Raw genomic sequence first — 57,671 nt, 5'->3', positions numbered from 1 at the left:
GCGGAAGCCGAGCCGGACGTAGCCTTCCAGGCCCATGCCACCGAATTCGCCGGTTGGCCATGCCGCCGTGAAGAACGAGGCGTGAAAACCGCCACCGATCATCGACTGCGCGCCGAGCCCATAGCCCTTGCGCAGTACGATGCCGAATAGCGGCACCGTGATGCTGGCACCGGTTACGAACATGCGTGCGACATGGCGCACGATCGCGGTCTTCTCGGCTTCCGGCCCGACCATAAAGCCCGGCGTGTCGCACAGCGATACGATCGGAATGTCGAATGCATCGCAGAGCTGCAGGAAGCGCGCGGCCTTGTCGCCGGCTGCAGCATCGATGGCGCCGCCGAGATGTTTCGGGTTGTTGGCGATGAGGCCAAACGGCTTACCCTCTATGCGGATGAAGGCCGTGATCATGCCGACACCGAAGTCACGGCGGATTTCCAATACAGAGTCCTCGTCAGCAATCAGATCGATCACAGCACGAATGTCATAGACGCGTAGCCGGTTCTCCGGAATTGCGCGACGCAGCAGCCGTTGATCGGGCGCGCGCCAGTCGGTGACGGCGCCCTGGAAATAGGACAGGTATTTTTGCGCAGCCGTCGTTGCTTCCTCTTCGTCCTCGACGAGGATATCGACGACGCCATTCGGCGACTGAAACGACACCGGACCGACTTCAGCGGGATGATAGACGCCGAGACCGCCGCCTTCGATCATCGCAGGACCGCCCATGCCGATCGAGGCGTTCTTCGTGGCGATGATAACGTCACAACAACCGAGCATCGCGGCGTTGCCCGCAAAGCAATAGCCGGACACAACACCGATGACGGGGACCAGCCCGGACAGCTTGGCGAATTGTACGAAGGACGGACCGTCCAATCCGGTCATGCCGAGCCGGTCGGTATCGCCAGGACGGCCGCCGCCGCCTTCGGCATAAAACACCAGCGGCATTTTCCACTGCTCGACCAGCGACAGCATGCGGTCGATCTTCTTGTGGTTCATATGGCCCTGGGTGCCCGCCAGCACGGTGTAATCATAGGAAATCACCATGCAGCGCGCTTCGTGATCGTCGAATTTCGCAGCATTGACCGTGGCTGTGCCGGCGACGAGGCCATCGGCCGGCGTGTTCTTGATGAGATCGTCGAGCGCGCGGCGCCGGCGCTGACCGGCAATGGCGAGGCTGCCATATTCCATGAAGGAGCCGTCATCGACGAGCTGCGCGATGTTCTCACGCGCAGTGCGCTGATTGGTCTTGCGGCGGCGCTCGACCGAGGATGGCCGGTTTTCATCCAGGGTGTTGCCTTGGCGAGCGATCAGTTCGGCAAGGTCGGGACGAATGTGATCGAGATCGACATCCGCTTCTTCCGCCGCTGCGTCGCCAGCGACGTCTTGCGGCTCGATATAAAGAATGGGCTCGCCCTGCATCAGCGTGACGCCGTCAGCCGCCGCGATACGAGTGACGCGGCCGCCCTGCTCCGCTGTGACCAGATGCTCCATCTTCATCGATTCGATGATGGCGAGCTGCTGGCCGGGACGCACAATGTCGCCTTCGGCCACCGGGATCGCCACAACGGTACCCTGCAGCGGCGCCGCGACCGGTACCGATCCTTCCGGCACTGGTGTCGCCATGCCGGCGGATGTGGCCGACTGCGCAGACTGACCGAGCGCGTCGAACAGCGGCTTTCCGGGGTTCTGCGCAGCGCCGACCAGCTCGGCAACATTGCGATCAATGAAACTGGTGCTGATGCGATTGGCCTGGAAATCGGCATTGGCGAGGATCGCCTGCATGAACGGAATATTGGTGGCGACACCTTCGATGCGGAATTCGCGCAGCGCCCGCGTGCCCTTTGCGATGACGTCCGGCCATTTCATCGGTGTGTGGACGATGACTTTGGCCAGTAGCGAGTCAAAAGCCGCGCTGGTCCTGTAACCGGCATAACCGAACGTATCGACACGCACACCCGGCCCCGATGGCGGCTCGAAAACCGCCAGCGTACCGCCAGTCGGCTTGGTCGCACCGGTGGCATCCATGGTTTCCATATTAATGCGGAGCTGCATGGCGAAGCCGCGCGGCTTCGGCACCGAGGCCTGATCGAGGCCGAGCGAGGCCAGCGTGGCACCGCCGGCGACCGCGAGTTGCGACTGCACCAGATCGACCGAGAGCACTTCCTCGGTCACGGTATGCTCGACCTGCAACCGCGGATTGGCTTCGATGAAGGCAAACGCGCCCTCGCCCTCGCCGGCCTCGCCATCGACCAGAAACTCGAACGTGCCGAGGCTGTCATACTTCGCCTCTACCGCGAGATACTTGGCGGCTTCAACGATGCGGTTGCGCAATTTGTCTGACAGCGAAGGACTCGGCGCGACCTCCACCAGCTTCTGATTACGGCGCTGGATGGTGCATTCACGCTCCCACAGCTGGCTGATATCCCCATGGCGATCGCCGATGATCTGCACTTCGATATGACGGGCATTGCGGATGAGGCGCTCGACATAGACGCCGTCGCTGCCGAAGGCCGCCTTGGCTTCTGACTGGCAGCGCGCATAGGCGTCGTCGAGATCCTCCGCGCGCTCGACCACGCGCATGCCGCGGCCGCCGCCGCCAGCCATGGCCTTGATCATCACGGCGGCATTGCTACCCAGCGATGTGAAAAACGCTTTCACCTCATCAAGCGTCGAGGGGCCCGTGGTGCCTGCGATGATCGGCACACCACAGCGCTTGGCGAGTTGCTTGGCAGCGACCTTGTCGCCGAACAGCTGCAGTGCCGCGGGTGACGGGCCGACAAAGGTGATGCCCTCTTCGGCGCAGCGGCGGGCCAGATCGGCGTTCTCGCTGAGAAAGCCGTAGCCCGGATGCAGCGCATCGCAGCCGGCGGCTTTCGCGGCACCAACCACGCCTTCGATGTCGAGATAAGCACGCGCACCACGGCCGGGGATTTCCGTGGACTCGTCGGCGATCCGTACATGCAGCGACAGCGCGTCATCGGCCGGATACATGGCGACGGTGGCAAGGCCGGCGTCCGCCGCGGCGCGCGCGATACGAATGGCGATCTCGCCGCGATTGGCGATCAGCAACTTGCGAAAGGGCATCAAATTCTCCGTGAACAACAGACGCGATCCGGGGCGGCATCATCCACACCGGGGGCCATGTAACGTTTCGATTTACTGCGGCGCGTTGGCGTCGAGTTCCTGCTTCTTCACCTTGCCGGTGGCAGTCATCGGCAACGCGTCGATGATGCGAACCTCCGGTACCTTGTAGACGGCCATCCGTTCGGCACACCACGCCTGCAGCTCGGCAGGCGTAATAGTACCGATCTCTTCCGGCTTGAGCTGGATGAAGGCAACGGGCACTTGCCCCTTGTTGGCATCGTCGCGGCCGACGACACCCGAGCCGAGCACCTTCGGATGTTGTCCGAGCAGCGCCTCAATCTCCGGCGGGAATACGCTCATGCCCTTGACCTTGAGCATCTCCTTGCGGCGGCCGAGGAAGTGCAGGAATCCCTGCGGATCGATGGTGCCGATGTCGCCGGTGCGCAGCCAGCCATCGACCAGTGACTCTTCCGTCGCCTGCGGCTTGTTCCAGTAACTCTTCAGCAACGATGGCGTGCGGACACGTATCTCGCCCTCTCCCCCGAGCGGCACCAGTTCACCGGTTTCGAAATCTGTGATTTTGAACTCGGCTCCGGGCACCGGAAGGCCAACAAAGATCGGCTGCGATAGCAGATCGAAATCATCATCCTGGAAACCGGCCGTCAGGGTGTTGGATGTATGGGTTTCGGTCATTCCCCACGACGCTTCGGTCAGGATCGTGCCGGTGAGATCCTTCCAGCGCTTGCGATAGGCCGGATTGAGCTTCTTCACAAAGGATACGACGCGCACCTGGCTGAGCGACGAGAGGTCGAATTCCTTGAAGCGCGGGTGATCCATCAGCTCGACGGCGCCATCAACCGGCATTGCAGTGACATTGACCTTATAGTGATCGATCGCCGACAGTGCCCCGATCGCATCCCAGCGGGCCAGCAGGACAAGCGTTGCGCCCGTAAACATCGGAAAGATCAGGCCGAAATTCTCGCCGGCAATCCAGAACTCCGGGAAGAACGACAGAAAGACGCTGTCTTCATTGGCGACGACGGAGATGCCGTGATTGGCGGCGGCCGTATAGACCATATCGCGCTGGGTGTGCACGCAGCCTTTGGGCATGCCGGTGGTGCCACCGGTGTAATTCAGCGCAGCAATATCATCGAGCCCGGCGGGCGGCAGCGGCTTTGGCGCGGGCAGCGCAGCCAGCGCCGGTAACAGATCGGTCGCACCGGGGATAGCAATGCGCGGAGCGCTGATCGATTCTGGAACCGGAATGGTCGGCTTTGCCGGAAGCACATCCGCAAAACTGGTGACGATCACCTCCCGCAGCTTTGATTCGCCCCGCACCTGATCGACCACCGGCGCCAGCTGATCCAGCGCTACGATGACCTCGGTGTCGGTGTCGTTCAGCTCGTAGGACAATTCGAACGCGCGCGACAGCGGGCTGACGGGGACGTGAATCGCGCCAAGCTTGAGGATGCCGAAGAATACGATATGGAATTGCGGGCAGTTCGGCAGGAACACCGCGACACGGTCACCCTTGCGGACGCCCTTCTCCATCAGCAGCGCCGCGAAGCGATCACTCTGCGCGTCGAGTTCGGCATAGGTGGTGATATGACCATAGAAGATCACCGCAGGCTTCTCTGGATTACGCTTCGCCCAGACACGCAAATATTCGGTCAGCGCCACCTCGCCATGCAGATATTGCGGCTTGTTCGGCGTGCCCTTCGGCCAGGCCTTAGCCCACAGCTCGTGCAGCTTGGCGAGATATTCGGTTTCGGCCTTAATTTCCTGGGCGTTTGCGGTCATTACCGTCTTCCTTGTTCTTATTTCTTGGTCAGTTGCGTTTCATGGTCGGATCGAGCGCGACGCGCAGCGATTCACCCAGCGTGTTGAAAGCCAGTGCGGTGAACAGGATCGCGAGGCCGGGCGGATACATCTGCTCCGGCGCGATCTCCATATTCTGATAGGCCCGCGCCAGCATCCCGCCCCAGCTTGGATCCGGCGGCTGGATACCCAGGCCGAGGAAGCTAAGGCTCGCTTCGGCGAGCAACGCTGCCGCGAGCAGCAGCGTCACCTGCACGATCACAGGCTGAATCGCATTCGGCAGCACATGGCGCCATAGAATGCGTTTGGTGGAACCGCCAAAGCAGCGGGCAGCATCGACATAGAGTTCGTTGCGCACCACGAGCGTGCGGGCGCGCACCAATCGTGCCAGCTGCGGCGCGAACACGATGCCGACCGAGATCATGCCATTGGTCAAACCGATGCCGAGCGCGCCGGTGACAGCGATCGCCAGCACGATGGCCGGAAATGACAGGAAGCTGTCAATGATGCGGCTGATCACGGCATCGACCCAGCCGCCGAGATAGCCGGCGAGGATGCCGACCGGCACGCCAATCAGAACGGCGATCGTGACCGCGAGGAAACTCGCATAGAGCGACGCCATGCCCCCATAGATCAGGCGGCTGAGCGTATCGCGACCGAGATCGTCAGCACCAAGCCAATGTTGAGTCGACATGGTCGCCAGCGCCGCGTCGAGATCCTGTGCTGCCGGCGCATATGGCGAGATCCACGGGCCGAGGACCGAGATCACGAACAACGCGACGAGGAAAGTCAGGCTGAACGCGCCGCGTAGATCACTGACGAACCAGCGTACAAAACCCGAGAAACGTCCCGGCCGACGTTCGGGCGCCATCACAGCATCGGTCATGACGAGATCCTCGGATCGAGGACGCTATAGAGAATGTCCGTGAGCAGATTGAGCGTGACCACGATCAGGACCATGGTGAACACCACGCCCTGCACCACCGGGAAATCGCGGTTCATCGCGCCGTTGACGATCAGGCCGCCCATGCCGGGGATCGCGAATACCGCCTCGACCACCACAGTCGCCGCCAACATGCGGTTCGCCAGCAGGCTGACCACGGTGAGCAGATTGACGCTGACATTCTTCAAACCGTGCCGCCACAGGATCGATGACGGCGGCAAGCCCTTGGCATGCAATGTGCGGACCTGCTGCGACGACAGGATCTCGACCAGCGAGGACCGCAATTGCCGCGCGACCTCGGCAATACCGCCCGATGCAAGTGCCACGGCTGGCAGAATGGCATGGCTGAGCGAGGCCCAAGGGTCTTTCATCAGCGACACCGCGCCGGTGGCCGGCAACCAATTCAGCTGCAGCGAGAAGAACGCCACCAGCAGCATTCCCAGCCAGAAGTTCGGCACGGCGACACCAAGTGAGGCGATAGCCATGACGAAACCGTCGATCCACGAGCCGGGCTTGGTTGCGGCAGCAATGCCCAGGGGAATGCCGACAAGCATGGCCGTTAACAAAGCGAGCACAACGATCAGCAGCGTATGCGGCAAGCAGCGCTGGATCGAGGTCAACACCGCTTCATTGGAAATCAGCGAGTTGGAGAGATCGCCATGCGCCGCTTTCCAGAGCCACGAGCCGTATTGCAGGAAGAACGGCTGGTTCAGGCCGTAAAGCTCGCGGATTTCGGCGATCCGCTGATCAGACGCATTGTCGCCGGCAAGCGTCACCGCCACATCGCCCGGTACCAGCTTGAGCAGGCCGAACACGATGAAGGTCGACAGCACCACCACCGGAATCGACTGCAGCAGGCGACGACCGATGATGCGGAGACGTCCAGAATTAGACATGCGTTCATCACACCAGTTGAGCGCGCCGCGATGATCGCGGCGCCAGTTGTTGTGTCGGAGACTTAACCGAGCGATATGTTTCCGAATTTCGGCTTGCCGAGCAGATTGGGCTTGAAGCCCTTCACCTTGGCAGACAGCGCATCGAGTTCGAACTGGAACGCGAGCGGTGCCGACAGGGCATTCTCCACCGTGAACTTCTGGATCTTGGCGAACACTTCGGCGCGCTTCGTGAGATCCTCGCTGACGCGGCTCTCCTGGATCAGCTTGGAGAGCTCGGGATCCGCGGTACGGCCGGCATTGTAGTAAGCGCCTTTGTCGAAGCCGAGCGCATAGGTCATGCTCGGATCCGGACGACCGGTCCAGGCCGACACCAGCAGATCGAACTTCTTCTCGGTGGCGAAGAATTGCGCGCTGATTTCAGCGATGGTGCCGCGGGTGAATTTGAGGCGGATGCCAGCCTTGCCAAGCTGATCCTGAATCACCTCGCCACGCCGCACCGAATCCTGGTCCGTGTAACCGCCGATGGTCAATTCGAGGCCATCCTTGTAGCCGGCTTCGGCGAGCAACTGCTTCGCCTTTTCCGGATTGTTCGGATACATCCCGGCGACGTCCTTGTTGAACGCCCAGTGCGAACTCGGCAGCGTCATACGCGCCGGCTCGCCCAGCCCATTCAGCGCCGCCTTGACGAAGGCATCGCGGTCGAGCGCGAAATTGATCGCCTGACGAACCTTGATGTTATCGAGCGGCGAACGCGCATAGTTCAAATAGAGCTGGATGCAGTACAACGTCGGTGACGTCACCGTCTCCAGATTCTTGGCGCGCTCGATCACCGGCTTCAGACGCGCGGGCAACTGGAAAGCCATGTCGTTCTGGCCGGCGACCACCGAGCGCAGGGCCGTGGCGTTTTCCGGGATGATGTTGAACTCGATGCCATCGAGATAAGGCCGACCCTGGCGCCAGTACTGGTCATGACGCGCTACGACGATGATCTCGTTGTCGTTCCAGCGCACGAACTTCCATGGTCCCGCGCCCACTGGCTTGCGATCGGTCTCGTTGCCGAGCGCCTTGATGTTCGTCGGAGACACCATCATTCCTGCACGGTCCGACAGGATCGCCGGCAGCGCCGTGTCGGGATTCTTCAGCTTCAGCGTGACCTGGAGCGGACCGGTCACCTCAACCGCTTCGACGCTGGAGAGATCAGGCTTCACATTGGAGCGCTGGTCGGTGCGATTGCGTTCGAGATTGAACTTGACGGCCTCAGCATCCATCGGTGTGCCGTCGTGGAATTTGATGCCGGTGGCGATATCGAGCACCATGGTCTTCGCATCCGGGAACGCCCATTTCGCCATGCCCGGCTTCGGCTTCAGCGTCTCATAGTCCCACTCCACCAGCGTGTCATACATGGTCCACAGAATGCTGTGGTCGGAGCCGGCGCCGCCGGTGGCCGGATCGAGCGACGATGGATTGGCGGGCGCGGCGACTTTCAGCACGCCACCCTTCTTGGCATCCTGCGCCCAGGCCGGCAGGCCCAGCGCGCCGGTCACGGCGGCGCCGCCCATCAAAGCCAGAATGTCACGACGACGCAGCACGCGCTTGCCCAAATCGATTGTGGTCATTTGAAATTCCTCCCGATGATTATGATGCGCGTTGCGCTTTTTGATTGTCTGGTGGTGGTCCATTCGCCGTCGCGAAATGGCAGGCGACACGGTGGCCCGGCTTGACGTCACGCCAGGCCGGCACTTCTTTGGCGCAACGCGGCTGCACCGACGGGCAGCGCGTGCGGAATCGGCAGCCTGACGGCGGCTCCACCGGGCTCGGGATCTCGCCTTCGAGAATGATGCGGCGATCGACACGCAGATGTGATGGCAGCGGCACCGGCTCGGCCGACAGCAGCGCGCGCGTATAAGGATGCAGCGGGTGCTCGACCACGTCCTCGGCCGGACCAAGCTCCATCAGCTTGCCGAGATAGGTGACGGCGATGCGGTCGGAGATGTGCGAGACCACCGAGATATCGTGGGTGATGAACACATAGGTCAGGCCGAATTCGCGCTGCAAATCCGCAAAGAGATTGAGCACGTCGCCGCGAATGGAGACGTCGAGTGCCGCAACCACTTCATCGCAGACAATAACTTTTGGCCGTAGCGTCAGCACGCGCGCGATATTGACGCGCTGCTTCTGGCCACCCGATAGTTGGTGCGGATAGCGGTCGGCGGCTTCCGCAGCGAGCCCGACGCGTTCCAGCACCTCGATGCCGCGGCGGCGGCGCGACGCGTGATCACCCTGGCCCATAATCTCCAGCGGCTCGACCACGCTATCGATGATGGTCATGCGGGGATTGAGCGCGGCATTCGGATCCTGGAAGATGATCTGATAGTCGCGGCGATGCTTGCGGAACGCGCCGGTCCCAAGCGTCACAGGATCGGTGCCGTCATGCAGGATCTGGCCATGAGTTGGCGGCAGTAGCGACACCAGCGCGCGGCCGAGCGTGGTCTTGCCGGAACCCGATTCGCCGATGATGCCGAAGGTCTCGCCAGAGCGAACCTCGAAGTCCATGCCGTCGATGGCCTTCACCGTGTCGCGGCCATCGCGGGTCGGAAACAGAATGCGCAAGTTACGCACCGCGAGAATGCCGCGATCGCTGTTATGGTTCTGCGCGGAAGACATCAATTCACCGCTCCCGGCAGCACGAGCTCGGGGGCACGCCAGCAGCGCGCAGTACGTCCGCTTTCGATCTCGATCATCGGCTGGCTCTGCTCGCAGCCCGCCACGGCATGCGTGCAACGTGATCGGAAACAGCAGCCGGCCGGCATCGCACTCGGCGACGGCACACGACCGGGGATCGAGGCCAACACGCCGCGGCGCCTGCTGAGGCCAGGCAGCGAGCGCAGCAGCCCTGACGTGTAAGGATGCCGTGGCCGCGTCAGCACATCATCCACCGGCGCGTCCTCGACGACTTCACCGGCATACATCGTGATCATGCGGGTGCAGGTTTCGGCGACGACGCCGAGATCATGGGTGATGAAAATCAGCGCTGTCCCGGTGCGCTCGCTCAACGAACGCAAGAGGTCTGTGATCTGCGCCTGCACCGTGACATCGAGCGCGGTGGTCGGCTCGTCGGCGACCAGCAGCTTCGGCTTGCAGATCAACGCCATCGCGATCATCACGCGCTGGCGCATGCCACCGGACAGCTGATGCGGATATTCGTCGCAGCGGCGTTCCGGCGCGGGGATGCCAACCTCACGCAGCGCCGCGATGGCGCGTTCGCGCCCTTCCAGACGGCTGACCGGAAAATGGATGCGATAGGCTTCGCTGATCTGATCACCGACGGTGAAGACCGGATCGAGCGCGCTCATCGGCTCCTGAAAAATCATTGCGATCTCACGGCCGCGCACGGCGCGCATTCGCCGCGGCGACAGCGTGGCCAGATTGGTCCCATTGAACAGGATATCGCCCTGAATGCGCGCTGACTGCGGCGGCAACAGCCGCAGCAGCGACAGACCAGTGACGGTCTTGCCGCATCCGCTTTCGCCGACCAGACCGACGCGCTCGCCCGGCGCGATGGTGAAATTTACATTCCGGGTGATCGGCAATGCGCCGCGCGCCGTCGTGAATGACAGCGAGAGATCGCGCACTTCGAGCAAAGGCGGCTGCGGCGAAACGCCCGCGTCGGGCATTCCAGCAACGCGCGTTGCCGTGGGAGCGGAGATGTCGATCGCACCTGTCATCGCGCTTCGCCAGCCAGAACACGACCAATGACGCCGCGCATCATCCACTGCTGCAGCGGTTGCCGGTGCTTCACTTGCACATACGGATGAAAGCCGCAGACCCGTGTCTGTTGGGGTGTTCTCAGTCGGACATGCGCCGACGCGAACAGAGCCGCCATGTTCACCTCCCTTGCCATCCCTGTTCTGCAGATCTTGCATCGGGACGTTCCATCGCGGTCCGGCTTGTGCCGGTATGTATTGAAGCGACAGTAACCCAATGAAGGAGCATCAACTGTCAATTGTCAACAATTGACTTCTGCGGTAGACAGGATCGTATGACGCTGCAAGCGTGCATCGACAGGAGGCGGCCATGGCAGCGGCACTTCGCAAGCCGTTCAATGATAACGAGCACGACGTCGAACGGAGATTTGCGCCGCGCACGATCCCCGACCAGGTTGCGGAGGAACTCGGTGCCGAAATCGTCTCCGGCCGTCGCAAAGCGGGCGAGCGTCTTGTTGAACTCGACCTGGCGCGCGATTTCGGCGTCAGCCGTGGACCAATCCGTGAAGCGATCCGCATTCTCGAGCGCCGGCGCCTGGTCGACATCTTTCCGCGGCGCGGCGCCTATATCAGGCCGCTGTCACTCAAGTCGGTAGCCGACCTATTTAATGTCCGTACTGCACTGTCGATGCTGGCAGTGCGCACCATGGCGGCCACGCCGGTCGAAAGCTTCATCGACACATTGGCGCGCCGCTGCGACGAGTTGAGAGCCGGAGTCGAGATCGATGATCCGATGGCTTTCGCACGCACCACGACGCGGGCAGTCAAGACCATTGCACGCGGCTCGGGCAACGAACTGCTCGTCGAATTGCTCACCGACCTTGCCAACCAAACCGTATGGGAAACCATATGGAAGACACCGCTGGACTATCAGACCCGCGACATTCGCGGGCTCAGCGCCGACCTGATGGCGTCGACATTGAAGGCGATCCGGCAGCGCAAGCCGAATGCCGCTGTCACACATCTCGGTCAGCTTCTGGAAAGTGATCGCGACCGCGCCTTGTCCACCCTATCGCGCATTCGCGGAGAGACATTCGACCTGAGTGCGCTAACACATAGCGATGGGCACAATATTATGCCGGCGGACATTGCGCCCGCCCCGCGCGAGTGAAATGCGGACGGACGGCAGGCTCAGACGGTAGCGCCTCGCAATTCATCAACGCAAAACGTAACAGGCAATCGGAGAAGGGCTGGTGCTCGCCGTCAAGCCGAAGGCGCCGCTTTCGCCGGAGATCGTCGCCGCGGCCAGGTATTTGCGATATCACGAGAGACCGAAGCCGACGCAGATCGAAGAGCTGCGCAGGGAGCTCCGTACTGTCGTCGAGGTGTTCGGCAAGATGCATTCCACCCTGCGTCGCAGGCAACCGGGTGACGATCAGATCGCTGCCGACTGCACAACTGGAAACGATAAGCCGACAATGATGAAGGCCGCCTGACAGCCCAATCCACTGCTCTTGCTGCTCCACTGAACCCGAGCCGCGCTATCTGCGACTAATCAGTATGCCACATGCCCTGACACGCGCCTGGACGAGATTGATGGACTGGATCGAGAATGCCGTCCACTTCGCGGACTGGCTGACGGACGACCCATCCCCGACCAACAAATTTCTGGAAGAGCCACCAATTAAGGAACGAGCCACACCGGACAAACGCTCGACACGCTAGCGCGCGACGTCACACGGATTTCAGTTGACCGAGACCGATCGCCGGCCGCGGGAGCCGCGCCAGCTTGCTGGCGCATAGGGCAGCGCCGTGTATGCCGATGAGCGCCTCACCGGTGCGGCGCCACGCGACACGCGGTTCTTCGGCGCAAACATCCATCCGATCAGGCCAAGCGTCGTTTTGCACGCCGTCGCGGGCGTCGACGCTGCAATCGATGTCGCCTTCAATCCAAATTGTCTGGGCATTCAAACCTCCATCCCGGAATTCCGATTACGCCAAAAGGGCGTTCCGAATCCCAGCCGAGATTGAATTTATACACCGCGAATCTTGTGGCGCACTTGCGCTGCATCAAGTCACCAATCAGTGCAGAACGGCGTGCACCATCTGCTCATCAAACGGCCGTGCGGCCATCTGCGCACGCAGCTCGGCCAGTTCGGTCTCGAGCTGCTGGTTGACGAGAATGAGCGCAGCAACGGTGCCGCGGGTGTCGCCGTGGCAGGCGGCGATGAGATCGTCGACTTCTGCGTCCAGCTTGGTCATTGAAAAAATCTCCTGCCGCGCTTTCGGTTGCCTTCAATAATCGGCTAAGCGTTGCGTCAATATTAAACGATACCGGAGTCCTCGGCGTCGTCGCCAACGTGCATGAGTACCGGTTAAGAGCGCCTTTCCGGGCTCAAAGAATCCACAAGCGACTTTCTGCAATCGGTTTAAGCGACCCGTTTCAATCACCGCGCTGCAACCGCGCGTTGATCGCAAAATCACCTGTTTCTGATTAGTCATAGCCCGCCGAACCGGCTACCGCCGTCAGGCCGATCACGATGAAAATTCAAGGACATGCCAATGATGAACGATGGTCGCCCGTTCGGGCTTTATATCAATGGCCGGTTTCAGCCAGCCTCGACCGGCCGCACCATCAAGATCGAGAACCCGAAGGACTGCAGCCATCTGGCCGATGTCGCCGAGGGGGACGAAAAGGATATCGATCTGGCCATCGACGCCGCCGAACGCGCCGGCAAAATCTGGGCGGCGACACCGGGCGCGGTCCGCGGCGACATCATGCACCGGGCTGGCGAACTTCTGGCCAAAAAGCTCCCCGAACTGGTGACCATCGAGGTCGACCAGATCGGCCGCGCCCGCCGCGAAATGACCGCCCAGCTAGGCCGGCTGCCGGAATGGTTTCGCTATTTCGGCGCTCTGGCGCGCACTCATGAGGACACCGTGCCGCCGTTCGGCGGCAACTTCCTGAATTATACCCGCCGGGTCCCGCTCGGCGTCGTCGGCCATGTGACGCCATGGAATCATCCGCTCCTGATCCTCACCAAGAAGATCGCGCCGTCGATGGCGGCCGGCAATACGATGGTGGTGAAGCCCAGCGAACTGGCGCCGATTACACCGCTGCTGCTCGGCGACATCTTCAAGGAAGCCGGCGTGCCCGACGGCGTCTATAATGTCGTGCCCGGCTATGGTGCGACCGCCGGCAAGGCGCTGACCACCAGCAAGCGCATCAAGAAGATCGACCTCACCGGCGGCACCGAGACCGGCAAGATGGTGGCATCACTGGCGGGCGCGAACCTCACCAAGGTCGCGGCCGAACTTGGCGGCAAGGCAGCGGTCATCCTGTTCGACGATACGCCGATCGAGCGCGGCGTCGCAGCCGCGCTGTTCGCGTCCTTCATCGCAACCGGCCAGACCTGTGTGCAGGGTGCTCGGCTACTGGTGCAGCGTTCGGTGCATGACGCCGTCGTCGCAGAGCTGGTGCGCCGAACCAATATGATCCGCATCGGCGATCCGCAGGACATGGCGACGCAGATGGGCCCGCTGGTCTCGGCGAAGCAGCGCGAGCTGACCGAACGCTACGTCAAGATCGGACTCGAGGAAGGCGCGACGCTTGCCGCCGGCGGCAAACGTCCGGACGGCAAGGCCTTCGAAAGCGGCTATTATCATCAACCGACCATCTTCACCGGCGTGACCGGCAATATGCGAATCGCGCAGGAAGAGATCTTCGGGCCGGTGGTCGTCGTCATTCCGTTCGATACCGAAGAGGAAGCGATCGCGCTGTCCAACGGCACCGAATTTGGTTTGGCCACCTCGATCTGGACTCGTGACGTCACCCGCGCCCACCGTGTGGCGCATCGGCTGGAGAGTGGCATCGTCTGGATCAACGACCACCACCGCATCGATCCCTGCTCGCCCTGGGGCGGCTTCAAGATGAGCGGCATCGGCCGCGAGAACGGCATTGTCGCCTATGAGGAATATACCCAGATCCAGAACGTGATCGTCAATCTCTCGGACGAGCCGTTCGACTGGTATGCCGATGATGGGCACGAGAAGCGGTATAGCTGAGACGAACGTCGTTTCATTAGACAGGCAAGGCGCCCCTCCACTCGGTCGTCATACGCGGGCTTGACCCGCATATCCATCCTCGCCCAACGCTCGAACATGCGGCCTGAAGTTGGATTGCCGGGTCAAGCCCGGCAATGACGTGAGGAGGGGTGCGAGCGCATCACCATCGATTCTAGCTTTCTAAAGCCAACGCTAACCGAACCCCGCCACCGCATGCGGCACATAGGGCGCTTCGAGCGAGGCGATCTCCTCACTCGTCAGCTTCAACGACAGCGCCGCCACAGCATCCGTCAGATGCGCCGGCTTCGATGCACCGATGATCGGTGACGTGATGCCTTTTTTCTGCAGCAGCCAGGCCATCGCGACCTGCGCCTGCGGAACGCCGCGCGCCTTGGCGACGGCAGCAACCTGCTCGACGATCTTGCGATCGGACTCCTCGGACTGCACATAGAGCGTTTTGCCGAATTCATCGGTATTTTGACGCTCGCTGGTCTCGTCCCAGGCCCGCGTCAGGCGCCCGCGCGCCAGCGGGCTCCACGGCATGACCGCGATCTTCTGGTCGGCGCAGAGCGGCAGCATCTCGCGCTCTTCCTCGCGGTTCAGCAGATTGACATGGTTCTGCATGCTGACAAATTCAGTCCAGCCGTTCAGCCGCGACGTATACAGCGCCTTGGAGAATTGCCACGCATACATGCTGGACGCACCGATATAGCGAACCTTGCCGGCTTTCACGAGGTCGTGCAGCGCCTCCAGCGTCTCCTCGATGGGCGTGTTCTTGTCGAGACGATGGATCTGATAGAGATCGATATAATCGGTGCCGAGCCGGCGCAGGCTGTGATCGACCTCGGTCATGATCGCCTTGCGCGACAGGCCTGCCCCGTTCGGTCCCGGCCGCATCCGGTTGAAGACCTTGGTCGCCAGCACCACATCGTCACGGCGCGTGAAGTCCTTCAGCGCGCGACCGACGATCTCTTCCGAGGTGCCATCCGAATAGACATTCGCCGTGTCGAAGAAATTGATGCCGAGCTCAATCGCCTGCTTGATCAGCGGCCGGCTCTTGTCCTCGTCCAGCGTCCATGCATGCGCGCCGCGATCGGAGACGCCATAGGTCATGCAGCCCAGACACAGACGCGAGACGTCCAGGCCGGTGTTTCCAAATTTCACGTAATCCACTGCGTTTCTCCCTTGTTGTTCTATTTGCGTTTCACGAATTCGGCGAAGGCATCGGCATAATCGGGATGCCAGCGCGACAGCGCCGGTCGATTTTCCACGACGTCGCCGATGGCCCACAACATGCGGCGTTCGTCGAGTGCGCGCGGCACGTCGTTGTCCGGGCACAGGATATAGAAGTCGCCGGCGTCGAGCCGTTGCATCATGAAGTCCACGGTCTGCTCGGCTGTCCACGCTGCATCCGGCTTCTCGCTGCGCCCGCCAGCCGCGAGCGGCGTGAAGACAAAGCCGGGGATCAGCAGATGTGCGGAGACCTGACATCCCTCGGTGTTGCGCAGCTCGTGCGCCAGCGCTTCGGTATAGGCTTTCACACCGGCCTTGGAGACATTGTAGGCGGGATTGCCGGGCGGCGTTGTGATGCCCTGCTTGGAGCCCGTATTGATGATCAGGCCCGGCCGCTTGCGCGCGACCATGTCCACAGCGAAGGCCTGACAACCATTGACGATGCCCCACAGATTGACGCCGAGCAGCCGCTCCCAATTCTCGCGCGGACCGAGCGCCGAGGTCGGCACCTGAATGCCGGCATTGTTCATCAGCACATCGCAGCCGCCGAAACGGGCCTGCACATCGACCGCGAGTCTGGTCATCACGCCGACGTCACTGACATCGACCGCGGCGGTCATGACATCGTCACGCTCACCGCGCGCCGCACCGGCGATCTTGCCAGCCGCCTCAGCCAAACGATCCTCGCCAAGATCCACGATGCAGATGCGCATTCCCAGTCGCGCAAACGCCGTCGCTGCGGCCAAGCCGATGCCAGACGCACCTCCAGTAACGACGGCAACAGAACCTGCGGACAGAGCGGGATGGGACATGATGTTCTCCAGAACTGGGAGGTTTGCGCAAATGCGTATAGCATCAACGCGCGTCTTGGCATCTCACAACAGCGCTAACGCATGGACAGGCGTCCGTTCGCGCATGGCTACGACTTCTTCCCGTGAAACACCTCGTTCACGGTCTTGATCGCGCCGGTGTCCGACGCGGCATAGCCAGGCAGCTTGACCAGCACGTCATGAAACTCTGCGCTGCGCAGCAATGCGAGGATATGCTTCATCGGCTCCTGGTCGAGCAGCGTCTCGCGGCAAACGAAATAATAATCCTCGGTCAGCAACCGCACGAAATCCAGCCCGAATTGCCGCGCCGCAGCCTCGACGCCGAAGGCGACGTCGGCCATGTCGCTAGCGACATAAGCGGCGACGGCCGCATGGGTGAACTCCACCTGCTGATAACCGTTGATCTGCTCGGGATCGATCTTGTGTTGACGAAGCAGCTGATCGAACAGCAATCCCGTGCCGGAATCCTGATCGCGGTTGACGAAGCGGATCGCGGGATTGATTAGCGCTTCCATGGAGGTGATGCGCAGCGGATTACCCGGCTTCACCATCAGCCCCATTTCGCGGGTCGCGAAACCGACAACGCGATGGACGCGGTTGTCGACCCACTCCTTGCAGGCATTGACGCTGCGCTTGCGCAATTCGCCGCGCGGCAGATGCACGCCGGCGAGATCGCAGGTGTTATGCGCCAGCGACACCAGCGAGGTCTGGTTGCTGACATAGCGCAGATCGATGCCCGTGCCCGCCGTGGTGTTCAGCATCTCGCGCAATTTCGACACGGCAAAACCGTGACTGGCATGAACGCGGATGACCGCAGGATGGTTGGGCAGCAGCTCCTTGAGTTCGGTCGCCAGTTCCTGCGCCAGATTGTCGAGCTGCGGTCCGAGCCGCGCTTCCAGCCGTTCGCCGGCCCAGACCAGTTTCTCGCCAAATGCCGTCAGCTTGGTGCCCTTGCCCTTGCTCCGCTCGACCACCGGCACGCCGAAGAAGGCCGACCAGTCATTCACCAGGCTCCACGCATGGCGGTAGGACAGCTGGTTGCGGCTGGCCGCGAGCGTCAGCTTGCCGGTTTCGTTGATGTCCTTGAGAAAGCCGAGCATCACCGATGTCGGCTGGCGCGAACCCGGCTTGCGGAATCGCCAGATGGTTTCGATATCGATGCGCATCGTGCTTCCTATCGCCCTGCCACCTATGTTCGCGATTGCATATGTGCCGCCGCGCCGTGACTCACGTTCTCATATTTACTGTCGATGCCCCTCCTGATCCGATCGTCGAAACATCGGGAGGTATACACTATGCCAGAGATCTCACATGCCGATCTTGCCATTTCTGCATCGTCGAAACTGACGCGCAAACGTCTCCTCATCGACGGCCAGCAGGTCGAGCCGTTGTCCGGCCGATATTTCGATGTCCTCAATCCCGCGACGGGCGAGATCATCGCCGTTGTCGCCCAAGCCGACAGCGGCGATATCGACCGTGCGGTCCGCGCGGCGCGCAAGGCGCTTGAGGGTCCGTGGGGCCGCATGCGCGCGGCCGATCGCGGTCTCGTGCTGCAGCGTTTCGCACAACTGCTGGAAGATCACGCGCAGGAACTGATCGCGCTGGAAAGTCTCGATACCGGCAAGCCGCTCGCCGCCGTGCAGCGCCAGGACCTGCCTGCCGCCATCGACACGCTGCGCTACTATGCGGGCTGGGCCGACAAGATCAACGGACAGGTGATCCCGGCGCGCCATGACGCACTGACCTATACGGTGCGTGAGCCGATCGGCGTCGTCGGCGCCATCGTGCCATGGAATTTCCCGCTGATGATCGGGATGTGGAAGATCGCACCGGCGCTGGCCTGTGGCTGCACCGTCGTGCTGAAGCCGGCCGAGATCACGCCGCTTTCGGCACTGCGGATTGGCGAACTGGCACTGGACGCCGGCCTGCCGTCGGGCACGCTGAATATCGTGCCGGGATTTGGCAAGACCGCCGGCCGTGCCATGGTCGATCACCCCGACATTGACAAGATCACCTTCACGGGATCGCCGACCGTCGGCCGCGAAATCCTCGCTGGCGCCGCCGGCAATCTGAAACGCGTCACGCTCGAACTCGGGGGCAAATCGGCCAATGTGATCTTCGACGACGCGGACCTGGATTCCGCTACCAAGGCGGCCGCTTCCGGCATCTTCTTCAATTCCGGCCAGGTCTGCTCGGCCGGTTCGCGCATTCTCGCGCATGCGTCGGTCTATGACGAGGTCGTGGAGCGCATGACGACCCGCGCCAAGGCCATCCGCGTCGGCGATCCCGCGCTGTCCGGTACGACAATGGGACCTATCGTCTCCGAACTGCAGATGAAGCGGGTGCTGGAATATGTCGATATCGGCACCAAGGAAGGCGCGACTGTGACGACCGGCGGCACCCGGATCGGCGACCGCGGCTATTTCGTCGCGCCTACGGTATTCGCCAACGTCGACCACGAAATGCGCGTCTCGCAGGAGGAGATCTTCGGCCCGGTCGTCAGCATTATCAGGTTCTTCGACGAGGCCGATGCCATCAGCAAGGCCAATGGCACCAAATACAGCCTTGCCGCCGGAGTCTGGAGCTCGGATATTGGCCGTGTGCAGCGCTTCGCCAAACAGGTGAAGGCCGGCACGGTCTGGATCAACACCTATGGCTATACGGATGTCCGGCTCCCCTGGGGCGGCTCGCGCGATTCCGGCTTTGGCCGCGAGCATGGCGATGCCGCGCTGGAGAACTTTACCGAGCCCAAGGCCGTCTGGATGAATCTCAACGTCTGAGGGGCGTAGTGCGTCGCGCAATTGGTTGTTGATCGTTATATTCTTATGGATATAACGATTGCCGGTCAATTGCGTGTGAGTCCTTCTTCATGAACCGTCACCGGCGTTCTGCCGTCGCCCTGCGTCATGTCGCTTTCGAGGACCTGGGCCTGCTGTCGTCGGTACTGGATCGTGAGGGATGGGACGTCTCGTTCTGCGATGCCGCCATCGACGATGTGTCGCACCGCTCCATCGTGGATGCCGATCTGCTCGTCGTCCTCGGCGGACCCATCGGGGTTTATGAGGCCGACGCCTATCCGTTCCTGACGCGCGAGATCGCCCTGCTGGAACGGCGTCTCGCGCAGGAGCGCCCGACGCTCGGCATCTGCCTTGGCGCACAATTGATGGCCCGCGCACTCGGCGCCCACGTCTATGCCGGCGACATCAAGGAGATCGGCTGGGGCCAGGTATCCCCGACCAAGCAGGGCGCAGCCTCATGCCTTGCACCACTGGCGGAGGATGGCGCCAGCGTTCTGCATTGGCATGGCGACACATTCGATCTGCCGGAGGGTGCCATCCGTCTGGCCTCGAACGATGCCTATGACAATCAGGCCTTTGCCTATGGTCGCCATGCACTGGCGCTGCAGTTCCATCTCGAAGCCGATCCACGGCAGCTCGAGGAATGGTATGTCGGTCACGCGGTCGAACTGGCCGCCGCCGGCATTCCCATCGCGCAACTGCGTTCAAGCACCGCTGCCGTCGCCAACCGACTGCCAGCCCAGGCCGATCGCATTTTCACGCGCTGGATCCACGAGATCAGTTGAACGATTCCAAGCATCAATTCACGATCATGAATTGGTCGCGAAGACCTCCCATGCAAGTCGTTTCGGGTTCCCCGCCTTTACCCGTTTCGTGAAAACGATATATTCCGCGCGCTACAACGACACTTCAATCAAACGTCCGGGAGGATCACATTATGGGCTTGATGCAGCCAATCTCTGCCACCGCGCACCCCTACGCGAACGGCTCCTACAAGCAGATGCTGATCGACGGCAAATGGCAGGACGCCCAATCCGGCAAGAAGTTCGAAACGCATAATCCAGCCACCGGCGAACTGCTTGCCACCGTTGCCGAAGGCGACGCTGGGGATATCGACCTTGCGGTCGCCGCCGCCCGCCGCGCCTTCGAAGGCCCATGGAGCAAGGCCAAGCCTTACGAGCGCCAGGCGCTGCTGCTGAAATTCGCCGAGCTTGTCGAGAAGCATTTCGATGAACTCGCTCTGCTCGATACGCTCGATATGGGCGCGCCTGTCATGCGCACTTTCGCCGGCAAGCAGCGCATCCTCGGCATGCTCCGCTTCTATGCCGGTCAGGCCACGCTGATCTACGGCGAGACCATCGAAAACTCACTGCCGGGCGAAATCTTCTCCTACACGCTGAAGGAGCCCGTCGGCGTCGTCGGCGCGATCATTCCGTGGAACTCGCCGCTGTCGGCCAGCATCTGGAAGATCGGCCCTGCCATCGCCACCGGCTGCACCATTGTGCTGAAGCCGGCGGAAGAAGCCCCGCTGACCTCGCTACGCCTCGGAGAGCTCGCATTGGAAGCCGGCTTCCCGGCTGGCGTCATCAACGTCGTGCCGGGCTATGGCGAAACCGCCGGCGCCGCGCTGGCCTCGCATATGGACGTCAACAAGGTCGCCTTCACCGGTTCCCACTTCACCGGCCAGTCGATCATCCGCGCCTCGGCCGGCAACCTCAAGCGTGTCTCGCTCGAACTCGGCGGCAAGTCGCCGAACATCGTGTTCTCCGACGCCGACCTCGATGCCGCCGTTCCAGGCGCCGCAATGGCGGTGTTCGCCAATTCCGGCCAGATCTGCAGCGCCGGCACCCGCCTGTTCGTCGAAAAGAGGATCTATGACGAATTCGTCGGCCGCGTCGCCGAATTCGCCAAGAAGCTGAAGGTCGGCAACGGCGTCGATCCCTGCATCCAGCTCGGGCCGCTGGTCTCCAAGGAGCAACTCGACCGCGTCACCGGCTATCTCACGACCGGAAGCGGCGAAGGCGCCAAGGCGCTGTCCGGCGGTGGCCGCCTGATGGACGGCGAATTGTCGAAGGGCTTCTTCGTGCAGCCGACCGTGTTCGCCAACGTCCAGGACAACATGAAGATCGCGCAGGAAGAGATCTTCGGGCCGGTGATTTCGGCGATCTCCTTCACCGACATGGACGAACTGGTGCAGCGCGCCAACAACACCACCTTCGGCCTCGGCAGCGGCGTCTGGACCAGGGATGTCAGCAAGGCGCATCGCCTCGCGAAGTCCCTGCAGGCCGGCTCGGTCTGGATCAACTGCTATCAGGCGATGGATCCTGCCGTGCCGTTTGGCGGCTACAAGATGAGTGGCTACGGACGCGAGTCCGGCGTCCACCACGTCGACGAATATCTCAACATCAAGGCGGTCTGGATCAACACCTGATCGCCGCTGTCCTCGAAAGAGAGAAGGCGCCGAGCAACGAGCCCGGCGCCTTCTTTTTGCGCCGTCATTGCAAGGAGCCCTTGCGACGAACATTGGCGATTAAGCAGCCGGCGCGGCACCGTATCGATCGCGCAGCTTGCGCTTGAAGATCTTGCCGGTCGACTCGCGCGGCAGCGCCGTGTGGAAGTGGATTTCCTTCGGCACCTTGAAGTTGGCCAACCGCTGCTTGAGATAGGCTTGGATCTCGGACGAGGAGAGCTGCGCATCATCTTCGAGTTCGACGCAGCCCACCAGTCGTTCGCCGAATTCGTCGTCGGGCACGCCGAACACCGCGCAGTCCCGCACGCCGTCCATGCCGATCAGCGTGTTCTCGATCTCGGCGGGATAGATGTTGACGCCGCCGGAGATGACCATGTCGCGCTTGCGATCGCACATGAAGAGATAGCCGTCCTCGTCGAGATAGCCGACGTCACCGACGCTGATCAGCCCCTCGCGGCCGGCTTCGGCCCGTGCGTCGGGGCGGCCCTGATAGTCGAAATCCGGCACCGAGGTCTGCCGCATAAAGATTTCACCGGGCACATTGACCGGACATTCCTTGCCGTCCACATCGAAAATCTTGACCACGCCCCCCTCGATGGTGCGACCGACAGTGCCCGGCTTCCTCAGCGCCTCCTCCGACGAATGCCAGATCGGCACCCCGGTTTCGGTGGAGCCGAGATATTCGTTGATCACCGGTCCCCACCACGCAATCATCGCCTGCTTCACATGGATCGGGCACGGCGCTGCGCCATGGATGATGAAGCGTAGCGACGACAGGTCGTAGCGCGACTTCACCTCGTCCGGCAGACGCAGCAGCCGCACGAACATAGTCGGCACCATATGCATGTTGGTGATGCGGTGCTTCTCGGTGAGCTGCAGCAGATCCTCGGGATCGAAACGCGGTTCGAGCACGATCGTGCTGCCATGACGGAATGCCATCAGCCCGTAGGAGCTTGGCGCCGAGTGATACATCGGCCCGTTCATCAGGATGATCTGATCCTCGTTCGGCTTCAGCCCATAGGCGATGCCGCCGACGCGCTCGGATGCCGCAGCCTGTTCCGGCGTCATGGCCGCGCGGGTCACGCCCTTGGGACGGCCCGTGGTGCCCGACGTGTAGAACATGGTCAGCGCGCGCTTGGGAACGTTCTCCATCGGCACCTGCTGCTCGCGCCAGATATCGAAGTCGGTACAGCCGGCACGCACTTCGGTCGCGGCCTCGGGAATACCATAGGCGACTGAGATTTCCGGCGGCGTGCGGACGACCAGAAGCGGCAACCCCTTTGGCAGGTTTTCCGCGATCTGCGGCAACAAGTCGGCGTGGCAGACCAGCAGCTTCGCGCCACTGTCAGCAAGAATATAGCTGACCTCTTCACCTTTCAGATGCCAGTTGATCGGGACCACACGCGCGCCGAGCGCACCTGCGCCGAACGCAGTCTCGAACAGCGCGAAATCGTTGCGCAGCATCATGCCGACCGGCGCATCGGCGCCTGCGCCGAGGCTCTTGAACCCGGTCGCCACCTTGGCGATGCGCTGCATGATGTCCGGATAGCTGATCGCCCGGTCGCCGCTGATAATCATTGTCCGCCCTTATATTGTTCTTGAATCGATCGAAGCCATCGCTGGCTTCGATCCTTGTTCTGTCGATGTGATGGTACAGATGCTCACTGGTCGTCGAGCAGTTCGCCAAAGCCTTCCCAATTCTTGCCGTTGAAACGGCGCAGCCGCAGTTGCTGGAACGAAAGATAGTCATCCTTGTCGGTATTGACCGTGACGCCCGACAGCAACAGCGGCAGCTTGACGTTCTTCATCGACGTCGCCTGACGCAGGATATTCTCCCGGCTGACGTCATCGCCGCACGCTTTCAGGATATGCGTGATGAGATGCGCATTCAGGAAGCCGGTCGCATAATTGGTGTTGCGCGGATCGGCTGACGGCAGACTCTCTTTCATGAAAGCGAAATAGGCCTTCACGTCCTCATCGTTGGCCCATGACGCGTCGTTGATGTCTTTCTGATAACTCGACGTGATCAGACCGGTGGCGTTGTCCAGACCTGCCGGTTCCAGAAAGGTGGTCGACGAAGCGGACGTGGGGACGAACATCAGGTCCGGCTTCCAGCCGATTTCCGCAACGCCCTTGATCATCTGCGACGAGAATTTGCCGACCACCGCGCCAAACAGCACATTCGCGCCGGACGATTTGAGCGCCGCAAGCTGCGACGAGATCGTCGGCGCACTGGTCTCATAGGTCGCCTCGGATACGATCATACTGGCGGCCTTGTCGCCCAGCGCACGTTTAAAGCCAGCCACATAGTCTTTGCCGAGATCGTCGTTCTGCGCGAGAATGGCGATCTTGGCATCCGGCTTGGTCTTCAACACGTGCTTGGCGTAGACAACGCCTTCCGATTCATAGGCGGCCATGCCCGGCATGGTCCACGGAAAACCTTTCGGATCCGCCCATTTGGTCGCGCCTGATAGCACGAACAGCTGCGGGATTTTCTTGCTGTTCAAATAGCGATGCACCGCGTTGTTGGTCGCGGTGCCGAGCGTCCCGAACATCATCAGAACCTCATCCTGCTCCACCAGTTTGCGGGTTTGCTCCACGGTCTTCGGCGGCGAATAGGCGTCATCGAGACTGATGAACTTGATCTTGCGCCCGTTGATGCCGCCTTCGGCGTTGAGCTTGGCAAAATAGGCTTCCTGCGCGCGGCCGATCACGCCGAAGCCCGAGAGCGGACCGCTATAGGGAAGCGTCTGCCCGATCTTGATCTCTTCCTTGCTGTTGGCCGCGGCTTGCGTCGGCGCATTCACGCAGACGGCAAAAGCGAACAGCCCAAGCGTCCTCAGCATGACTGATGTCATGATTGTCTTCTCCCCGTTATATTTTTATCGGGCCGCGCTTATGCGCGTGCCCGTCTCGCAAAGTCTCCGGTCGCTTCCGCATATTCGCGCTTCAGGCGATCCACGAGTTCTGCCACCGGGGGAGCATCAACGATCTGGCCGATACCCTGGCCGCAACCCCAGATGTCCTTCCAGGCCTTGACCTTCATGTTACCGCCGGAGCCGAAGTTCATCTTGGTCTTGTCAGCCACCGGAAGATTGTCGGGATCGAGGCCGGCGGCTGCGATGGACGGGCCGAGATAGTTGCCGTGAATACCGGTGAACAGGTTGGTGTAGACCGTGTCATGCGCGGCGAATTCGGTCAGCGCCTTCTTGTAGGCCGGGTCGGCATTGGCTTCTTCGGTCGCAATGAAGCGCGTGCCCATATAAGCGAGGTCTGCGCCGAGCGCGAGCGCCGACGCAATCCCGTAGCCGTCGGAGATTGCACCAGATACCAGCACAGTCCCCTTGAACCACTGCTTCACTTCGCGCACCAGCGCAAAGGGCGACAGCGTGCCGGCATGGCCACCCGCACCGGCGCAGACCAGGATCAGGCCATCGACGCCCTGCTCGGCTGCCTTGCGCGCATGCTTGACGTTGATAACGTCATGAAACACGACGCCGCCATAGGAATGCGCGGCCTCGACGATCTCCGAGGGCGGGCGCAACGAGGTGATGATGATCGGAACCTTGTGCTTCACACAGGTTTCCATGTCCTTCATCAACCGGTCGTTGGACGTGTGGCAGATCTGGTTCACCGCATAGGGCGCGACCTTCTTGCCGGGATTCTTCGCTTTGTATTCGCCGAGCTCATCCTCGATGCGCGTCAGCCACTGATCGAGCACTTCCACCGGCCGCGCATTCAGCGCTGGAAACGAACCGACGATACCGGCCTTGCATTGCGCAATGACGAGTTCAGGACCGGAGACGATGAACAGCGGGGAACCGAGCACAGGCAGCTCGAGGGTGCCATCGAGAGCTTTGGGGAGCGACATAGGCGTTTCCTTATATTTTTATAATCGAACTATAGGGGTTGACCGCCCGCGCGTGTTGTTCGAATTTGAACAATAAGCCTTCCGGATTTGATCACATGGACTGGGATCTCTGTCGCACCTTCAATGCCGTGGTCGACGCCGGAAGCTATCTCGGCGCGTCCAGGCAGTTGCGCACCAGCCACCCGACCGTCAGCCGCGAGGTCGCGGCGCTGGAGAAGCAACTTGGCACCAAGCTGTTTGTGCGCTCCGACGAAGGGCTGGTGCTGACGGCGCGTGGCCGGCGCTTTCATGAGAGCACCAAAGCGATGGCCGAGGCGGCGCTGAAAGCGGAAGCCGCCGCCGGCGCGTCGGGCCAGAACGCACGCGGCGTGGTCAAGGTGTCCATCGGGCCGACGCTCGCGAATTTCTGGCTGATGCCGCATATCGGCGCCTTCATCCGCCAGCATCCGCATGTCGAGATCCAGCTGGTGACGCATCCCTTCCCGGTCAGCGTGCGCAAGCGCGAGGCCGACATCGTGCTCCGGCTGTATCAGACCGGCGACGAAAATCTCACCGGGCGGAAAATTGCCAAGCTCGGCGTTGGCTTCTACGCCTCGCGCGATTACGCAGCGCGATGCCCGCTGCCCGAACAGCGGGCCGCTTGGAAGGACCACACTGTCATCGGCTTCGCCGACAAATCGTCGAATTCCGAACTCGGACGCTGGAGCGACCACATCACCAAGGACGCCACCGTCGCCATCCGCTGCTCGTCGCAGGCCGACATGCTCGCAGCGGTCCGCGCAGGGATCGGCATCTGCGTGCTGTCATGCATCGTCGGCGACGCCCATCCGGATCTGGTCCGCGTCGCACCGCAGAAGCTGGCCAGCCTCTCAGACATCTGGCTGCTGGCCCATCCGGACCTCGTCGATCAGCCGTCGGTGCGCGCCGTGCTGGAATTCATCACGGCCTGCGCGCGCGACGACCGCGCGCTGCTACGCGGCCGTTGATGTCGCACCCTTTCCGGGAAATGGCGCCGCACGACTGACATAGCGTCCCTCGCCTTTTCCGCCGACGAGCTTGCCGCCACGCGTCACGAATTTCCCGCGCAGCGTCGTTGCCACCGGCCAGCCCGTGATCTCCAGACCTTCATAAGGTGTGTAATCGGCGCCGTGATGCAGGTTCGCCTGGGTGAGCGTTGCTTGGCGCTTCGGATCCCACAGCGCGATATCGGCATCGTAGCCGATGGCGATGGAGCCCTTGCCGGTGAGGCCATAGGTCTTCGCATGATTGGTCGAGGTCAGTGCCACAAACTGGTTGAGCGTGATGCGGCCCTTGCTGACACCTTCCGAGAACAGGATCGGAAGGCGCGTCTCGACACCGGGAATGCCGTTCGGAATCCAGCGGAAGCTGGTACGCGCGTTGGGTGGTTGCTTGCCCTGCACGTCGTCATAGCGAAACGGGCAATGATCCGACGAGAACAGGGAGAATACGCCCTGCTGCAAACCTTCCCAGCATGCCTGCTGGCTGGCGAGATCGCGCGGTGGCGGCGAGCAGACATATTTCGCGCCCTCCATACCCAGATCCTTCAGATCCTCTTCGGTCAGCACGAGATATTGCGGGCAGGTCTCGCCATGGATCGTCAACCCGCGCATCTGAGCGCGGCGGATCTCTTCCATGGACTCCCGATTGGAGACATGAACCACCACCATCGACACATCGACCAGTTCCGCCAGCGAGATAGCCCGGTGCGTGGCCTCGCGCTCAACGACGATAGGCCGCGACTTGGCGTGAAAATACGGGCCGACATTGCCGTCGCGTTCGAGCTTGTCGACCAGAAAGCGGATGGCGTCGTAATTCTCCGCATGAACCTGAACCAGTGCACCGGATTCACGCGCCACGGCCAGTACCTGCAGGATCTGCAGATCGCTCAGTGCAAGGTCTTCATAGGTCATGAAGACCTTGAGCGAGGTGTATCCATCGGCGATCAAGGCTGGCAGCTCCTGCCCGAGTACCGCTTCACTGGGATCGGCGATGATCAGGTGGAAGGAATGATCGATATGGCAATTCTGATCGGCAAGCGTGTGATAATTCTTCAACGCCTCGCGGATCGGTTGGCCCTTCGCCTGCAGACAGTAAGGCATCACGAAAGTGTTGCCGCCGAAGGCTGCGGCGCGCGTGGCGCTTTCGAAATCGTCGGCCATCACGATGCCGGGGCCGGATGGTTGCGCAATATGAACGTGGCTGTCGATACCGCCGGGCAGCACCAGCAGACCGGTTGCATCGACCGTCTCGTTCGCGTCGGTCAGCGCTTCGCCGATGGCAACGATGCGGCCGTTCCTGATACCGACATCGGCTTTGTAGGTTTCGCTCGCGGTTGCAATGGTGCCATGACGAATGACGGTATCGAAAGCGGTCATGAGCAAAACCTCATCAATTCAGCAACGCAGGTTGCATACAGACAAATACTAGACTTGCTGAAACAGCGATCCCCATTGGGTGACGCGTTTGGTATCGACGCCAGCCATCTTCAGGCATTTCCAGACCACCGTGGCAATGGTGTCATAGACCGGAATGCCCGTCTCCCTTTCCAGTTTCGCCGCGGATGGTGCAACTCTCAAATTGGTGCAGATGATCGTGATAGCGTCTGGCTTTTCCTTGGCCACGTCCCGCGTCATATCCTCAAGTTGCACAACGGGCACTTCGGAGAACGAGAAATTATCCTGCAGGCCGAGATGGCGTTCACCCTGGCACGCAAAGCCCAGCTTTTCATAATTCTCCAGAATCCTGGCCTGAACGTCGTCCAGATATGGCGTCACGTACCCCAGACGCTTCACCTTTTGATGTTCAAGAATCTCATTGAGAGCCAACATCGACGTCGTCGCAGGAATCCCGGTTGCTGCGGTGATCTGCTCACACAGGCGGACATCCGCCTCAAAGCCGAGCCAGCCAGAGGATGTTCCATTCCAGCCGATGACATCGACCTTCGCATGAGCCAGCAATTCTGCGGCCCGCAGGATTTCCGAATTGTCGAATTGGGCGAGCGCCTTGTTCGACAGCGCGATCTCCGTGACCTTGAAACGCGAGAAATGCGCCGAGACTTCGGGCAATTCGCCAAGCATAGCAGTCGTGATCGGCTCCAGCGCCGTGTTCGACGAAGGCGTCAGCATTCCGAGAAGCACACGTTTGGTCATGAATGATCCAGAGTTTCGAGGGATGGTTTCGTCCGTTCAGATCGAAGCAGATCGAGAACGTGACGTTTGATTTCGTTGAACTGCGGGCTAGTGATGTCGCGTGGCCGCGGCAGGTCCAACGGGATGATTTCGCGGATACGCCCCGGACGGGCGCTCATCACGGCAACATGCGTGCCCAGCGTCAGTGCTTCGTCGATGCCATGCGTGACGAAAACGATCGTGCCCTGGTGTTCCTGCCAGATCCGGACGAGTTCATTCTGCATATCCATCCGGGTCTGCTCATCGAGCGCGCCGAACGGCTCATCCATCAGGATGACCTGCGGATTCATCAGCAATGCACGGGCGATGCCGACACGCTGATTCATGCCGCCTGACAGTTCGGACGGATAATGATTTTCAAATCCCGTGAGCCCGACCATGTCGATATAGCGCTGTGCTGTTTCGCGGCGCACGGCCTTCTGGCCACCGCGCAGCAGCAGGTGGAAGCCGACATTCTCCCAGACCGGGAGCCACGGCATCAGGTTGGCCTGCTGAAACACCACGCCGCGCTCCGAACCGGGCGCCGTGATCAATTGACCATCGACGGTGACGGTGCCGGATGACGGCTTCTCGAAGCCTGCGATCATATTGAGAAGCGTGGACTTGCCGCATCCGCTGGGGCCGAGCAGACAGAGAAACTGGTTCTTCTCCACCTTGATATTGATGTCGTCGAGAGCCGTGACATCGGCCTTGCGTTTCGCGTCCTTGAAGATTTTGGAGACACCGGAGATTTCGATCGTCGCCATGACCTAGCTCTCCCCGCTCTGGATCGTCGTGTTGCGCTGCCAGTGCAGCACGCGCGCCATCACGAGACGGATGCCGAAATCGCTGAGAAAACCGAGCAGGCCGATGCTGGCCATCGCAGCGAGGACGAGGTCATAGCGAAGGAAATAATAGGAATCCCACAGCACATAGCCAAGGCCGCTTTTCACAGCGACCATCTCCGCCGTCACCGTCAGCATCCAGGCCGAGCCGATGCCGATCCGCAGACCGGCAAAGATGCTGGGCAGTGCCGCCGGCAGCACGATGAAGCGCAACAGTTGGCGATTGCCGCCGCCGACCATGGCTCCGGCGCGGATCAGATTGCGATCGCAGGTCTTCACGCCGTGGATCGTATTGAGGAGGATCGGGAAGAAGGCGCCGAGAAACACCAGGAAGATCGCCGGCTTGTTGGCGATGCCGAACCAGATGATGGCGAGCGGAATCCACGACACCGGCGGGATCGGCCGGAGCGTCTGCAGCGTCGGCTCGATGATCACCTCGACAGTGCGGGACCACCCGATGGCGACCCCGACCGACACGGCCAGCGCCGTGGCGATGGCAAAGCCCGCGAGAACGCGCGACAGACTGGCGAGCATGTCGAACAGCCAGTGGCCGCTATAGGTCTGGGTATTGCCGTCGGTGCCGAACACCCAATCCGCCCAGGCCCAGGCCACGGTGGAAGGCGCCGGCAACAGCGCCGCCGGCAGTGCGCCGGATCGGGAAAACGCTTCCCAGCCCGCCAGGATCAGGACCGGCACGACATACCGATCCAGCCGTCTCAACATCGCGACGATTTGGCGCATCACCGGACTCAGTAACCGAGTTCGGATTTCGGCTTGCCGGTGGCTTCCTCCAGGAAGCGGTAGTCCATGTTCTTCTCGACGGCCGCCGAAACGTCGGAATTGATATATTTCAGGTCGCGCATCATCGCTGCGATGGCGAGCGCCGATGCGCGGTACATCTTCGGATCCGGATCGAGGTTTTCGACAGCGCCTGTGGCGATGGCCTTGTCGAGGCCGGTGATCTTGGAAATCACGTCGATCAGGGCACCCTTGTCCGCCGCGACGAATTCATCGACTTTCACAACCGCACGCACGGTCTCTTCGAGCTGCTTCGGCTTATCCTTGACGACATCGGATCGCGTCAGGATCAGGTTAGTGAGCTTTCCCGCCGCCTGATCGTAGGGAAGGCCAAACATCTTGGCGGCCTTGGCCTGAAGGATCTGCGTGGCGAACGGCTCCACGGTGCAAATCAGCTCGATTTCACCGCGACGCAGCGCCTGAAGGTGATCGGAGGGATTGGGAATGTTGACGAACTGCACATCCTTGTTGATGTCGATGCCCTGCTTGGCAAAGGCGCCGCGCATATGAATGTCCTGCGCGTTGCCGCGGGACGCCGCGACGCGGAATGGCTTTCCCGCTGTCTTGTAGTCAGCGATGACTTTCTTGAGCGAAGCCCAGTCATTCGGAACGATCGACAGATCATTACCGACCAACATTGCCGAACCGCCATTGACCTGCCCGGAAATGGCGACCACGTCGAAACCCTTGTCGAGCGCGATCGCATAATGAAGATAGGTCACCTGGGCGACGTCGATATTCTTCGAGACAAGCGCAGTCAGCGCATCCGTGCCTGTGTTAAATCCAACCGCATCGATCTGAACGCCCTTGGCGTATTGCGGGGTGAGTGACATCGGTGTGCAATGCGCACATTTCGCATAGCCGAGCTTGATCACCGACTCGGACTGGGCCATGGCGGCCGGGGCAATCGATGCCAAACAAAGCGCGATCAGAATGCCGAGCAGATTTTTCTTCATCGTCGCAATCTCCGGAGCGGGTGGCGGTGAATTCACGATACGTCCACCACTCAGCAAGCCTCATGCCAATCCGGATACGATATACAATCGTAAAATTATATAGTAATATCAATTACTATTAATTATTGTCATCTCGATTTCGATGCTGCATTTTTGGGCGAAGGATGTCGTTTGGAGGCAACCTCGCCACCCGAGAGACTGAACCATGAGTGAGATTGCCCCACGCGCGAAGCTTCGGACGCGCTTCAAGCCGACACGGCTGAAACTCTCCTCGGATCATTCAAAACGGCCGCTGGACCGTATGTCGCTGCACGATCAACTCGTCGCGAAGGTGCGCGAAATGATTGTCGATGGCGAACTCCAGGCCGGAGCCCCTTTGCCAGAAAAGATGTTGTGCGAAACGTTCGGCGTATCGCGCACACCCTTGCGCGAAGCATTCAAGATACTGGCCTCCGAAGGGCTGATCGAACTGCGCCCTCACCGCACCCCTGTCGTCACCCCGGTCGACAGGGAAGAAATCGCAAACAGCTTTGCGATCATGGTCGCACTGGACGGCGTTGCCGGCGCCGAGGCCGCAATGCGCGCGACGGATGAAGATATTGCCCGGCTCAGTGCGATGCACGACCAGCTTGTTACCCTTCATCGCGAAGCATCGCGCCCGGCCTATTTCAGGCTGAACCAGGACATCCATATCGAGATTACCAGGCTCGCCAAAAATCCCGTGCTCCTCAATATCTGGACGACGTTGAACGCGAATATCTATCGGGCACGGGCCACCGCCAATTATGATGCGGCACGGTGGACGGAATCCGTAAAGGAACACGAGGCTTTCATGGCTCTGCTTCGCGCGCGCGACGCGCAAGGATTTGCAGCCTCCCTCAGTGCGCATACGCGCAAGACGGGCGATGCCGTTCTTGCGACATTGAAGATTGCGACCGACGCGAAGACCTAGCAGGCCTCTATCACGACGAATAAAGCCTGGGCCCGTATCGCTGCACACCGCATAATCGCCAAGCGCCTGCAAAACGTGCTTGGGGCATGGAGCGCAATGGTCCAAACAGGGGCGAAGGACCGCTCCGCGGTTCATAGGCTGATCGATGAAGATTCTCGTTTTTGGCGGCACCGGCTTTGTCGGGCTGAATATCGCGGAAGCCCTGTTGAAGCGCGGCCATGTGGTGACCCTGTTCGACCGTTCGGGCCTGCCACCGGCGGCGCAGCTTGCCTTCGCTGACTATGGCGACAGGCTTTCGGTGATCATCGGCGATGTGCTCGACCGGACATTGATCGACAGTGTCATCACCACGGGCTTCGATGCCATTGTTCTCGGCGCTGCGATCACGGCAAGCACAGAGCGCGATGCCGCCGATCCGGAAAGCATCCTGCAAGTCAACCTGATGGCGCAAACGCCGATCCTCGCGGCAGCACGCCGCCATGGCGTCAAACGCGTGATCAATCTGTCGTCTGCCGGTGCATACGGCACGTCCGCGTTCAAATATCCCCTGCTCGATGAAGAGCTGCCCTGCGATCCCGTCTCGCTCTACGCGATCACCAAATTTGCATCGGAAAAAGTCGCCGCGCGCCTCGCCGCGCTCTGGCAGACCGATTTCATCAGCGTGCGGCTCAGCGCCGTGTTTGGACCATGGGAGCGCGCAACAGGCGTACGGGATACGCTCAGCCCGCTGATGCAGATTTTCGCGGCGCACGCAAAGCAGAGCGCCGCCATTCTGGTCCGTTCCGGCGTGCGGGACTGGATCTATGCGCCCGATGTCGCCGATGCCATGACTTTGCTGATCGAGGCGCCGAAGACGCAGCATCGCCTCTACAACATCTCAACCGCCACGCCGTGGTCAGCGCTGGAATGGGGGCAGCAATTGGCGGAATCCCATCCGGGCTTTGTTTGCCGCCTGGCCAGCACCGGCGAAACCCCAACCATCGATCTGCACAGTGACAGCGACAGGGCACCGCTATCGGTCGCGCGATTGGAGCAGGAATTCGGATGGCGCGCCAAATTCGGCTGCGCCGACTCAGCCGCGGATCTGATCGACTGGTCGGCGCGGCACAGCATAGGATGATGACATGAGACTTCAGGGGCGTACGGCAATCATCACCGGCGGAGGCTCTGGCATCGGCCAGGCCAGTGCCAGGCTGTTCGCACAGGAAGGCGCGTTTGTCGCACTGGTCGATCGCGACGAGGCCGGCCTGAAAGAAACGCTGGCGACACTGCCCAATGCAACCAAGGCGTCGATGCATCTCGGTGATGTCGGCGACGGCGATTTTGCGCAGACCGTGGTCGGGGAGATCGTCGCCCGGCGCGGTCAGCTCGACGTGTTGATGACCTCGGCTGGCTTTTCCTGCGGCGGCACCGTGGTGACTACAGCGCCAGAAGATTGGGACGCCGTGTTTCACACCAATGTCGGCGGCACCTGGCTGTGGGCGCGTGCGGCCATTCCGCAGATGCAGAAGCAGGGCAAGGGATCGATCATCACGCTGGCCTCGCAATTGGCCATTGCCGGCGGCAAGGGCAATAGCGCCTATATCGCAGCTAAAGGCGCGATCATCAGCCTGACACGCACCATGGCGGTGGATTTCGCGACTGATGGCATTCGCGTCAATGCCATCGCGCCGGGCGCGATCGACACGCCCCTGCTGCGCCGCAGTTTCGCGCGCCATGCGGACCCCGAACCCGTGCGCGACGCTTCGCGCAATCGTCACGCCATGAAGCGGTTCGGTCTGGCCGAAGAAGTCGCGCAGACCGCGCTGCATCTGGCGAGCGATGCATCCTCCTTCACCACCGGCACCGTGATGGCGGTCGACGGCGGATGGCTTGCAGCATGAACGACGCACTCTCAGCGCTGGAAGCGCAGGTCCGCGACGATCTCCACAAGATCGCCCATCCGAACATGCCGTGGCTGCAGCCGAAATCCGCGCCGGACGGCACAGCCGCGCTGGACGTGCTGATCGTCGGCGCCGGCCAGGGCGGCGTCACAGCGGCCTTTGGCCTGCTACGATCGCAGGTCACCAATATACTCGTTGTCGACAAAAGCGCCGAAGGCCGCGAAGGCCCCTGGCTCACCTACGCCCGCATGCCGACGCTGCGCAGCCCCAAACACTTCACCGGCCCCGATCTCGATATCCCCGCTCTCACCTATCAGTCATGGCACGAAGCCATGTTCGGGAAGGATCACTGGCAGGCGCTCGATCGCATCCCGCGCGGACACTGGGCGGACTATCTGCTGTGGTTCAGGCGCATCACCGGCGTGCCTGTACGCAATGGCTGCGAAATCCTGGACATTGGACCTGCCGCGAACGGCTTGCTTGCAGCAACCGTACAAGGCGTCGACGGCATCGAAATCATCCATGCGCGCAAGGTGCTGCTGGCGACCGGACAGGAAGGCATGGGCAACTGGATGATCCCGGGGCAACTCCAGCACCTGCCATCGTCGCTTTGCGTGAATGCATCCGCGGATATCGATTTCGAAGCCCTGCGTGGCAAGACCGTCGCCGTGATCGGCGCCGGCGCATCCGCCTTCGACAATGCGGCAACCGCGCTCGAAGCCGGCGCTGAGGTGCACCTGTTGTGCCGCCGCGCGGAAATCCAGATCGTGCAGCCCTACCACTGGCTAACCTTCCGCGGGTTGCTGCGTCACTTCAGCGAACTCGACGATGCCTGGCGCTGGCGCTTCATGCGCCGGCTCATGGATTTGCGCGAAGGCTTCCCACAGCCGACCTGGGATCGCTGTGCACGGCATGCCGGCTTCCATCTCCACGAAAACGCGCCCGTTCAGTCGGCACAAAAAATAGGCAACCAAGTTACATTGCAGACGCCACAGGGTACCTTCACCGCAGACTTCGTGATCTGCGGAACCGGAATCGACATGGATTTCGCAGGCCGTCGTGAGCTACAGAGCTGCGCCGGCAATATCGCGATCTGGTCTGATCGCTACCAGCCGCCGGATACCGAGTTCAGCCCGCGCCTCGGCCGTTTTCCATATCTCGGCGATGATTACGCGCTGATGGAACGCGTTCCCGGCACCACGCCGTGGATCGCCGACATCCATCTTTTCGCAATTGCGTCCACCATGAGCTTCGGTCCGTCGGGGTCATCGATCAATGCGATGACCACCGCGATCCCGAAACTGGTGCATGGTCTGACGCGCGGCTTGTTCCGCGCGGATATCGAGCGATACTGGACCGCGTTCGAGGCCTACGACGTTCCACAAGTGACCATTGCAAGGGCGACGGAAGCTGCGGCAAAAAGCTAAAGGACCAAATTATCCCGACGGGGAAAGTTCTCCGCTTGGCACCTATCGACCATCGTTTGGCGCGTTCCTTGCTTCAGTGGATGAGTCGCTCGACAGGTCAGGCACTGACGAGTCCGTTCAGAGTTTCCGTCGAATTCAGAGGATAGGGTTATGGGACTGATCTATTCCAAGCAGATGCTCGGCGCCGCCGCAGCGCTGGCATTTTTCACCGCTGCCGTTCCTGCCAAGGCGCAGACCCGCGCCGAGACGCTGCGTTACGTGACCGGCGCCGCCGTCAACACGCTCGATCCCAATATTCCCGGCTCGACCCGCGAAGCCTTCGCCGTCAGCCTCTCGACCTATGACCGTCTCGTCTCGTTCGGCCGCAAGCAGCTGAATGGCAAATGGGTGTTCGATCTCGACACGATCCGCGGCGAACTCGCAGAGTCCTACTCTGTCAGCCCGGATGGCCTGAAGATCACCTTCAAGCTGCGCAACGACGCGAAATTCCAGGACGGCTCGCCGGTCACGGCCGAGGACGTGAAGTGGTCGCTCGACCGCGCCGTCACCGCCAAGATCCTTGGCAAGGCGCAGCTGCTGACCGGATCGCTTACCGATGCCAGCCAGTTCAAGGTGATCGATCCCACGACATTCGAAGTAACACTGCCGCAGCCGGACAAACTGGCGCTGCCGAACCTCGCCACGGTCTATCCGATCATCATCAATTCGAAACTCGCCAAGGCCCACGCCACCGAAGAAGATCCGTGGGCACAGGCTTGGCTGAAGGAAAACACCGCCGGGTCCGGCGCCTATATCGTCGAGACCTTCAAGCCCGGCGAGCAGGTCATCCTCAAGCGTAATGACGCATGGAATCGTGCCGCCGGCGACAAGCAGGCCTTCTTCAAGCGCCTGATCATCCAGTCGGTGCCGGAGCCGGCAACGCGCGCCAACCTGGTTGAAAAGGGTGACGCCGATATCGTCATCGATCTGCAGGCCAGCGACGCGCAGGCGTTAGAGGCCAAGGGCAAGCTGCAGGTGATCTCGACGCCGCAGTATAACGCCATCACCTTCATCTCGATGAACAACCAGATGCCGCCCTTCGACAAGCCGGACGTGCGCCGTGCCGTGGCCTATGCGCTGCCTTATGACGACATGTTCAAGGCGGCACTCTTCAGCCGCGGTGATTTGCTGGCCGGCGCTACATGGGCCGATGGCAAGCCGCCGAGCGGTGCATTTCCGATCAAGCAGCCGATCAAGCTCGACCTCGAAAAGGCCAAGGCCTATCTGAAGGCCGCAGGCTATCCGGACGGTTTCTCGACCACGTTCAGCTTCAATGTCGGCCAGTCGGCGACGGCTGAGCCGATGGCTGCGCTGCTGAAGGAATCGCTCGCCAAGATCGGCATCAAGGTCGATATCCAGAAGCTGCCGGACGCACAGATGTCGACGCAGATCACCGAGAAGAAGCTGCCCTTCTTCACCGAAGGCATCGTTGCCTGGCTGCCGTCGACCGACTACTTCTACCGCAACTTCTACACTGGCAACCAGCGCTGGAACTACAGCTCTATCGACAATGCCGAGCTGACCGCGGTCGCGCAAAAGGCTCGTTTCGAGGCTGACAAGGCCAAGTACGAAGCCGACGGCAAGGTGCTGAACGCGATGAACTTCGACCTGATGCCCCAGATTCCGTTGTGGCAGCCGAGCCAGGACGCGGTGATGGCCTCGAACCTGACGGGCTACACCTATCAGTTCCATCGCCAGGTCGATTACCGCGACCTCAGCCGGAAGTGATCATCCGAGCACCATGCGAGCGAATCCCGAAGCGCCCCTCAGCGGCGCTTCGGATCTACGCAGCTTGCGAACTTAACTTCAGCGAGCTGCCCATGACTACGAGTAACCGATCATGACGACTCTCGGCGCAACGGCCATCCGTGCAGCGCGACGCTTCGCATCCTCCTTGCCTGCGTTGTTCGGCGTGCTGATCTTCACCTTCCTGTTGATGCGCGTATTGCCGGGTGATCCCGCCGTGTTCTTTGCCTCGGGACCCAACTCCGGCAAGGAAGAGATCGAGACCATCCGCAAACAGATGGGTCTCGACAAGCCCGTGCCACAGCAACTGTTCCTTTATCTGTATGACGTCGGCCGCGGCAATCTTGGCCGTTCGCTGATGACAGGCCAGAACGTCACAAAGGACTTGCGTGAGCGCCTGCCGGCCTCCCTCGAACTCACCTTCTCGGCACTTCTGATCGCACTTGTTCTCGCAATCCCGCTGGGTGTCCTTGCAGCGCTGAAACCAGGATCGCTGGTCGATCATGGCGTGAGGCTCTTCTGCGCGCTCGGGGTCTGTGTCCCGACCTTCGTGTCGGGCCTGCTGCTGATCTATATATTCTATTATCTGTTCGGCGTGTCGCCCGATCCGACCGGGCGCGTCGATATCTTCACGACCCTGCCGCCAGCACATACCGGCTTCCTGTTGATCGACTTTGCGCTCGCCGGCGACTTCGATGGCTGGTGGGCCGCGTTCAAGCAATTGATCCTGCCGGCCTGCACCATGGCGCTGTTTGTGATCGCCCCGTTGGCGCGTATCACCCGCGCCTCGATGCTGGCCTCGCTCGGCAGCGACTTCGTTCGCACCGCGCGTTCTGTCGGCCTGTCATGGTGGCGCATCATCGTCACCTATGCGCTGCGTAATGCGATCCTGCCTGTCATCACCATTGCCGGCATCGTGTTCTCGACCATGCTCGGCGCCAATGTGCTGGTGGAGAAAGTGTTTTCCTGGCCCGGCGTCGCCTCCTACGCGCTCGATGCGCTGCTGTCGTCGGACTATGCACCGGTGCAGGGCTTCGTGCTGTTAATGGCGTCGGTCTTCGTTATCGTCAATCTCGTCGTCGATGTGCTCTATGGCATTGCCGATCCCAGGATTTCCATCGGATGAGCAGCGCAACACTTCAACACGCCGCCTTCATCCTGCGTGGCAACCCCATCACCGGCATCGCCGCCATCGGCGCCGCGCTGCTGATCTTTGTCGGCATCTTCGGTCCGTGGATCGTACCCTATGATCCCATCGCATCGAACGTTCAAAACGCCCTGATGCCGCCGAGTGCCGCGCATTGGGCCGGCACCGACCAGCTCGGCCGTGATGTGTTCAGCCGCATCATCGTCGCCGCACAGCTCGACCTCGCCATCGCCGTCTCTGCGGTCGGCATCTCCTTCGCGCTGGGCGCCGTCATCGGTGCCCTCTGCGGCTATTCGGGCGGCAAGCTCGATCGCGCCGTAGGTCGCTTCGTCGACGTGCTGATGGCCTTCCCGCTGTTCGTACTGGCCATGGCCATGGTCGCTGCCCTCGGCAATCGCGTCGAGAACATTGTCATCGCCACCGCCATCATCAACCTGCCGTTCTACATTCGCTTTGCACGTGCCGAAGTGAACGTCCGCCGCAACCTCGGCTGGGTCGAGGCCGCGCGCGCCTGCGGCGACAGCCATATCTCCGTCGTACTGCGCTTTTTGCTGCCGAACGTGCTGCCGGCAATGGTGGTGCAGATGTCGCTCAATCTCGGCTGGGCCATCATCAATGCCGCCGGTCTCTCGTTCATTGGCCTTGGCGTGAAACCACCGACGCCGGAATGGGGCATCATGGTCGCGGAAGGCGCGCGTTTCATCTCCACCGGCAAATGGTGGCTGGTCGCGTTTCCCGGCCTGGCGCTGATGCTCGCCGTGCTTTGCTTCAATCTGCTCGGCGACGGGCTGCGTGATATTCTTGATCCGAGACAGCGAACGTGATGACGACACCAAAACCGCTGCTCGATATCGAGAATCTTCAGGTCACCTTTTCAACGCGCCGCGGCCCGGTTGAGGCCGTGCGCGGAATTTCGTTGTCGCTTGCCGAGGGAGAAACGCTGGGGATCGTCGGTGAGAGCGGCTCCGGAAAATCCGTCACGGGTTTTGCGATGACGCGCCTGCTGGATGCATCGGGTAAAATTTCCGGCGGCCGCATCAGTTTCCGTGATCGCGACATTACCAAGATGACGAGCGCCAGCCTGCGCGAGATGCACGGCTCGGCGATGGCCATGATCTTCCAGAATCCGCGCGGCGCGCTGAACCCGATCCGCGCCATCGGCCAGCAGATCGCCGATGCCATTCTCGCGCATCGCAAGATCTCCGCCTCCGAGGCCCGCGCAGAGTCCCTCGAACTGCTGCGGGCGGTGAAAATCCGCGATCCAGAGAAGCGGATGAACGCGTATCCGCACGAGCTCTCTGGCGGCATGTGCCAACGCGTCATGATCGCCATGGCGATCTCCAGCAATCCGGCGCTGCTGATCGCCGACGAGCCGACCACCGGCCTCGATGTCACCACGCAAAAGGTAGTGATGGATCTCCTCGCCAGCATCGCCGCCGAGCGGGGTATGGCGACGATCCTCATCACCCACGATCTCGGCCTCGCCGCCCGCTATTGCCGCCGCGTCGTGGTGATGGAACAGGGCAGACTGGTCGAGGAGGCCGACGCCCTGACGCTGTTCCGGTCGCCGCAGCATCCCTACACCAAGCGGCTCGTCGCAGCGTCGCCAACCGCAACCTCGCGGGTCGAGGATCTCGTGACCGACGACGAGAAGCTGCTGGTACCGGCCGTCCCCCTCGCTCCGCCGCCAAAGCCGGCGCATGGCACGCCGCCGCTGCTGGAAGTTCTCGATCTCGTCAAACGTTTCGACGACGGCACTGTTGGCGTCGAGAATTTCTCGATGGCGATTGCGCCTGGCGAAAGCGTTGGACTTGTCGGCGAATCCGGCTCCGGCAAGAGTACGACCTCGCGCATGATCTGCCGTTTGCTCGATCAGACCGAAGGCGTCATCAATTTCAATGGGCAGTCAATCAGCCATATTCCCGCGCGCGAATTCCACCAGGCGCCGCAGCGCCGCGAGATCCAGATTGTCTTCCAGGATCCGAACGACAGCCTCAATCCGCGCTTCAACGCCTTCGACTGTATCGCGCATCCGCTGATCCGCCTGCTCGGCATGCGCAATGGGGCGGCGCTGCGCCGGCGCGTCGGCGAATGTGCTCATCGCGTCGGCCTCCCCGCCAATCTGCTGGAACGGTTTCCGCACCAGCTCTCGGGTGGCCAGAAGGCCCGTATCGGCATCGCGCGCGCGATTGCCTGCCGGCCGAAGCTTCTGGTGCTGGACGAGCCGACGGCCGCGCTCGACGTTTCCGTTCAGGCCGTGGTGTTGCAGCTCCTCGATCGTTTGCGCCGCGAAGACAATCTCGCCTTCCTGTTCGTCAGCCACGATCTCAACGTCGTGCGCATGATGTGCCAGCGGACCATCGTGCTGCGCAACGGCGCCATCGTCGAAGAAGGCGAGAGTCACCAGTTGTTCGACAGCCCGAAGACCGACTACACCCGCGAGCTCGTCGATGCAGTTCCGCATATCGAGATGATCGCCGCAGAAAAAATGGCCGCCGGCGCCTAGCCGCGGGTGGCTAGCGGCTAAACGCCTCAACGGACAGCCTTGTCCGGTTCCATTGGCGTAACCATACCGACTATAGTGTGAGTTATACCGGTGCCGGATACCTTGCATCCGCGCCTTATCTCGCAGAACATAAGACTAAGCGTCCCCAATGACGCAATAAAATCGGGAGGATTCCGTGCGGATCAAAGCCGTTCACGTTGCCTTGCTTGCCGTCATGGCGAGCTGTTCTGCGATCACGACCGGCGCGCACGCCCAGTGGCCGCAGAAACAAGTCACCTTCATCGTTCCCTTCGCTGCCGGCGGCGGCACCGATGCCTTTGCGCGGCCACTGGCGGCGCAGCTCGATACCCAGCTTGGCAAGCGCGTCATCATCGAAAACCGCGCCGGTGCCGGGGGCACGGTCGGCGCTTCGGCGGCTGCCAAGGCGGCGCCTGACGGCTATACCTTCTTCATGGGTGCCGCGCATCACGCGATCGCCCCGTCGCTCTATCCCACCCTCGATTATGACATCGAGAAAGACTTCATCCCGGTGGCGCTGATCGCACGGCCGCCACAGGTTATCGTGGTCAATCCAGACAAGGTCGCCGCCAAGACACTGGGTGAATTCATCGCCTATGCGAAGGCCAACCCGGACAAGCTCTCTTATGGATCGGCCGGCGCCGGCACGACGCATCACCTAGCCGGCGAGCTGTTCAAGATCCTGACCCAGACGAAGATCCAGCACGTGCCCTATCGCGGCGCCGGACCGGCAATGCAGGACCTGATCGCCGGTCACGTGCCCGTCGTGTTCGACGGTCTCGGCTCGTCCGCCGCGCCAATCCGCGCGGGGCAACTCCGCGCGCTAGCGATTGCCGCTCCGAAGCGCGTGGCAGCCTTCCCCGATCTGCCGACCGCGGCGGAAGCCGGTTTGCCGAATTATGAAGTCGCCACCTGGTACGGGCTGTTCGCCCCCAAGGGCACACCGCCCGACGTGGTCGAGCGCATGGCGAAGGAATTGAAAACTGCATTGCAGGTGCCGGCGATCAAGGAAGCGTGGGAGCGCAATGGCTCCGACGTGCCTGATGTGGCCGGCGCCGACTTCGGCAAGATGGTGTCGGCCGAGGTGGCGCGCTGGCGCAAGGTCGTGACCGAGGCCAACGTCAAGCTGGATTGATCCGAGCGAACACACGAAAGCCCACCGGACGCGGTAACCTGCGTCTGGTGGGCTTTTTTATGCGGAAGCGACTTCTGCCTGCCTGGCACCTGGACCGGCAAACATCGCACGGCCGGGAATCGCATCCAGCAGCGCGCGGGTATAGGCGTCGGTGGGATTCTGGAAGATCTTCTGCGTCTCGCCCTGCTCGACGATCTCGCCGCGCCGCATCACCACGATGCGGTCGGCAATTTCAGCGGCGACACGCAAGTCATGGGTGATGAAGATCATGGCGAGGTTCATCTCCTCGCGCAGTTCTGCGAGAAGCTGCAGCACCTGCGCCTGCACCGACACGTCGAGCGCCGAGACGGCTTCGTCCGCGACCAGCACCGAAGGCTTCAGGGCCAGTGCACGGGCGATACAGATACGCTGGCGCTGACCGCCGGAGAATTCGTGCGGATAGCGATTGGCCGCACTCTCCTGCAGGCCGACGCGGGCCAGAAGGCGCTTGGCATCGGCCATGGCTTCCTTGGAGGGCGTGCCATAGGCAATCGGGCCGCCGGCAATCGCGTCGCCGACCTTCTGGCGCGGATCGAGCGCCGCGAAGGGATCCTGGAACACGATCTGAATCTTGCGGCGCATCTGGCGCAATCGTTCGCCACGCTGTGACAGCAGATCCTTGCCATCGAAATGAACTGAGCCCGTGTCAGGCTCGATCAGCCGCATGATCAACCGCCCCAGCGTGGACTTGCCTGACCCGGACTCGCCGACGATGGCCACCGTCTCGCGCGCCTTCAGGCCGAGCGAGATGTTCTGCACCGCATCGGTCCGGCGCGGCGGCAGGAACATGCCCTGCTTGGTGATGAAGGTCTTGTTCAGCCCGACCGCATCGAGCAACGGCTCACCGGTGATCTTGCGATCGGCTTTGGTCAGCGAGCGCGCGCCGGGGACGGCGGCGATCAGGCTCTTGGTGTAATCGTCCTTCGGATTACGCAGGACCTCGTCGACGGTGCCCTGCTCAACGACACGGCCGTTGCGCATGACCACGACGCGATCAGCGACATCGGCAACGACGCCAAAATCGTGGGTGATCAGCAGCACGCCCATACCGCGCTCCGACTGGAGCTTCTTCACCAGCGCCAGAATCTGCTTCTGCGTGGTCACGTCGAGCGCGGTGGTCGGCTCGTCTGCAAGAAGCAGCGCCGGATTATTCGCCATCGCCATCGCGATCATGATGCGCTGACGCTGGCCGCCCGAGAGCTGGAACGGAAAGCTGCGCGCGAGCGCCACCGGATCCGGCAGGCCAACGTCCCGGATCAACTCCTGCACACGCGCATCCACCGCCTCTTTGGACGGCGTCGGCTTGGTGTGTGTGATGATCGATTCCGCAATCTGCTGGCCGACACGGGCCAGCGGATTGAGCGCGCTGAGCGGCTCCTGGAAGATCATCGAAATGGCGCCGCCGCGCAGCTTGCGCATTGTCGGCTCGTCCGCCTTGGCGATGTCATTGCCGTTGAAGCTGATGCTGCCTTGCGCAACGCCCGTTCGGTCGGGCAGCAGTCGCAGGATCGCATGCGCAGTCATCGACTTGCCGGAGCCGGACTCACCGACCAGACATACGATTTCGTTGCGATTGACGGTGAGCGATACGTCTTCGATGGCGAAAGGACGATCAGCACCCGGCGGCAGGCTGATAGAGACGTTCTCGATGGCAAGCAGTGTTTTGTCTATCATGAATGCTATCGCTTGCGTGAGATACGGGGGTTCAGCGTGTCGTTGAGACCTTCACCCACGAGATTGATGGCGAGCACGGTGAGCAGGATGGCGAGACCGGGAAATACGCTCATCCACCATGCCTGACGGATCACGGTGCGCGCGGCGCCGATCATGAAGCCCCATGACATCAGATTGGGATCGCCAAGACCCATGAAGCTCAGCGCGCTCTCGATCAGGATGGCGCTGGCGACCGCCAGCGATCCGGTGACGATGATCGGCGAGATCGCGTTCGGCAGAATGCGACGCAGCACTACGGTCAGCGGACGCTGGCCCTGACACACCGCAGCCTGGACGAATTCACGCCCACGCAGCCGCATGAACTCGGCGCGCGTCAGGCGTGCCAGTGGCGGCCAGCTGACGATGCCGATCGCGAAGATGATATTGGAGATTTTCGGCCCGATGGTCGCGACCAGCAGGATTGCGAGAATGAAGCCCGGAATGGTCTGGAACAGCTCGGTGATACGCATCATCACCTCATCAACCTTGCCGCCGAAATAGCCGGCGGTTGCGCCGATGGTGACACCGATGACCAGGGAGGTTAGCGTCGAGATGACGCCGATGATCAGCGAGATGCGGGCGCCATGCGCGATGCCGGCAGCCACGTCACGGCCAAGCATGTCGGAGCCGAGCCAGAGCCCTTCGCTGAACGGCGGCTGGAACGGCGCGCCGACCATATCCCAGGGGTCGTCGGGGAACAGCCACGGAGCCGTCACCGCGAGGAGGACCACCGCGAGGAGGACGATTAGACCAATCATCCCGGTGGGATGGCGGAGAAACGATTTGAGCGTAGACATCATATAATCCCGTTCACGATGCCGCACGCACGGACACGCGCGGATCGATCACCCGGTAGATCGCATCGGTAAGAAGGTTGAGCGCGATCACGATCACCGACATCACCAGGAACACGCCCAGCAGCACCGGATAGTCGCGCTGCAATAGAGCGTCATAAATCAGACGTCCGAGACCCGGCCACGCAAACACAGTCTCGATCACCACCGCACCGCCAACCAGCGCACCGGCCTGCATGCCGGCGACAGTCACGATCGGCAGCATCGCATTGCGCAGGATATGTCGAATGATGATACGGCCCTGCTTCAGGCCCTTGGCCTTGGCGGTCTTGATAAAGTCCTGATGGGTAACGTCCAGCACCGAAGAGCGCATCAGACGCGTGTAGATCGCGAGATACACCGCTGCGAGCGACACGGCGGGCAGGATCAAATGCCAGCCGATATCGACCATGCGCTGCAGTGCGGTCATCGGCACACCGATGGTGACATAGCCAAACGCCGGCAGCCAATCGAGTTGCACCGAAAACAGCAACACCAGCATCAGGCCAAGCCAGAACACCGGCGTTGCATAAAGCAGCAACGACACGACGGTCAGCACCGTGTCGGACCACTTGCCGGCGCGGACACCGGCCAGCGTGCCAAGAATGATGCCTGACAGAAGCGCGAGGCTGAAAGCCGTCGCCGTCAGCAGCAGCGTCGCTGGCAAGCGCTCGAGAATGAGCGACGCCACGGTCCGCTGCTGGCGATAGGAATAACCAAGGTCGAGCGTCACGACGCGCTTCAGATAGGTGGCGAGCTGAATCGGATAGGGCTTGTCGAGGCCGTATTCAGCGCGCAGCTGCGCCAGAAGCTTTTCGTCGGAGGCGCCGCTCTGGCCGGCGATGACCTGCGCGGGATCGCCGGGTGCGGCGTGCACCAGAATGAAGTTGAAGGTCGCAATGACCAGAACGACCGCGATGAATTTGATAACCCATCCCGCGAGCGCGAGAGCGATCGCGAACACGCGATCGCCTTTTGCATCGACCGACACCGCCGTCATCCGAAGCTCACGTCGCTGAACGATTCATGCACGCCGATCGCTGTTGTAGTCACGTTCTTGAGGCGCTTGTCGATGAACGTCGGATAAGCCTGCTCGAACATCCAGACCACCGGCACGTCCTCGACCAGGATCTTCTGCACCTGACTGTACAGTTCCTGACGCTTGGCCTCGGAGGTCGATGTTGCAGCCTCTTCGAACAGACGGTCGACTTCCGGATTGGAATAGCCTGCCGTATTCGAGAACAGGATGCCCTTCTTGATATTCGACGAGATGTAGGTGCGCGACACGCCGAGCGCGGGATCGCCGAACTGATAGACCAGATTGCCGGTCATCTCGTAGTCCCAGTTGCTGAACTTCTCCGCCCAGCCACCGACATCGGTGTTCTCGATCTGCACGTCGATGCCGACGCGGCCGAGCGACTGGCGAATGAACTCGGCCGCGCGCTGATAGATTTCACCATAAGGCGGGGTGAGATACTTGATGGTAACGCGTTTGCCGCCGGCACCCGGCTTAAGCCCCATCTCGTCGAGCAGCGCCTTCGCCTTGTCCAACGAGTAATCGTAACGCTTGACGTCCTTCTCGTAGAACCTGGTCGCCGACGACACCGGACCGGTCGCAACCTTGGGCAGACCAAAGTAAACGCGCTGTGCCATCGATTTCAGATCGAGCGCATAGGCAATAGCCTGACGGAAACGTTTGTCGTCCATCGGCTTGATGCGGTTGTTGAGCTCGAGCCACTGATGCGGTGCGAAATATTCGTAGCCCTTGGTGGTCATCTCGAAATTCGGCAGCTTCGACAGCCGCGCCACATCGAACATTTCGATGTCGTTCCACTGCGTCAGCTGGATCTTGCCCTGCTCCAGCGCAACGGCGCGTGACGCCGAGTCGGGAATGATGCGGTAGATGATTTCGTCGAGATACGGCTGATCCTTGCGGTAATAGCCTTCGTGTTTGACGAGATGAACGTGCGAGCCCTTCACCCATTCCTTGAGTTTGAACGGGCCCGAACCGATCGCCTGCGCATTGGCCGGATTCTTGCGATATTCCGTGCCGTCATAGATATGCTTCGGCACGATCGGACCCGTCGTGCAGTCGAGCGCGGTCAGGAACGGGGCAAAGGTCGACTTCAGCTTGAACACCACGGTGAGCGGATCCGGCGCGTCTGCCTTTTCGATACGCGAGTAAATCCCGCGCGCACGTGCATGGGTCTCCGGCAGCAGCTTGGTCATCGAGAAGATGACATCGTCCGCCGTCAGCGGCTTGCCGTCGTGGAAGGTGATGCCCGGAAACAGCTTGAACGTATAGGTCAGGCCGTCCGGCGACACTTCCCACGACTGTGCGAGACCGGGAAGCGGCTTGAGGTCAGGGCTGTAACGCAGCAGGCTCTCATAGATCTTGCCACCCAGGGTCAGCGTTGGCTGCTGCTGGTTAAGTGCAGTGACGAGAATCGGAGGCTCTGGCTGAATGATCGTGTTCAGCGTGCCGCCCTTGGTCTGACCAGCGGCACGAGTGATGCCGAGGGGGATACCCGAGAGCGCAACCGCACTCACGCCCATCAGCTTTGCGAATTCACGTCTATTCATAACCTAGTCCTTTAACAGTGCATCTAACAGTGGCTGCAGCCAGACGCTTGCACATCTGGCTGCAGCCGAGTCATCAAGTGACTTTGAGTGACCCTATCTTCAACCGAGCGTCACGGCTCCAAAAGTCTCGTGCACACCGATGCCGGTGGTGATGACGTTCTTCAACCGCTTGTCGATGAAGTTGGGGAAGTCTTGCTCGACCATCCATGCGATCGGGACTTCTTCTACGACAATTTTCTGCACGGCCGTGTAGAGTTCCTGACGTTTTGCGTCAGAGGTCGCCACGGCGGCTTCCTCGAATAGCCGGTCTACTTCCGGATTGGAATAGCCCGCGATATTTGAGAACAGAATACCCTTACGGATATTCGCCGTGATGTAACTGCGCGACACGCCCAGCGCCGGATCGCCGAACTGGTAAAGCAGATTGCAGGTGATCTCGTAATTCCAGTTGCTGGTGCGCTCGGCCCAGCCGGCGAGATCGAGATTTTCCAGTTGCAGATCGATGCCGACACGACCGAGCGATTGCTTGAAGAATTCGGCCGAGCGCTGCCAGATTTCGCCATAGGGCGGAACCAGGAATTTGATGCTGACACGCTTGCCGTCAGCACCGGGCTTCAGGCCCATCTCGTCGAGCAGGGCTTTCGCCTTGTCCAGCGAGTAGTCGTACTGCTTGACATCTTTTTCGTAGAACCGGGTCTTCGACGAAACTGGTCCGGTCGCCACCTTCCCGAGATTGAAGAACACGCGTTGCAGCAGCGCCTTGCGATCGACCGCGAACATGACCGCCTGACGAAAACGCTTGTCGTCCATCGGCTTGACGCGAAGATTGAACTCCAGCCAGAAATGCGGCGCGAAGAACTCGTAGCCCTTGGTGGTCATTTCGACATTGGGCAGCTTCGATAGACGCGCGACGTCGAACAGTTCGACGTCAGTCCACTGCGTCAATTGGACTTTGCCCTGTTCGAGCGCGACGGCGCGCGATGCGCCGTCCGGAATCACGCGATAGATGATCTCGTCGAGATGCGGCTCGCCCTTGCGGTAATAGCCCTCGTGTTTGACGAGATGGACATGCGAGCCCTTGACCCATTCCTTGAGCTTGAACGGGCCCGAGCCGATCGCCTGCGCATTGGCAGGGTTCTTGCGGAAATCGGTGCCGTCATAGATATGCTTCGGCACGATCGGCGCTGTCGTGCAATCGAACGAATTGAGGAACGGCGCGAACGGCGCCTTCAGCGTGAACACGACCGTGAGTGGATCGGGCGCTTCAGCCTTTTCGATGCGCAGGAAGGTGCCGCGTGCACGCGCATGGGTTTCGACGAGGACCTTGGTCACCGAGAACACCACGTCTTCCGACGTCAACGGCTTGCCGTCATGGAAGGTGATGCCTGGAAACAGCTTGAACGTATAGACGAGGCCATCGGGTGAAACGGTCCAGGACTCAGCGAGACCGGGCAGCGGCTTGAGATCGGCGCCGTAGCGGAGCAGGCTCTCATAGATCTTGCCGCCCAGCGTCAACGTCGGCTGCTGCTGGTTGAGCGCGGTCACCAGGATTGGCGGCTCGGGCTGGATGATCGTGTTGAGAGTACCGCCCTTGGTCTGACCGACGGCGCGGGTGACGCCGAGAGGAATTCCCGAAAGCGCAGTCGCACTCAAACCCAATAGTTTCGCGAATTCACGTCTATTCATCTTAATTCCTTTGTAGCAAAGATATTTGAAACGTTCAACGTCATCCGAAACTCACCGCCCCGAATGTCTCGTGCACCCCGATCGCCGTCGACAACACGTTCTTCAGCCGCTTGTCGATGAAGTTCGGATAGTCCTGCTCGAACGTCCAGACCACTGGAACGTCCTCAACGAGAATTCTCTGGACCTGACTATAGAGCTCCTGCCGCTTGTCATCGGATGTCGCCACGGCTGCTTCTTCGAACAGGCGATCAACTTCCGGATTGGAATAGCCGGCGGTGTTCGAAAACAGGATGCCCTTCTTGATATTCGACGAGATGTAGGTGCGTGCCACACCGAGCGCGGGATCGCCGAACTGGTAAACCAGGTTGGCAGTCATATCGTAATCCCAATCGGCGAACTTTTGCGCCCAGCCGGCGATATCGGTGGTCTGCAATTGCAGATCGATGCCAACGCGCCCGAGTGACTGGCGCAGGAATTCGGCGGCCCGCGTATTGGCCTCGCTGACCGGCGAGATCAGATAGCGCAGCGTGACGCGCTTGCCGTCCGGACCCGGCTTCAGGCCCATCTCGTCGAGCAGCGCTTTCGCCTTGTCGACGGAGTAGTCGTAAGTTTTGACGTTCTTGTCGTAGAACCGTGTCTTCGACGAGATCGGGCCGGTCGCCAGCTTGCCAAGCCCGAAATAGATTCGCTGCAGCATCGCCTTGCGGTCGATCGCATGCATCACGGCCTGACGAAAACGCTTGTCGTCCATCGGCTTGATGCGATTATTGAGTTCGATCCATTGATGCGGCGCAAAGAACTCGTAGCCCTTGGTGGACACCTCGTAATTCGGCAGTTTCGACAGCCGCGGCACCTCGAAGAATTCGATATCGCCCCACTGCGTCAGCTGCACCTTGCCCTGCTCGACCGCCACGGTACGCGACGCACCATCGGGGATCGCACGGTAGATGATTTCGTCGAGATAGGGCTCGCCGGGCCGATGGTATCCTTCGTGCCGGACAAAATGGATGTGCGATCCCTTGACCCATTCCTTGAGCTTGAACGGACCACAGCCGATTGCCTGCGCATTGGCGGGATTCTTGCGATAGTCGGTCCCCTCATAGATGTGCTTCGGCAGGATCGGCGCCGTGGTGCAATCCAGCGACGTCAGGAACGGTGCGAAGGGCGACTTCAGCGTGAAGATCACCGTCAGCGGATCGGGCGCCTCCGCCTTTGCGATGCGCGCAAATGTCACGCGACCGCGCGCATGGGTTTCCATCAGCACCTTGGTCATGGTGAAGATCACGTCTTCCGAGGTCAGCGGCTTGCCGTCGTGAAACGTGATGTTCGGGAACAGCTTGAACGTATAGGTCAGCCCGTCCGGCGAAACCTCCCAGGATTTGGCGAGGCCGGGAATCGGCTTGAGATCGAAATCGTAACGCAGCAGGCTCTCATAGAGTTTGCCGCCGACGGTGAGGGTCGGCTGTTGCTGATTGATCGCCGTGACCAGGATCGGCGGTTCAGGTTGAATGATCGTATTGAGCGTACCGCCTCTGGTCTGCCCCGTGGCGCGGGCGATGCCGAGCGGGACGCCCGACAGCGCCGTAGCGCTCAGACCCAGCAATTTCGCGAACTCACGTCGATTCATTCAGCTCTCCCGATAGACACAGAGGGTTGAACGTCAGGGTTGCACTGACGCGCAAGGATGAGCTTGCAAAATTCAAGCCGCCGCTGTCGCCGGGCCGATCATTGTCGCGATCGGGCCCGCGTTGTCTGAGAACCGAGCCTGCTCCGTGAATGAGCGGGATTTCAGTATCCCCGTGCCGGATCGACGCGGTTGAGTAGAATCTCTCCAGTCTTGAGACGGCGGATATTCTCGGCAATCTGGTCGGCAATGACGCGCGGTTTGGCCAATCCGGCCATATGCGGCGTCACCAGAATACCCGGCTCCGTCCACAGCGGATTGTCGGGCTGCAGCGGCTCTTTGTCGAACACATCTAGAATTGCGCCGCGCAGATGGCCCGATCGCAATGAGGCAACGAGGTCTGGAACGTTCAGGTGCTCGCCACGGCTGCAGAGGATAAGCGCCGCCCCTTTCGGCAGGCGGGCGAAACGGTCAGCATTCAGAATTCCCACCGTGCTCTGCGTTAGCGGCAGCAGACAGACCAGGATGTCGGTCTGCACCAGGAAATCGTCGAGCGCGGCGTCGCCGGCGAAGACGTCCACACCCTCGACCTGTTTTGCGGAGCGCGACCAGCCGGAGACCTCGTAGCCAACCGATTTCAGCAGCGTGGCAGCCTGGATTCCGAGGGTGCCGAGACCGAGGATGCCGACGCGCTTGTCAGCGGCCGCGACCTGATCGTAGCGATGCCAGTGCCCATTGCGGGCATTGGTGGAGACGCGATCAAATTCGCGATGAAAATACAGCGTGCCCCACAGCACATATTCGGCCATCGCTCTACCCAGCAGCGGATCCACGATCCGGCAGAGCGGCAGGTCCGGCAGTGCCGTGTCGGACAACACATTGTCCACACCGGCGGCGATGGAATGGATCAGCCGCAAATTCGGCATAGTCGCCATCACGCCCGCGGGTGGTTTCCAGCAGACCACAACCTCCCCATCGAGCGCCCCCTCTTCCGGCCAAGTGGTCACGAGCGCGCCGGGAACCACCCGCTTCAGATGGTCCTCCAGAAAGCCCATGGTGTTGGACAGGGTTGTCATGAGAGTAATGCGGGTCATCGAATTCCTGCGTTTGTTTCTGCCCGAGCCTTTTCCGTTCCGATTGAATCGGAACGGGGCTCAGGATTGTCGTTTTACGCGTTTTCTTAATGCGAACCGGTACCCACTTCGCTGGAAAACGCGCTAGTGGCATGAAGCCTGCTTTGAGAATGGCAACGTCCGGAACGATGCGCCCAAAACCTCTATCCTAGGGTACGATGTCGGCGCATCATCTCCGTCTTCACAGGGTCAGGATTTGTCGCGTATGGGCCATATCTCTTCAATTTCGTGCAACACGCCGCGCCAGCGCGTCGCGCCGCCGGCCATGGTGAGTTTTTCCGGCTTCGAGGCCAGCGGCCGCCGCGCCGATGCACTCCAGGCCGCACAACGCCCGGTGGTTGCGATGGCTGCCGAATTCTCCTCGGGCGGCGTCGGAGTCCGGCACAGCCACCGCCGCGCGCAATTTCTCCACGGCCTGACCGGGGTCATGACCGTGATCACCGAGACCGGCAGCTGGACCGTATCGCCGCAGCATGCGCTGTGGATCCCGCCCGGCGTCGTCCATCAAAGCCGCTGCTGGGGCACCGTGCAGCTCCGTACGCTTTACGTCGAACCCGACGCGACGGTCGGCCTGCCGACCTCGTGCCAGCTGATGGAAGTGTCGTCGCTGGTACGCGCGCTGCTCAACGAGGCCGTCACCTTCCCGACCGAATACGATATGGACGGCCGCGAAGGCCAGATCATGAATTTGATGCTCGCTGAAATCGGCCGCATGCCGGCCGTGCCGCTGCGCGCGCCGATGCCGCAGGACCGCCGCCTCGCGCGTATCTGTGAAGCGATCCTGCGCGAGCCCGGCAACAATCAGGATCTGGAATCCTGGTCGCAGATCGGCGGCCTCGGCCGACGGACGCTGACGCGGCTGTTTCGCCGCGAGACCGGCATGAGCTTCGCCGAATGGCGCCAGCAGGTGCGATTGATGGAAGCATTGTCGCGCCTGACCATGCGCGAGCCGGTGACCAATGTGGCGCTCGATCTCGGCTATGATAGTCCAAGTGCCTTCAGCGCTATGTTCCGTCGCTCGATGGGAATTTCACCACGCGACTATCTGCGCTGGAGCGAACAGACGGAGGACTTGGCAACGTGACCGACGCGCACCAGCTTAGGACTCGACCGCTGGCCGCGCTTCCATCGAAGCACGCAATCGGCGAATACCGGCTTCGATCTCGCGGATGTCGTCGTCGAGCTGCCCGAGCAGCACCCCGAAATTGAAGTCCATTCTGTTGCGGACGGACGCCGCCAGCGTTTCGCGATGCACCTTGAGATCTTGCAACGCACTTAGCTGGTTCGTATCGACATAGGCGGCAACCACAAGCTCAATCGCGCTTTTCACCGCAACGCTTTCTTCTCGGCTTCATCGATTTGGGCCTTCAACCGCGCTTTGGTCGCTCGAACACCGGGGAACGGTGCTCCCAGTCGGCGCGCCTGGATCTGTACGGAACTCTGCGGTCGTTTCATGATCACCGCGGCTCTGGCCAGCGATACTTTACGCGCGATAAGCCCTTTCAAAATTTCAATCTGTTCCTCGTCCCAACGATTTTTTGCCATCTGATCTTATGAGTGCGCTGAAATAACTTGTCTGTACGGTAGCTGTCCCTTTGCAACGCGATGTTCACAACTATTGTTCCCGATGCGCCCAGGTTGCAGAACACAATCCCTGCCGGAGAAAGCGCTGCGTGGAATTGCGCCGAAAAATCGGAACGTGTTTCAATTGAAATCGTTTCGCCAGCAGGGAACAGTACTGAAAAGGCTCCGGAGTGATCCGGAGCCTTTCTCTATTTGGCAGGCACCCCGCTTGGTAGCGGGGTATTTGGCAGCTGCGGCGATACCCGCCGCTTACATCACCACTTCGATCAGCTTCGGACCTTTCGCAGCGATCGCGTTGGCGAGCGCCTTGTTGAAGTCGTCGACGTTGGACACCGAAACGCCGGGGACGCCCATGCCCTTGGCGAGCGACACCCAGTCGAGCGTCGGACGGTCGAGGTTGAGCATATCGAGGGCGCGCTGGCCCGGCTCGCCGGCATCGACGCCGGCGAATTCACCGAGCAGGATTTGATACTTGCGGTTGGCGAACACGATAGTGGTGATGTCGAGCTCTTCGCGGGCCTGGGTCCACAGCGACTGCAGCGTGTACATCGCGCTGCCGTCACCAACCATGCAGATCACCTTGCGGTCCGGGCAGGCCACGGCGGCGCCGGTGGCGACCGGGGTCGAGAAGCCGATCGAGCCGCCCATGTTCTGCAGCCAGTCATGCGGCGCAGCCGCTGCGGTCGGCGGGAAGAATCCGCGACCGGTGGTCAACGACTCATCGACCATGATGGCGTTTTCCGGGATCGCATAGGCAATCGCCTGCGCAATCGTGGTGTGGTTCAGCGCGCCGGTCGGCTTCACCAGTTCGGCGAGCTTCTGCGGCTTCACATCCGACGGCTTGGCGCCGAGCGCGCCGGCCAGTGCTTCGAGCGCAGCGATCGAGTTCTCGCCGCCGGCGGTGATGCGATGCACTTCGCAGCCTTCCGGCTTCAGCATGCTCGGCTTGTTCGGATAAGCGAAGAAGGCCACGGGATCGTTGGCTTCCACCAACACGATGTTCTTGAAATCCTTCAGCAGCGGAAGTGCGGCTTCGATCACATAGGGAATGCGGTCGATGGAGAACCGGCCGCGGCCGCGCGCCATGCGCGGATTGTAGGTCTGGCCCATCACCTTGCAGCCGGTCTTGCCGGCGATCTGCTCGGCCAGCGCCAGGCCCTTCTCGGTCAGCCCCTGGCCGGTCATCAGCAGCAGCGTCGAGGCGCCACCGTCCTTCATGATCCTGGCGGCGGTCTCGACGGCCTGCGCCGAATAGCCGGCGCTCTGCTTCTCGGCCGGCACCGGCGCCACACCGTCAGCCGCGCCCCATGCGGTGTCAGCGGGCAGGATCAGCGTCGCGATCTGGCGATCCTTGGCGGCGGCAATTGCTGCGGCGCCGTCCTTGGCCACCGACTTGGAATCCGGCGAGGTGTGCACCCACTGCGACATCGGACGGGCGAGGCCCTCGATGTCCGAGGTCAGCGGCGCGTTGTATTCGATGTGATAGACGGCATGCTGGCCGACGATGTTGACGATGCCCGAATTGGCCTTCTTGGCATTGTGCAGGTTGGCGAGGCCATTGGCGAGGCCGGGGCCGAGATGCAGCAGCGTCGAGGCCGGGGTGCCCTTCATGCGGAAGTAGCCATCGGCCGCGCCGGTGACGACGCCTTCGAACAGGCCGAGCACGCAGCGCATGCCTTCGACGCGGTCGAGCGCCGCAACGAAATGCATTTCCGACGTTCCCGGATTGGCAAAGCAGACATCCACATTGCCCGCCACCAATGTCCGCACCAGGCTTTCCGCACCGTTCATCGTCTCACTCCGTTTGATTCAGGGTCGTATCTCGGTTTCTTGATCTCGGGGGCTGATGAACCATTGTTCGGAGGGCCCGTCAAAGGGTCGGAACGCAAGGCTTCGTTGTGAGGGCCGCGGGGCGGGCTGAACGCCGGTTATTATCGCTCCATCCGGGCTGTCCTCACACGGCCGTGGGTTGCGGATCGGGGCGATTTATGGCCTGTCTTGGGCCTCAATTTTTTCTGGCGAGGACCATGATGAAGCGCCTTTTTGCTCTCTTTTTTGCCGCAGCCGCGTTCACCACAATTGCGTTTCCTGCCGATGCACGCGTTCGCAACCAGCCGCCGGCGCAGGACTTCGAGGTCGACGACGGCCCGTCGCTCTCCAACTTCTTCTCCAATTTCGGCAATGGCGGCGGCAACAGCTCCGGCCCGATCCAGCGCCAGACCGTCGGCTTCCACAGCAATTACGCCCCTGGGACCATCGTCGTGAACACCGCCGAGCGCCGGCTCTATCTGGTGCAGCCGGGCGGCCAGGCGCTGCGCTATGGCATCGGCGTCGGCCGCGATGGCTTCCGCTGGGGCGGCGTCCACCGCGTCACCGCCAAGAAGGAATGGCCGAGCTGGACCCCGCCGGCCCAGATGCTCGCCCGCCGGCCCGACCTGCCCCGCCACATGCCCGGCGGCATCGACAACCCGCTCGGCGCCCGCGCCATGTATCTCGGCTCGACGCTGTACCGCATCCACGGCTCGAACGAGCCGGAGACCATCGGGCAGGCCGTGTCCTCGGGATGCTTCCGCATGACCAATGACGATGTCACCGATCTCTATAACCGCGTCTCGGTCGGCGCGACGGTCATCGTCAAGAACTGAGCTTGACCTGAGAACGAAGGCTTCCTGCGGGAAGCCTTCGAATAGTCCGCGGGGGCGGCACTGAACGCTTGCGCAAATACGCGCATTGCGAGAACTTGAGTAATAATGCCCGCCCCGACACCAGATCGATTCATCGTCCGGACGATTGCCGCGCTGCTGGCGCTAGCGTCTTTGACCGCCTTTGTGCCGCAGCCGTCTTATGCCGGCGCGAGCGAGCCGCCCGCCGTTACGGCGCGCCAGCGCACCGAGAAGAAAACCTTTACCGACAGCGAGATCATCGACGGTTTTTTCAAGACCGCCTTTGGCGCCGAATATCACCTCGCCGGCCGCGTCGACCGCATTCGCAAATATGAGCTTCCGGTGCGGGTCTTCGCCGAAGGCCGTGCCGACCGCAAGGCTCAAATCGCCAAGGTTGTGACCGACATCGCGCGCCGGGTGCAGCATCTCAACATCGCCATGGCGGACAACCGCGACGACGCCAATGTGCTGGTGAAGCTGGTGCGCGACCGCGATCTCTATCGCACCATCTCGACCTTCTATGGCACCGACCGGGCCAACGAGATCCGCGACTCCCTGGACCCGCAATGCCTGTCCGGCTTCCGCAAGAACGAGGCCTTCGAGATCGAACGCTCCGACGTGATCCTCACCGTAGACAATGGCGACTTCGTCTTTCTCGATTGCGCCTATGAGGAATTGCTGCAGTCGCTGGGCCCGATCAACGATACCAGTACGGTGCCGTGGACGATGTTCAACGACAACGTCCAGATGGGCTTCTTCGACGTCTACGACCAGTACATCCTCAACATCCTCTACGATCCCCGCATCAAGGCCGGCATGACCGTGCAGGAGGTCAAGGACGTGCTGCCGCAGGTGCTCACTGACGTGCGTATCTGGGTGAGCAAGGTGAACGAGCTGCAGGATTAGCGGCGAGCGTCGTCCGCAATCGTAGGATGGGTAGAGCGTCCTCGCGAAACCATCGCTTTTCTGAGCTTGTGTGGTTGATGGGTTTCGCTCCTGCGCGATGCGCCTGCACTCCACCCATCCTGCGATCCCGCGTGATGCTCTCGGTCGTCGTGGCCCGACTACGCGAAGCGAGCTTCGCAATGATCCCAGGCTTCTGCACACGTCATGGCCGGACTTGTTCCGGCCATCCACGCCTTGCTGTGGACGTCGCCAAGGCGTGGATACCCGGCATGCGCCGGGCATGACGGCGTCTGGTTTGGACGTTCGCGCGTCACGTTATTTCAGATTCAACTGTCAAACAGCCACTGCTCTTCAGACATGCGTCATCGCCCCCATTGTTTGCGGCGCGGGGGCGCCGTCGTTGCTTGCATTCCCGCCCCCTGTGAGAGGGCGTGCGGAACGCCGGGTGCCCGTTGCACCCTTGGGCCTGATGCGAATGCGGTCTTCCGCAGGTTAGTGTGCATCAGGACTTTCGGAGGCCCCGAGCAAGTGCCCGGCGTTCCGCATGCGGTGTTTTTT

At 61.4% G+C, this 57,671-nt stretch carries 50 protein-coding genes (1 of these 50 running past the window's edge); 19 read left to right on the top strand and 31 right to left on the bottom strand.

Annotation, left to right across the window (positions count from 1 at the left end):
* The 8 genes from HP556_RS19420 to HP556_RS19385 all read right to left on the bottom strand — a co-directional run.
* Nucleotides 1-3,081: the 5' portion of a carboxyl transferase domain-containing protein gene (locus HP556_RS19420; protein ID WP_175368190.1), read on the bottom strand. The gene continues 228 nt to the left of window position 1, outside the view; the window shows 3,081 of its 3,309 coding nt (coding positions 1-3,081); it begins with the start codon at nt 3,079-3,081; the stop codon falls past the left edge of the window.
* Between the two features lie 72 nt (nt 3,082-3,153).
* Nucleotides 3,154-4,881 carry an AMP-binding protein gene (locus HP556_RS19415; protein WP_175368189.1) on the bottom strand — a complete coding sequence of 576 codons (1,728 nt, stop codon included), beginning with the start codon at nt 4,879-4,881 and terminating at the stop codon, nt 3,154-3,156.
* Nucleotides 4,882-4,909: 28 nt separating this feature from the next.
* Nucleotides 4,910-5,785 (bottom strand): ABC transporter permease, encoded by an 876-nt coding sequence (locus HP556_RS19410; protein WP_175368188.1) that lies wholly within the window; start codon nt 5,783-5,785, stop codon nt 4,910-4,912.
* Nucleotides 5,782-6,738, bottom strand: coding sequence for an ABC transporter permease (locus tag HP556_RS19405; RefSeq protein WP_116662736.1), 957 nt, complete (start codon nt 6,736-6,738; stop codon nt 5,782-5,784). Before HP556_RS19405 ends, HP556_RS19410 begins: the two co-directional genes overlap by 4 nt.
* Nucleotides 6,739-6,800: 62 nt before the next feature.
* Nucleotides 6,801-8,354, bottom strand: coding sequence for an ABC transporter substrate-binding protein (locus tag HP556_RS19400; RefSeq protein WP_116662737.1), 1,554 nt, complete (start codon nt 8,352-8,354; stop codon nt 6,801-6,803).
* A gap of 19 nt (nt 8,355-8,373) precedes the next feature.
* Complete coding sequence (locus HP556_RS19395) at nt 8,374-9,402, bottom strand: ABC transporter ATP-binding protein (protein ID WP_175368187.1); 1,029 nt, start codon at nt 9,400-9,402, stop codon at nt 8,374-8,376.
* On the bottom strand, nt 9,402-10,463 hold the full coding sequence (locus tag HP556_RS19390; protein WP_175368186.1) for an ABC transporter ATP-binding protein: 1,062 nt from the start codon (nt 10,461-10,463) through the stop codon (nt 9,402-9,404). The genes HP556_RS19395 and HP556_RS19390 overlap by 1 nt, the downstream gene beginning before the upstream one ends.
* Nucleotides 10,460-10,621 carry a hypothetical protein gene (locus tag HP556_RS19385; protein WP_175368185.1) on the bottom strand — a complete coding sequence of 54 codons (162 nt, stop codon included), beginning with the start codon at nt 10,619-10,621 and terminating at the stop codon, nt 10,460-10,462. The genes HP556_RS19390 and HP556_RS19385 overlap by 4 nt, the downstream gene beginning before the upstream one ends.
* Nucleotides 10,622-10,812: 191 nt before the next feature.
* Between HP556_RS19385 and HP556_RS19380 the strand changes: the two genes are divergently transcribed.
* Both HP556_RS19380 and HP556_RS19375 read left to right on the top strand, forming a co-directional pair.
* Nucleotides 10,813-11,613: a GntR family transcriptional regulator gene (locus HP556_RS19380; protein WP_175368184.1), complete on the top strand. Its 801-nt coding sequence runs from the start codon at nt 10,813-10,815 to the stop codon at nt 11,611-11,613.
* Nucleotides 11,614-11,695: 82 nt separating this feature from the next.
* Entirely contained in the window at nt 11,696-11,938 is a 243-nt protein-coding gene (locus HP556_RS19375) for a hypothetical protein (protein ID WP_175368183.1), read from the top strand.
* A gap of 249 nt (nt 11,939-12,187) precedes the next feature.
* On the opposite strand, the gene HP556_RS19370 is transcribed toward HP556_RS19375, so the two are convergent.
* Both HP556_RS19370 and HP556_RS19365 read right to left on the bottom strand, forming a co-directional pair.
* Nucleotides 12,188-12,409: a hypothetical protein gene (locus tag HP556_RS19370; RefSeq protein WP_139285954.1), complete on the bottom strand. Its 222-nt coding sequence runs from the start codon at nt 12,407-12,409 to the stop codon at nt 12,188-12,190.
* A gap of 115 nt (nt 12,410-12,524) precedes the next feature.
* Nucleotides 12,525-12,704 (bottom strand): hypothetical protein, encoded by a 180-nt coding sequence (locus tag HP556_RS19365; protein WP_093761044.1) that lies wholly within the window; start codon nt 12,702-12,704, stop codon nt 12,525-12,527.
* A gap of 300 nt (nt 12,705-13,004) precedes the next feature.
* On the opposite strand from HP556_RS19365, the gene HP556_RS19360 reads away from it, so the two are divergent.
* Entirely contained in the window at nt 13,005-14,507 is a 1,503-nt protein-coding gene (locus HP556_RS19360) for an aldehyde dehydrogenase (RefSeq protein ID WP_175368182.1), read from the top strand.
* Between the two features lie 192 nt (nt 14,508-14,699).
* Here HP556_RS19360 and HP556_RS19355 read toward each other — a convergent pair whose 3' ends face one another.
* From HP556_RS19355 to HP556_RS19345, 3 genes are all read right to left on the bottom strand, one after another.
* Nucleotides 14,700-15,680, bottom strand: coding sequence for an aldo/keto reductase (locus HP556_RS19355; RefSeq protein WP_093761048.1), 981 nt, complete (start codon nt 15,678-15,680; stop codon nt 14,700-14,702).
* A gap of 20 nt (nt 15,681-15,700) precedes the next feature.
* Nucleotides 15,701-16,552, bottom strand: coding sequence for an SDR family NAD(P)-dependent oxidoreductase (locus HP556_RS19350; RefSeq protein ID WP_175368181.1), 852 nt, complete (start codon nt 16,550-16,552; stop codon nt 15,701-15,703).
* A 107-nt stretch (nt 16,553-16,659) separates the two neighbouring features.
* Nucleotides 16,660-17,736, bottom strand: coding sequence for a substrate-binding domain-containing protein (locus tag HP556_RS19345; protein WP_068737365.1), 1,077 nt, complete (start codon nt 17,734-17,736; stop codon nt 16,660-16,662).
* 129 nt (nt 17,737-17,865) lie between these two features.
* Here HP556_RS19345 and HP556_RS19340 point away from each other — a divergent pair, with 129 nt between their 5' ends.
* From HP556_RS19340 to HP556_RS19330, 3 genes are all read left to right on the top strand, one after another.
* Nucleotides 17,866-19,350, top strand: coding sequence for an aldehyde dehydrogenase family protein (locus tag HP556_RS19340; protein ID WP_175368180.1), 1,485 nt, complete (start codon nt 17,866-17,868; stop codon nt 19,348-19,350).
* Nucleotides 19,351-19,439: 89 nt separating this feature from the next.
* Nucleotides 19,440-20,153, top strand: coding sequence for a glutamine amidotransferase (locus HP556_RS19335; RefSeq protein ID WP_175368179.1), 714 nt, complete (start codon nt 19,440-19,442; stop codon nt 20,151-20,153).
* A gap of 152 nt (nt 20,154-20,305) precedes the next feature.
* The gene (locus HP556_RS19330) at nt 20,306-21,799 is read left to right on the top strand and encodes an aldehyde dehydrogenase family protein (protein ID WP_175368178.1); all 1,494 of its coding nucleotides are present in this window, start codon (nt 20,306-20,308) and stop codon (nt 21,797-21,799) included.
* Between the two features lie 99 nt (nt 21,800-21,898).
* Here HP556_RS19330 and HP556_RS19325 read toward each other — a convergent pair whose 3' ends face one another.
* The 3 genes from HP556_RS19325 to HP556_RS19315 all read right to left on the bottom strand — a co-directional run bounded on the left by HP556_RS19325 (nt 21,899) and on the right by HP556_RS19315 (nt 25,709).
* Complete coding sequence (locus tag HP556_RS19325; RefSeq protein ID WP_175368177.1) at nt 21,899-23,416, bottom strand: acyl-CoA synthetase; 1,518 nt, start codon at nt 23,414-23,416, stop codon at nt 21,899-21,901.
* Between the two features lie 83 nt (nt 23,417-23,499).
* Nucleotides 23,500-24,684 carry an ABC transporter substrate-binding protein gene (locus tag HP556_RS19320; protein ID WP_420878682.1) on the bottom strand — a complete coding sequence of 395 codons (1,185 nt, stop codon included), beginning with the start codon at nt 24,682-24,684 and terminating at the stop codon, nt 23,500-23,502.
* A 50-nt stretch (nt 24,685-24,734) separates the two neighbouring features.
* A complete protein-coding gene (locus tag HP556_RS19315; RefSeq protein ID WP_175368175.1) occupies nt 24,735-25,709 on the bottom strand; it encodes an NAD(P)H-dependent flavin oxidoreductase in 975 nt (324 codons plus the stop codon).
* A 95-nt stretch (nt 25,710-25,804) separates the two neighbouring features.
* Between HP556_RS19315 and HP556_RS19310 the strand changes: the two genes are divergently transcribed.
* A complete protein-coding gene (locus HP556_RS19310; protein ID WP_175368174.1) occupies nt 25,805-26,695 on the top strand; it encodes a LysR family transcriptional regulator in 891 nt (296 codons plus the stop codon).
* On the opposite strand, the gene hydA is transcribed toward HP556_RS19310, so the two are convergent.
* Genes hydA through HP556_RS19285 form a run of 5 tightly spaced genes read right to left on the bottom strand, consistent with a single transcriptional unit; the run spans nt 26,681 to nt 31,496 of the window.
* A complete protein-coding gene (hydA, locus tag HP556_RS19305) occupies nt 26,681-28,105 on the bottom strand; it encodes a dihydropyrimidinase (protein ID WP_175368173.1) in 1,425 nt (474 codons plus the stop codon). The two genes, HP556_RS19310 and hydA, sit on opposite strands and share 15 nt — an antisense overlap.
* Before the next feature lie 48 nt (nt 28,106-28,153).
* Complete coding sequence (locus tag HP556_RS19300; RefSeq protein WP_175368172.1) at nt 28,154-28,879, bottom strand: maleate cis-trans isomerase family protein; 726 nt, start codon at nt 28,877-28,879, stop codon at nt 28,154-28,156.
* On the bottom strand, nt 28,876-29,664 hold the full coding sequence (locus HP556_RS19295) for an ABC transporter ATP-binding protein (protein ID WP_175368171.1): 789 nt from the start codon (nt 29,662-29,664) through the stop codon (nt 28,876-28,878). The genes HP556_RS19300 and HP556_RS19295 overlap by 4 nt, the downstream gene beginning before the upstream one ends.
* A 3-nt stretch (nt 29,665-29,667) precedes the next feature.
* On the bottom strand, nt 29,668-30,483 hold the full coding sequence (locus HP556_RS19290; protein ID WP_175368170.1) for an ABC transporter permease: 816 nt from the start codon (nt 30,481-30,483) through the stop codon (nt 29,668-29,670).
* 8 nt (nt 30,484-30,491) lie between these two features.
* Nucleotides 30,492-31,496 carry an ABC transporter substrate-binding protein gene (locus tag HP556_RS19285; RefSeq protein WP_175368169.1) on the bottom strand — a complete coding sequence of 335 codons (1,005 nt, stop codon included), beginning with the start codon at nt 31,494-31,496 and terminating at the stop codon, nt 30,492-30,494.
* Nucleotides 31,497-31,701: 205 nt separating this feature from the next.
* Here HP556_RS19285 and HP556_RS19280 point away from each other — a divergent pair, with 205 nt between their 5' ends.
* The 9 genes from HP556_RS19280 (at nt 31,702) to HP556_RS19240 (ending at nt 42,349) form a co-directional block, all read left to right on the top strand.
* Nucleotides 31,702-32,448 carry a GntR family transcriptional regulator gene (locus HP556_RS19280; RefSeq protein WP_175368168.1) on the top strand — a complete coding sequence of 249 codons (747 nt, stop codon included), beginning with the start codon at nt 31,702-31,704 and terminating at the stop codon, nt 32,446-32,448.
* 145 nt (nt 32,449-32,593) lie between these two features.
* On the top strand, nt 32,594-33,568 hold the full coding sequence (locus HP556_RS19275) for an NAD-dependent epimerase/dehydratase family protein (RefSeq protein WP_175368167.1): 975 nt from the start codon (nt 32,594-32,596) through the stop codon (nt 33,566-33,568).
* A 4-nt stretch (nt 33,569-33,572) separates the two neighbouring features.
* Nucleotides 33,573-34,331, top strand: coding sequence for an SDR family oxidoreductase (locus HP556_RS19270; RefSeq protein WP_175368166.1), 759 nt, complete (start codon nt 33,573-33,575; stop codon nt 34,329-34,331).
* Nucleotides 34,328-35,758: an NAD(P)-binding domain-containing protein gene (locus HP556_RS19265; RefSeq protein ID WP_175368165.1), complete on the top strand. Its 1,431-nt coding sequence runs from the start codon at nt 34,328-34,330 to the stop codon at nt 35,756-35,758. Before HP556_RS19270 ends, HP556_RS19265 begins: the two co-directional genes overlap by 4 nt.
* Before the next feature lie 150 nt (nt 35,759-35,908).
* On the top strand, nt 35,909-37,525 hold the full coding sequence (locus HP556_RS19260) for an ABC transporter substrate-binding protein (protein WP_175368164.1): 1,617 nt from the start codon (nt 35,909-35,911) through the stop codon (nt 37,523-37,525).
* A 112-nt stretch (nt 37,526-37,637) separates the two neighbouring features.
* Complete coding sequence (locus HP556_RS19255; RefSeq protein ID WP_170849808.1) at nt 37,638-38,669, top strand: ABC transporter permease; 1,032 nt, start codon at nt 37,638-37,640, stop codon at nt 38,667-38,669.
* Complete coding sequence (locus tag HP556_RS19250) at nt 38,666-39,514, top strand: ABC transporter permease (protein WP_175368163.1); 849 nt, start codon at nt 38,666-38,668, stop codon at nt 39,512-39,514. The genes HP556_RS19255 and HP556_RS19250 overlap by 4 nt, the downstream gene beginning before the upstream one ends.
* Nucleotides 39,514-41,196, top strand: a complete 1,683-nt coding sequence (gene nikE, locus HP556_RS19245) for a nickel ABC transporter ATP-binding protein NikE (RefSeq protein ID WP_175368162.1) — start codon at nt 39,514-39,516, stop codon at nt 41,194-41,196. The genes HP556_RS19250 and nikE overlap by 1 nt, the downstream gene beginning before the upstream one ends.
* A gap of 175 nt (nt 41,197-41,371) precedes the next feature.
* The gene (locus tag HP556_RS19240; protein ID WP_338117595.1) at nt 41,372-42,349 is read left to right on the top strand and encodes a Bug family tripartite tricarboxylate transporter substrate binding protein; all 978 of its coding nucleotides are present in this window, start codon (nt 41,372-41,374) and stop codon (nt 42,347-42,349) included.
* A 57-nt stretch (nt 42,350-42,406) separates the two neighbouring features.
* Here HP556_RS19240 and HP556_RS19235 read toward each other — a convergent pair whose 3' ends face one another.
* From HP556_RS19235 to HP556_RS19205, 7 genes are all read right to left on the bottom strand, one after another.
* Nucleotides 42,407-44,062 carry a dipeptide ABC transporter ATP-binding protein gene (locus tag HP556_RS19235; RefSeq protein WP_175368161.1) on the bottom strand — a complete coding sequence of 552 codons (1,656 nt, stop codon included), beginning with the start codon at nt 44,060-44,062 and terminating at the stop codon, nt 42,407-42,409.
* Between the two features lie 5 nt (nt 44,063-44,067).
* Nucleotides 44,068-44,898, bottom strand: coding sequence for an ABC transporter permease (locus HP556_RS19230; protein ID WP_120289223.1), 831 nt, complete (start codon nt 44,896-44,898; stop codon nt 44,068-44,070).
* A 13-nt stretch (nt 44,899-44,911) separates the two neighbouring features.
* Complete coding sequence (locus HP556_RS19225) at nt 44,912-45,934, bottom strand: ABC transporter permease (protein WP_175368160.1); 1,023 nt, start codon at nt 45,932-45,934, stop codon at nt 44,912-44,914.
* Nucleotides 45,931-47,517, bottom strand: a complete 1,587-nt coding sequence (locus tag HP556_RS19220; RefSeq protein WP_120288813.1) for an ABC transporter substrate-binding protein — start codon at nt 47,515-47,517, stop codon at nt 45,931-45,933. Before HP556_RS19220 ends, HP556_RS19225 begins: the two co-directional genes overlap by 4 nt.
* Nucleotides 47,518-47,616: 99 nt before the next feature.
* Nucleotides 47,617-49,203 carry an ABC transporter substrate-binding protein gene (locus tag HP556_RS19215; protein ID WP_175368159.1) on the bottom strand — a complete coding sequence of 529 codons (1,587 nt, stop codon included), beginning with the start codon at nt 49,201-49,203 and terminating at the stop codon, nt 47,617-47,619.
* 40 nt (nt 49,204-49,243) lie between these two features.
* Nucleotides 49,244-50,830, bottom strand: a complete 1,587-nt coding sequence (locus HP556_RS19210) for an ABC transporter substrate-binding protein (RefSeq protein ID WP_175368158.1) — start codon at nt 50,828-50,830, stop codon at nt 49,244-49,246.
* A gap of 161 nt (nt 50,831-50,991) precedes the next feature.
* On the bottom strand, nt 50,992-51,903 hold the full coding sequence (locus HP556_RS19205) for a 2-hydroxyacid dehydrogenase (RefSeq protein ID WP_246297822.1): 912 nt from the start codon (nt 51,901-51,903) through the stop codon (nt 50,992-50,994).
* Nucleotides 51,904-52,165: 262 nt separating this feature from the next.
* Between HP556_RS19205 and HP556_RS19200 the strand changes: the two genes are divergently transcribed.
* Nucleotides 52,166-53,044, top strand: a complete 879-nt coding sequence (locus HP556_RS19200) for an AraC family transcriptional regulator (protein WP_210269248.1) — start codon at nt 52,166-52,168, stop codon at nt 53,042-53,044.
* Between the two features lie 15 nt (nt 53,045-53,059).
* Here HP556_RS19200 and HP556_RS19195 read toward each other — a convergent pair whose 3' ends face one another.
* The 3 genes from HP556_RS19195 to HP556_RS19185 all read right to left on the bottom strand — a co-directional run bounded on the left by HP556_RS19195 (nt 53,060) and on the right by HP556_RS19185 (nt 55,335).
* On the bottom strand, nt 53,060-53,290 hold the full coding sequence (locus HP556_RS19195; protein ID WP_089268026.1) for a hypothetical protein: 231 nt from the start codon (nt 53,288-53,290) through the stop codon (nt 53,060-53,062).
* Nucleotides 53,287-53,505: a hypothetical protein gene (locus HP556_RS19190; RefSeq protein ID WP_120288809.1), complete on the bottom strand. Its 219-nt coding sequence runs from the start codon at nt 53,503-53,505 to the stop codon at nt 53,287-53,289. Before HP556_RS19190 ends, HP556_RS19195 begins: the two co-directional genes overlap by 4 nt.
* A 288-nt stretch (nt 53,506-53,793) precedes the next feature.
* A complete protein-coding gene (locus HP556_RS19185) occupies nt 53,794-55,335 on the bottom strand; it encodes an acetolactate synthase large subunit (protein WP_089268028.1) in 1,542 nt (513 codons plus the stop codon).
* Between the two features lie 239 nt (nt 55,336-55,574).
* Here HP556_RS19185 and HP556_RS19180 point away from each other — a divergent pair, with 239 nt between their 5' ends.
* Both HP556_RS19180 and HP556_RS19175 read left to right on the top strand, forming a co-directional pair.
* Nucleotides 55,575-56,189 carry a L,D-transpeptidase gene (locus tag HP556_RS19180; protein ID WP_081422064.1) on the top strand — a complete coding sequence of 205 codons (615 nt, stop codon included), beginning with the start codon at nt 55,575-55,577 and terminating at the stop codon, nt 56,187-56,189.
* Between the two features lie 105 nt (nt 56,190-56,294).
* Complete coding sequence (locus tag HP556_RS19175; protein ID WP_089268029.1) at nt 56,295-57,113, top strand: DUF2927 domain-containing protein; 819 nt, start codon at nt 56,295-56,297, stop codon at nt 57,111-57,113.
* Nucleotides 57,114-57,671 lie beyond the last annotated feature (558 nt).

This window comes from Tardiphaga robiniae (assembly GCF_013359755.1).
Classification (GTDB): Bacteria; Pseudomonadota; Alphaproteobacteria; order Rhizobiales; family Xanthobacteraceae; genus Tardiphaga; species Tardiphaga robiniae.
This window is presented reverse-complemented; position numbering and strand designations above follow the sequence as displayed.

Coding starts and splice junctions, on each gene's coding strand:
- nikE (WP_175368162.1), top strand. CDS start 39,514: ATGACGACACCAAAACCGCTGCTCGATATCGAGAATCTTCAGGTCACC.
- HP556_RS19175 (WP_089268029.1), top strand. CDS start 56,295: ATGCCCGCCCCGACACCAGATCGATTCATCGTCCGGACGATTGCCGCG.
- HP556_RS19300 (WP_175368172.1), bottom strand. CDS start 28,879: ATGACCAAACGTGTGCTTCTCGGAATGCTGACGCCTTCGTCGAACACG.
- HP556_RS19380 (WP_175368184.1), top strand. CDS start 10,813: ATGGCAGCGGCACTTCGCAAGCCGTTCAATGATAACGAGCACGACGTC.
- HP556_RS19360 (WP_175368182.1), top strand. CDS start 13,005: ATGATGAACGATGGTCGCCCGTTCGGGCTTTATATCAATGGCCGGTTT.
- HP556_RS19410 (WP_175368188.1), bottom strand. CDS start 5,785: ATGACCGATGCTGTGATGGCGCCCGAACGTCGGCCGGGACGTTTCTCG.
- HP556_RS19390 (WP_175368186.1), bottom strand. CDS start 10,463: ATGACAGGTGCGATCGACATCTCCGCTCCCACGGCAACGCGCGTTGCT.
- HP556_RS19415 (WP_175368189.1), bottom strand. CDS start 4,881: ATGACCGCAAACGCCCAGGAAATTAAGGCCGAAACCGAATATCTCGCC.
- HP556_RS19295 (WP_175368171.1), bottom strand. CDS start 29,664: ATGGCGACGATCGAAATCTCCGGTGTCTCCAAAATCTTCAAGGACGCG.
- HP556_RS19275 (WP_175368167.1), top strand. CDS start 32,594: ATGAAGATTCTCGTTTTTGGCGGCACCGGCTTTGTCGGGCTGAATATC.
- HP556_RS19285 (WP_175368169.1), bottom strand. CDS start 31,496: ATGAAGAAAAATCTGCTCGGCATTCTGATCGCGCTTTGTTTGGCATCG.
- HP556_RS19340 (WP_175368180.1), top strand. CDS start 17,866: ATGCCAGAGATCTCACATGCCGATCTTGCCATTTCTGCATCGTCGAAA.
- HP556_RS19280 (WP_175368168.1), top strand. CDS start 31,702: ATGAGTGAGATTGCCCCACGCGCGAAGCTTCGGACGCGCTTCAAGCCG.
- HP556_RS19310 (WP_175368174.1), top strand. CDS start 25,805: ATGGACTGGGATCTCTGTCGCACCTTCAATGCCGTGGTCGACGCCGGA.
- HP556_RS19345 (WP_068737365.1), bottom strand. CDS start 17,736: ATGCGCATCGATATCGAAACCATCTGGCGATTCCGCAAGCCGGGTTCG.
- HP556_RS19385 (WP_175368185.1), bottom strand. CDS start 10,621: ATGGCGGCTCTGTTCGCGTCGGCGCATGTCCGACTGAGAACACCCCAA.
- HP556_RS19325 (WP_175368177.1), bottom strand. CDS start 23,416: ATGATTATCAGCGGCGACCGGGCGATCAGCTATCCGGACATCATGCAG.
- HP556_RS19265 (WP_175368165.1), top strand. CDS start 34,328: ATGAACGACGCACTCTCAGCGCTGGAAGCGCAGGTCCGCGACGATCTC.
- HP556_RS19230 (WP_120289223.1), bottom strand. CDS start 44,898: ATGTCTACGCTCAAATCGTTTCTCCGCCATCCCACCGGGATGATTGGT.
- HP556_RS19335 (WP_175368179.1), top strand. CDS start 19,440: ATGAACCGTCACCGGCGTTCTGCCGTCGCCCTGCGTCATGTCGCTTTC.
- HP556_RS19400 (WP_116662737.1), bottom strand. CDS start 8,354: ATGACCACAATCGATTTGGGCAAGCGCGTGCTGCGTCGTCGTGACATT.
- HP556_RS19255 (WP_170849808.1), top strand. CDS start 37,638: ATGACGACTCTCGGCGCAACGGCCATCCGTGCAGCGCGACGCTTCGCA.
- hydA (WP_175368173.1), bottom strand. CDS start 28,105: ATGACCGCTTTCGATACCGTCATTCGTCATGGCACCATTGCAACCGCG.
- HP556_RS19270 (WP_175368166.1), top strand. CDS start 33,573: ATGAGACTTCAGGGGCGTACGGCAATCATCACCGGCGGAGGCTCTGGC.
- HP556_RS19395 (WP_175368187.1), bottom strand. CDS start 9,402: ATGTCTTCCGCGCAGAACCATAACAGCGATCGCGGCATTCTCGCGGTG.
- HP556_RS19185 (WP_089268028.1), bottom strand. CDS start 55,335: ATGAACGGTGCGGAAAGCCTGGTGCGGACATTGGTGGCGGGCAATGTG.
- HP556_RS19190 (WP_120288809.1), bottom strand. CDS start 53,505: ATGGCAAAAAATCGTTGGGACGAGGAACAGATTGAAATTTTGAAAGGG.
- HP556_RS19250 (WP_175368163.1), top strand. CDS start 38,666: ATGAGCAGCGCAACACTTCAACACGCCGCCTTCATCCTGCGTGGCAAC.
- HP556_RS19365 (WP_093761044.1), bottom strand. CDS start 12,704: ATGACCAAGCTGGACGCAGAAGTCGACGATCTCATCGCCGCCTGCCAC.
- HP556_RS19315 (WP_175368175.1), bottom strand. CDS start 25,709: ATGTCGCTCCCCAAAGCTCTCGATGGCACCCTCGAGCTGCCTGTGCTC.
- HP556_RS19205 (WP_246297822.1), bottom strand. CDS start 51,903: ATGACAACCCTGTCCAACACCATGGGCTTTCTGGAGGACCATCTGAAG.
- HP556_RS19330 (WP_175368178.1), top strand. CDS start 20,306: ATGGGCTTGATGCAGCCAATCTCTGCCACCGCGCACCCCTACGCGAAC.
- HP556_RS19225 (WP_175368160.1), bottom strand. CDS start 45,934: ATGACGGCGGTGTCGGTCGATGCAAAAGGCGATCGCGTGTTCGCGATC.
- HP556_RS19235 (WP_175368161.1), bottom strand. CDS start 44,062: ATGATAGACAAAACACTGCTTGCCATCGAGAACGTCTCTATCAGCCTG.
- HP556_RS19260 (WP_175368164.1), top strand. CDS start 35,909: ATGGGACTGATCTATTCCAAGCAGATGCTCGGCGCCGCCGCAGCGCTG.
- HP556_RS19200 (WP_210269248.1), top strand. CDS start 52,166: ATGGGCCATATCTCTTCAATTTCGTGCAACACGCCGCGCCAGCGCGTC.
- HP556_RS19210 (WP_175368158.1), bottom strand. CDS start 50,830: ATGAATCGACGTGAGTTCGCGAAATTGCTGGGTCTGAGCGCTACGGCG.
- HP556_RS19405 (WP_116662736.1), bottom strand. CDS start 6,738: ATGTCTAATTCTGGACGTCTCCGCATCATCGGTCGTCGCCTGCTGCAG.
- HP556_RS19350 (WP_175368181.1), bottom strand. CDS start 16,552: ATGTCCCATCCCGCTCTGTCCGCAGGTTCTGTTGCCGTCGTTACTGGA.
- HP556_RS19215 (WP_175368159.1), bottom strand. CDS start 49,203: ATGAATAGACGTGAATTCGCGAAACTATTGGGTTTGAGTGCGACTGCG.
- HP556_RS19370 (WP_139285954.1), bottom strand. CDS start 12,409: ATGCCCAGACAATTTGGATTGAAGGCGACATCGATTGCAGCGTCGACG.
- HP556_RS19220 (WP_120288813.1), bottom strand. CDS start 47,517: ATGAATAGACGTGAATTCGCAAAGCTGATGGGCGTGAGTGCGGTTGCG.
- HP556_RS19320 (WP_420878682.1), bottom strand. CDS start 24,684: ATGCTGAGGACGCTTGGGCTGTTCGCTTTTGCCGTCTGCGTGAATGCG.
- HP556_RS19290 (WP_175368170.1), bottom strand. CDS start 30,483: ATGCGCCAAATCGTCGCGATGTTGAGACGGCTGGATCGGTATGTCGTG.
- HP556_RS19180 (WP_081422064.1), top strand. CDS start 55,575: ATGAAGCGCCTTTTTGCTCTCTTTTTTGCCGCAGCCGCGTTCACCACA.